60 protein-coding genes and 1 other RNA gene (2 of these 61 cut by a window edge) are annotated in these 57,671 nt (G+C 43.1%); 31 read left to right on the forward strand and 30 right to left on the reverse strand.

Annotation, left to right across the window (positions count from 1 at the left end; all coding sequences use genetic code 11):
- Together Aso01_RS04975 and nudC are read left to right on the forward strand one after the other, a co-directional pair.
- Positions 1–4, forward strand: the final stretch of a protein-coding gene (locus Aso01_RS04975) for a hypothetical protein (RefSeq protein WP_004936245.1). The gene continues 1,646 nt to the left of window position 1, outside the view; the window shows 4 of its 1,650 coding nt (coding positions 1,647–1,650); its start codon lies off the left edge, out of view; it ends in the stop codon at positions 2–4.
- Positions 4–753, forward strand: coding sequence for an NAD(+) diphosphatase (nudC, locus tag Aso01_RS04980; RefSeq protein ID WP_004936241.1), 750 nt, complete (start codon positions 4–6; stop codon positions 751–753). The genes Aso01_RS04975 and nudC overlap by 1 nt, the downstream gene beginning before the upstream one ends.
- A 10-nt stretch (positions 754–763) precedes the next feature.
- Here nudC and Aso01_RS04985 read toward each other — a convergent pair whose 3' ends face one another.
- The 4 genes from Aso01_RS04985 to Aso01_RS05000 all read right to left on the reverse strand — a co-directional run bounded on the left by Aso01_RS04985 (position 764) and on the right by Aso01_RS05000 (position 3,776).
- Entirely contained in the window at positions 764–1,651 is an 888-nt protein-coding gene (locus Aso01_RS04985; RefSeq protein ID WP_004936238.1) for an alpha/beta hydrolase, read from the reverse strand.
- Complete coding sequence (locus Aso01_RS04990; RefSeq protein ID WP_004936236.1) at positions 1,641–2,333, reverse strand: BON domain-containing protein; 693 nt, start codon at positions 2,331–2,333, stop codon at positions 1,641–1,643. The genes Aso01_RS04985 and Aso01_RS04990 overlap by 11 nt, the downstream gene beginning before the upstream one ends.
- Before the next feature lie 85 nt (positions 2,334–2,418).
- On the reverse strand, positions 2,419–2,841 hold the full coding sequence (locus Aso01_RS04995) for a YraN family protein (protein WP_004936234.1): 423 nt from the start codon (positions 2,839–2,841) through the stop codon (positions 2,419–2,421).
- Entirely contained in the window at positions 2,838–3,776 is a 939-nt protein-coding gene (locus Aso01_RS05000; protein ID WP_004936232.1) for a penicillin-binding protein activator, read from the reverse strand. Before Aso01_RS05000 ends, Aso01_RS04995 begins: the two co-directional genes overlap by 4 nt.
- A gap of 13 nt (positions 3,777–3,789) precedes the next feature.
- On the opposite strand from Aso01_RS05000, the gene rsmI reads away from it, so the two are divergent.
- On the forward strand, positions 3,790–4,635 hold the full coding sequence (gene rsmI, locus Aso01_RS05005) for a 16S rRNA (cytidine(1402)-2'-O)-methyltransferase (protein ID WP_004936228.1): 846 nt from the start codon (positions 3,790–3,792) through the stop codon (positions 4,633–4,635).
- A 45-nt stretch (positions 4,636–4,680) separates the two neighbouring features.
- Here the strand turns inward: rsmI and Aso01_RS05010 are convergent, their stop codons facing one another.
- The 5 genes from Aso01_RS05010 to Aso01_RS05030 all read right to left on the reverse strand — a co-directional run bounded on the left by Aso01_RS05010 (position 4,681) and on the right by Aso01_RS05030 (position 9,573).
- A complete protein-coding gene (locus Aso01_RS05010) occupies positions 4,681–4,929 on the reverse strand; it encodes a hypothetical protein (RefSeq protein ID WP_004936225.1) in 249 nt (82 codons plus the stop codon).
- Between the two features lie 172 nt (positions 4,930–5,101).
- A complete protein-coding gene (locus Aso01_RS05015) occupies positions 5,102–6,334 on the reverse strand; it encodes an FAD-dependent monooxygenase (RefSeq protein WP_004936223.1) in 1,233 nt (410 codons plus the stop codon).
- Complete coding sequence (locus tag Aso01_RS05020; RefSeq protein WP_039910035.1) at positions 6,331–7,506, reverse strand: FAD-dependent monooxygenase; 1,176 nt, start codon at positions 7,504–7,506, stop codon at positions 6,331–6,333. The genes Aso01_RS05015 and Aso01_RS05020 overlap by 4 nt, the downstream gene beginning before the upstream one ends.
- Before the next feature lie 54 nt (positions 7,507–7,560).
- Positions 7,561–8,886 carry a Xaa-Pro aminopeptidase gene (pepP, locus tag Aso01_RS05025; RefSeq protein ID WP_004936218.1) on the reverse strand — a complete coding sequence of 442 codons (1,326 nt, stop codon included), beginning with the start codon at positions 8,884–8,886 and terminating at the stop codon, positions 7,561–7,563.
- 54 nt (positions 8,887–8,940) lie between these two features.
- Positions 8,941–9,573: a UPF0149 family protein gene (locus tag Aso01_RS05030; protein ID WP_004936217.1), complete on the reverse strand. Its 633-nt coding sequence runs from the start codon at positions 9,571–9,573 to the stop codon at positions 8,941–8,943.
- A gap of 64 nt (positions 9,574–9,637) precedes the next feature.
- Here Aso01_RS05030 and Aso01_RS05035 point away from each other — a divergent pair, with 64 nt between their 5' ends.
- From Aso01_RS05035 to nth, 14 genes are all read left to right on the forward strand, one after another.
- A complete protein-coding gene (locus Aso01_RS05035) occupies positions 9,638–10,186 on the forward strand; it encodes a hypothetical protein (protein WP_004936212.1) in 549 nt (182 codons plus the stop codon).
- Complete coding sequence (locus Aso01_RS05040; RefSeq protein ID WP_004936208.1) at positions 10,183–10,467, forward strand: cell division protein ZapA; 285 nt, start codon at positions 10,183–10,185, stop codon at positions 10,465–10,467. The genes Aso01_RS05035 and Aso01_RS05040 overlap by 4 nt, the downstream gene beginning before the upstream one ends.
- Positions 10,468–10,567: 100 nt before the next feature.
- Positions 10,568–10,752, forward strand: a non-coding RNA gene (gene ssrS / locus Aso01_RS05045) — 6S RNA.
- A 345-nt stretch (positions 10,753–11,097) separates the two neighbouring features.
- Positions 11,098–11,892, forward strand: a complete 795-nt coding sequence (locus Aso01_RS05050; RefSeq protein ID WP_004936205.1) for a ChbG/HpnK family deacetylase — start codon at positions 11,098–11,100, stop codon at positions 11,890–11,892.
- Complete coding sequence (locus tag Aso01_RS05055; protein ID WP_004936202.1) at positions 11,892–12,872, forward strand: glycosyltransferase family 2 protein; 981 nt, start codon at positions 11,892–11,894, stop codon at positions 12,870–12,872. The genes Aso01_RS05050 and Aso01_RS05055 overlap by 1 nt, the downstream gene beginning before the upstream one ends.
- Positions 12,856–13,260: a GtrA family protein gene (locus Aso01_RS05060; protein ID WP_004936199.1), complete on the forward strand. Its 405-nt coding sequence runs from the start codon at positions 12,856–12,858 to the stop codon at positions 13,258–13,260. The genes Aso01_RS05055 and Aso01_RS05060 overlap by 17 nt, the downstream gene beginning before the upstream one ends.
- A gap of 5 nt (positions 13,261–13,265) precedes the next feature.
- Complete coding sequence (locus Aso01_RS05065; protein WP_004936196.1) at positions 13,266–14,909, forward strand: ArnT family glycosyltransferase; 1,644 nt, start codon at positions 13,266–13,268, stop codon at positions 14,907–14,909.
- Between the two features lie 164 nt (positions 14,910–15,073).
- Positions 15,074–15,739, forward strand: coding sequence for a 5-formyltetrahydrofolate cyclo-ligase (locus tag Aso01_RS05070; protein WP_004936193.1), 666 nt, complete (start codon positions 15,074–15,076; stop codon positions 15,737–15,739).
- A 109-nt stretch (positions 15,740–15,848) separates the two neighbouring features.
- Entirely contained in the window at positions 15,849–18,275 is a 2,427-nt protein-coding gene (lon, locus tag Aso01_RS05075) for an endopeptidase La (protein WP_004936186.1), read from the forward strand.
- Between the two features lie 317 nt (positions 18,276–18,592).
- Entirely contained in the window at positions 18,593–19,072 is a 480-nt protein-coding gene (gene rlmH / locus Aso01_RS05080; protein ID WP_004936183.1) for a 23S rRNA (pseudouridine(1915)-N(3))-methyltransferase RlmH, read from the forward strand.
- Positions 19,073–19,166: 94 nt separating this feature from the next.
- Positions 19,167–19,943, forward strand: a complete 777-nt coding sequence (locus Aso01_RS05085) for a dioxygenase family protein (RefSeq protein WP_004936181.1) — start codon at positions 19,167–19,169, stop codon at positions 19,941–19,943.
- Positions 19,944–20,114: 171 nt separating this feature from the next.
- Positions 20,115–20,879: an META and DUF4377 domain-containing protein gene (locus Aso01_RS05090; RefSeq protein WP_004936177.1), complete on the forward strand. Its 765-nt coding sequence runs from the start codon at positions 20,115–20,117 to the stop codon at positions 20,877–20,879.
- 162 nt (positions 20,880–21,041) lie between these two features.
- Complete coding sequence (locus tag Aso01_RS05095; protein WP_004936176.1) at positions 21,042–21,839, forward strand: RnfABCDGE type electron transport complex subunit B; 798 nt, start codon at positions 21,042–21,044, stop codon at positions 21,837–21,839.
- Positions 21,840–22,526 (forward strand): endonuclease III, encoded by a 687-nt coding sequence (gene nth, locus Aso01_RS05100; protein ID WP_004936174.1) that lies wholly within the window; start codon positions 21,840–21,842, stop codon positions 22,524–22,526.
- A 286-nt stretch (positions 22,527–22,812) separates the two neighbouring features.
- Here the strand turns inward: nth and adk are convergent, their stop codons facing one another.
- From adk to Aso01_RS05115, 3 genes are all read right to left on the reverse strand, one after another.
- Entirely contained in the window at positions 22,813–23,472 is a 660-nt protein-coding gene (adk, locus tag Aso01_RS05105) for an adenylate kinase (protein WP_004936171.1), read from the reverse strand.
- Positions 23,473–23,551: 79 nt separating this feature from the next.
- Positions 23,552–24,868: a DUF445 domain-containing protein gene (locus tag Aso01_RS05110; RefSeq protein WP_004936167.1), complete on the reverse strand. Its 1,317-nt coding sequence runs from the start codon at positions 24,866–24,868 to the stop codon at positions 23,552–23,554.
- A 63-nt stretch (positions 24,869–24,931) separates the two neighbouring features.
- The gene (locus Aso01_RS05115; protein ID WP_004936164.1) at positions 24,932–25,450 is read right to left on the reverse strand and encodes a hypothetical protein; all 519 of its coding nucleotides are present in this window, start codon (positions 25,448–25,450) and stop codon (positions 24,932–24,934) included.
- Between the two features lie 237 nt (positions 25,451–25,687).
- Between Aso01_RS05115 and mrdA the strand changes: the two genes are divergently transcribed.
- The gene (gene mrdA, locus Aso01_RS05120; protein WP_004936159.1) at positions 25,688–27,721 is read left to right on the forward strand and encodes a penicillin-binding protein 2; all 2,034 of its coding nucleotides are present in this window, start codon (positions 25,688–25,690) and stop codon (positions 27,719–27,721) included.
- Positions 27,721–28,269, forward strand: a complete 549-nt coding sequence (gene rsmD, locus Aso01_RS05125; RefSeq protein ID WP_004936156.1) for a 16S rRNA (guanine(966)-N(2))-methyltransferase RsmD — start codon at positions 27,721–27,723, stop codon at positions 28,267–28,269. Before mrdA ends, rsmD begins: the two co-directional genes overlap by 1 nt.
- Before the next feature lie 96 nt (positions 28,270–28,365).
- On the opposite strand, the gene Aso01_RS05130 is transcribed toward rsmD, so the two are convergent.
- The 11 genes from Aso01_RS05130 to Aso01_RS05180 all read right to left on the reverse strand — a co-directional run bounded on the left by Aso01_RS05130 (position 28,366) and on the right by Aso01_RS05180 (position 35,601).
- Positions 28,366–28,548, reverse strand: a complete 183-nt coding sequence (locus tag Aso01_RS05130; RefSeq protein WP_025095247.1) for a hypothetical protein — start codon at positions 28,546–28,548, stop codon at positions 28,366–28,368.
- A gap of 188 nt (positions 28,549–28,736) precedes the next feature.
- On the reverse strand, positions 28,737–29,195 hold the full coding sequence (locus Aso01_RS05135; RefSeq protein ID WP_004936151.1) for a hypothetical protein: 459 nt from the start codon (positions 29,193–29,195) through the stop codon (positions 28,737–28,739).
- 60 nt (positions 29,196–29,255) lie between these two features.
- Complete coding sequence (locus tag Aso01_RS05140; protein WP_004936149.1) at positions 29,256–29,825, reverse strand: HupE/UreJ family protein; 570 nt, start codon at positions 29,823–29,825, stop codon at positions 29,256–29,258.
- Positions 29,826–29,834: 9 nt separating this feature from the next.
- Complete coding sequence (gene ureG / locus Aso01_RS05145) at positions 29,835–30,449, reverse strand: urease accessory protein UreG (protein ID WP_004936147.1); 615 nt, start codon at positions 30,447–30,449, stop codon at positions 29,835–29,837.
- A gap of 68 nt (positions 30,450–30,517) precedes the next feature.
- A complete protein-coding gene (locus Aso01_RS05150) occupies positions 30,518–31,180 on the reverse strand; it encodes an urease accessory protein UreF (protein WP_004936129.1) in 663 nt (220 codons plus the stop codon).
- Complete coding sequence (gene ureE, locus Aso01_RS05155) at positions 31,170–31,649, reverse strand: urease accessory protein UreE (RefSeq protein WP_004936128.1); 480 nt, start codon at positions 31,647–31,649, stop codon at positions 31,170–31,172. The genes Aso01_RS05150 and ureE overlap by 11 nt, the downstream gene beginning before the upstream one ends.
- Before the next feature lie 11 nt (positions 31,650–31,660).
- Positions 31,661–32,239, reverse strand: a complete 579-nt coding sequence (locus tag Aso01_RS05160) for a histidine phosphatase family protein (RefSeq protein ID WP_004936122.1) — start codon at positions 32,237–32,239, stop codon at positions 31,661–31,663.
- Positions 32,240–32,251: 12 nt separating this feature from the next.
- Entirely contained in the window at positions 32,252–33,952 is a 1,701-nt protein-coding gene (ureC, locus tag Aso01_RS05165; protein WP_004936120.1) for an urease subunit alpha, read from the reverse strand.
- Positions 33,953–33,976: 24 nt separating this feature from the next.
- A complete protein-coding gene (locus tag Aso01_RS15970; protein WP_004936116.1) occupies positions 33,977–34,291 on the reverse strand; it encodes an urease subunit beta in 315 nt (104 codons plus the stop codon).
- Positions 34,292–34,310: 19 nt separating this feature from the next.
- A complete protein-coding gene (gene ureA, locus Aso01_RS05175; RefSeq protein ID WP_004936114.1) occupies positions 34,311–34,613 on the reverse strand; it encodes an urease subunit gamma in 303 nt (100 codons plus the stop codon).
- A 112-nt stretch (positions 34,614–34,725) separates the two neighbouring features.
- Entirely contained in the window at positions 34,726–35,601 is an 876-nt protein-coding gene (locus Aso01_RS05180) for an urease accessory protein UreD (protein ID WP_004936110.1), read from the reverse strand.
- A gap of 291 nt (positions 35,602–35,892) precedes the next feature.
- On the opposite strand from Aso01_RS05180, the gene Aso01_RS05185 reads away from it, so the two are divergent.
- Together Aso01_RS05185 and Aso01_RS05190 are read left to right on the forward strand one after the other, a co-directional pair.
- Positions 35,893–36,219, forward strand: coding sequence for a hypothetical protein (locus Aso01_RS05185; RefSeq protein ID WP_004936107.1), 327 nt, complete (start codon positions 35,893–35,895; stop codon positions 36,217–36,219).
- Positions 36,220–36,330: 111 nt separating this feature from the next.
- Positions 36,331–36,816 (forward strand): copper resistance protein NlpE, encoded by a 486-nt coding sequence (locus tag Aso01_RS05190; RefSeq protein ID WP_004936106.1) that lies wholly within the window; start codon positions 36,331–36,333, stop codon positions 36,814–36,816.
- A gap of 51 nt (positions 36,817–36,867) precedes the next feature.
- On the opposite strand, the gene Aso01_RS05195 is transcribed toward Aso01_RS05190, so the two are convergent.
- Complete coding sequence (locus tag Aso01_RS05195; protein WP_004936104.1) at positions 36,868–38,472, reverse strand: isocitrate lyase; 1,605 nt, start codon at positions 38,470–38,472, stop codon at positions 36,868–36,870.
- Between the two features lie 594 nt (positions 38,473–39,066).
- Between Aso01_RS05195 and Aso01_RS05200 the strand changes: the two genes are divergently transcribed.
- Both Aso01_RS05200 and paeA read left to right on the forward strand, forming a co-directional pair.
- Entirely contained in the window at positions 39,067–40,056 is a 990-nt protein-coding gene (locus Aso01_RS05200) for a LysR family transcriptional regulator (protein ID WP_004936102.1), read from the forward strand.
- 121 nt (positions 40,057–40,177) lie between these two features.
- A complete protein-coding gene (gene paeA, locus Aso01_RS05205; RefSeq protein WP_004936099.1) occupies positions 40,178–41,500 on the forward strand; it encodes a polyamine export protein PaeA in 1,323 nt (440 codons plus the stop codon).
- Between the two features lie 131 nt (positions 41,501–41,631).
- On the opposite strand, the gene Aso01_RS05210 is transcribed toward paeA, so the two are convergent.
- A complete protein-coding gene (locus tag Aso01_RS05210; RefSeq protein WP_004936095.1) occupies positions 41,632–42,132 on the reverse strand; it encodes a hypothetical protein in 501 nt (166 codons plus the stop codon).
- Positions 42,133–42,692: 560 nt separating this feature from the next.
- On the opposite strand from Aso01_RS05210, the gene Aso01_RS05215 reads away from it, so the two are divergent.
- Positions 42,693–44,033, forward strand: coding sequence for a CitMHS family transporter (locus Aso01_RS05215; RefSeq protein WP_004936090.1), 1,341 nt, complete (start codon positions 42,693–42,695; stop codon positions 44,031–44,033).
- Positions 44,034–44,092: 59 nt separating this feature from the next.
- On the opposite strand, the gene cysN is transcribed toward Aso01_RS05215, so the two are convergent.
- Both cysN and cysD read right to left on the reverse strand, forming a co-directional pair.
- Positions 44,093–45,706, reverse strand: coding sequence for a sulfate adenylyltransferase subunit CysN (gene cysN / locus Aso01_RS05220; protein WP_004936085.1), 1,614 nt, complete (start codon positions 45,704–45,706; stop codon positions 44,093–44,095).
- Between the two features lie 44 nt (positions 45,707–45,750).
- Positions 45,751–46,659, reverse strand: coding sequence for a sulfate adenylyltransferase subunit CysD (cysD, locus tag Aso01_RS05225; protein ID WP_004936081.1), 909 nt, complete (start codon positions 46,657–46,659; stop codon positions 45,751–45,753).
- Between the two features lie 597 nt (positions 46,660–47,256).
- On the opposite strand from cysD, the gene Aso01_RS05230 reads away from it, so the two are divergent.
- Positions 47,257–47,943, forward strand: a complete 687-nt coding sequence (locus Aso01_RS05230) for a superoxide dismutase (protein ID WP_004936078.1) — start codon at positions 47,257–47,259, stop codon at positions 47,941–47,943.
- 58 nt (positions 47,944–48,001) lie between these two features.
- On the opposite strand, the gene lysS is transcribed toward Aso01_RS05230, so the two are convergent.
- Complete coding sequence (lysS, locus tag Aso01_RS05235; RefSeq protein WP_004936075.1) at positions 48,002–49,534, reverse strand: lysine--tRNA ligase; 1,533 nt, start codon at positions 49,532–49,534, stop codon at positions 48,002–48,004.
- Between the two features lie 255 nt (positions 49,535–49,789).
- Between lysS and Aso01_RS05240 the strand changes: the two genes are divergently transcribed.
- The 5 genes from Aso01_RS05240 (at position 49,790) to oxyR (ending at position 53,912) form a co-directional block, all read left to right on the forward strand.
- The gene (locus tag Aso01_RS05240; RefSeq protein ID WP_004936072.1) at positions 49,790–50,302 is read left to right on the forward strand and encodes a YqiA/YcfP family alpha/beta fold hydrolase; all 513 of its coding nucleotides are present in this window, start codon (positions 49,790–49,792) and stop codon (positions 50,300–50,302) included.
- A 272-nt stretch (positions 50,303–50,574) separates the two neighbouring features.
- Complete coding sequence (gene rubA, locus Aso01_RS05245) at positions 50,575–50,739, forward strand: rubredoxin RubA (RefSeq protein ID WP_004936070.1); 165 nt, start codon at positions 50,575–50,577, stop codon at positions 50,737–50,739.
- A gap of 78 nt (positions 50,740–50,817) precedes the next feature.
- On the forward strand, positions 50,818–51,999 hold the full coding sequence (rubB, locus tag Aso01_RS05250; RefSeq protein WP_004936067.1) for a rubredoxin reductase RubB: 1,182 nt from the start codon (positions 50,818–50,820) through the stop codon (positions 51,997–51,999).
- 52 nt (positions 52,000–52,051) lie between these two features.
- Positions 52,052–52,990, forward strand: a complete 939-nt coding sequence (estB, locus tag Aso01_RS05255; RefSeq protein ID WP_004936062.1) for an esterase EstB — start codon at positions 52,052–52,054, stop codon at positions 52,988–52,990.
- 13 nt (positions 52,991–53,003) lie between these two features.
- The gene (gene oxyR, locus Aso01_RS05260; protein WP_004936057.1) at positions 53,004–53,912 is read left to right on the forward strand and encodes a LysR family transcriptional regulator OxyR; all 909 of its coding nucleotides are present in this window, start codon (positions 53,004–53,006) and stop codon (positions 53,910–53,912) included.
- A gap of 60 nt (positions 53,913–53,972) precedes the next feature.
- On the opposite strand, the gene ppk1 is transcribed toward oxyR, so the two are convergent.
- Together ppk1 and mtgA are read right to left on the reverse strand one after the other, a co-directional pair.
- Positions 53,973–56,048, reverse strand: a complete 2,076-nt coding sequence (ppk1, locus tag Aso01_RS05265) for a polyphosphate kinase 1 (protein WP_004936054.1) — start codon at positions 56,046–56,048, stop codon at positions 53,973–53,975.
- A gap of 117 nt (positions 56,049–56,165) precedes the next feature.
- A complete protein-coding gene (gene mtgA, locus Aso01_RS05270; RefSeq protein WP_004936051.1) occupies positions 56,166–56,840 on the reverse strand; it encodes a monofunctional biosynthetic peptidoglycan transglycosylase in 675 nt (224 codons plus the stop codon).
- Between the two features lie 81 nt (positions 56,841–56,921).
- Here mtgA and Aso01_RS05275 point away from each other — a divergent pair, with 81 nt between their 5' ends.
- Positions 56,922–57,671, forward strand: the 5' portion of a protein-coding gene (locus Aso01_RS05275) for a rhomboid family intramembrane serine protease (protein WP_004936049.1). Its footprint extends 63 nt past the window's final position; 750 of the gene's 813 nt are visible here — the first part of the coding sequence; the start codon lies at positions 56,922–56,924; the stop codon falls past the right edge of the window.

Raw genomic sequence — 57,671 nt, forward strand, 5'->3', positions numbered from 1 at the left:
CTAATGTCTGAGTTATCACTAGCTTACATCTTTCATAATCAACAACTTCTCGTTGATGAAAACCATAAACTTCCTAGCGTTGAGGCCATGACTGGCGATTTAAAGCTGGGCACGGGCGACAATGTTATTGCGCGGGATTTAAAGACTGACGATCAAATTCCTGCCGGATTTAAGCTGGTGCCGATTCGTCAACTGGTTTCGACATGGTCGACCGACGAATTTTTGCAGGCAAGCCGTGCGGTCCAACTCCTTGAATGGCGCCGCAATCACAAGTTTTGTAGCCGTTGCGGGCATGAAACTGAACAGCATGCCACTGAATACACAATGACTTGCCCGTCTTGTCATTACAATCAGTATCCAAGAATCCAACCATGTGTGATTACGGTGATTACCCGAGGCGACAACGAAATTTTGTTGGCCAAAAATGCCAATAACAAGACCAATATGTACAGTCTGATTGCAGGCTTTGTAGAAATTGCAGAAACACTTGAAGAAGCTGTTCAACGTGAAACGCTTGAAGAAGTCGGACTGAAAGTTAAAAATATTCGTTACTTATCGAGCCAGCCTTGGCCTTTTCCAAGTAATTTAATGCTCGCCTTTCAGGCTGAATATGAATCGGGCGAGATCAAATTACAAGAAGAGGAAATTAGTGACGCACAGTTTTTCAAGTTTGATGAACTGCCAGAAATTCCATTTAAAGGCAGTATTGCGTACGCCATGATCATGCATGTGATTCATCAACAGCCAATGTAATTGGCTGTTTTTAGTCAACGGGATGTGTCTCTTTAAGCAAATTGAGTAACGTGCGTTTGGTCTTGAAATAACGGCTAAACAAACTCGACAATGTTGCAATGATCGTGATATGTCCCGTTTTAGGAATTACACTGATATGACTGTGGTTTCCAGCTTGTACCAACACTTGCTGCATATCTAAGCTATTACTTTGTTTGACGATATGATCGTTCTCAGCCAGAAACATATAATGCCGAATATGATTTTTTTTCACAAAATAATACGGCATGACCTGCTGATAGGGCACCGACTGATCAAAGGCATCTTCAGCGAGTGGGTCGCCTTTATAATCGAAATGATAAGGCCCAGCAAATCCGACAATTGCTTTGATCTGCTCATAGCACTGAAGCGCAAACCTCTGGGGATGGTACACCAGCGACATAATATTAAATGCGCCAGATGAGTGGCCCATCAAAATGATCTGCTGCGCTGAAATATTCAAACGCGCTTGATGTTGATCAAGATATTGGAGCGCCACGGCTAAATCATCGACAAACACAGGAAAAATAGATTGTGGCGCCAGATGATAATTGATGATCGCGACGTCGTAGCCTTCACGCGTAAGGCTTTCACCTAAAAACACATAGTCTTTTTTATCACCGTGCTGCCATGCACCACCATGCACAAAAACCACCAGTGGACGATGTGCTAAAGGTTTGTTGGCTCGGTACAGATCGAGTCGCTGACGTGCTTTCAAGCCATAAGCAATATTTTCAGTACAGCTATAGCTCGATTTAGGCGTAAGTCGGTTGAGCGCATAACTTCCAAGATCATAAACACGCACCGACTTACATTGCTCTTTCACCCATTCGACCTGCTTTCCAAGTTGCTCCAAAAGCTGATGCGGTTTATTGAGCATTGGTGGTTCCGCTTTGATTTGGATCAATCGCCACCGGCGTCTGTACTTCTGGCTGTACCGAATTGACCAGTGGTGTCGCAACAGTCGAGCTGGCGACTGTACCGGCTGATTGTTCAATGTTGTCGATCAGGGTTACGATTTTAGTCACATTCCCGACTTTTTGTAGTACATCATTCAGATCATTAATTTCAGCAGTATTTAAACGCCCCATCACATATAACACGCCATCTTCGGTTTGAACCAAGACTTTAGAATCCGAAACTACAGGTGCACGCACCAGTAGTCCACGGGTGTTTGCGGTCACGGCAGTATCTTGCATAATAGTGCTATAGCCAATTTGCGGGCCAACCGTGATGTAGTTATGGACAGTTTTGACATCGCTCATGGCTTTAACATTGTCTTCAGCCAACTGACGTAATGATTCATCGGGAACTTGCCCTGTCAACAGTACATTGCTATGGAAGCTTTCAATGTTGACGCGTGACTGTTTAAAGCGAGGGTCTAGCTTATACAAATTAATGGTCGCTGTGCGCTTGATAGAAGAATCAATAAACACCTGCCCTAAGCTGCGCGCACCGCTCTCTGTGCCTACAGGTGCTGAACCTGTTCCACCCGAAATGAAACTTGCACATCCCGATAAACTTGCTACGCACAACATCAGTATTGAAATTCGTTTAACCACTGAGCAAGACTCCCTATACACTCTTTTTTAAAACAATCGGCGAACATTTACGGCATTTACATGCCCAAAGAGTAAATAACTCCAGTTACAAAGTAAACGCATTTTCGATCCACTGTCGATCATAGCGAAGATTAGAAAAATCTTGCTGTACTGTTTTTGCAATTTTGTAGGGGAAATCAAAACAAATCACATCGAAACGACAGTAAAACTGCTGATAATGTGGATACTTATTCAAAAAATACTGCGCCGTCTTAATGATTTTACGCTGTTGTGAATACATGAGTACTTCGTTTGCCATCGCATAACTCCCTTGGGTGCGTGCTTTGACTTCAACAAAAACCAGCTCATCTCCTTTGGCCACAATTAAATCAATTTCACCACGGCGCGAGCGAAAATTTTGCTGCACCAACTGAAACCCATGGGCTTGCAGCAAGGTTAAAGCCGCTTGTTCTGCCCATACACCCAAGTGGTGAGCATGCGGCTCAGCATGATGTGAAGACTGTGTCATTTGAGAACCACAAGCGAACGCTTGGTTTTTTGATAACAATGCACATTACGCTTGATCCGATCGCCCTGTGCAGTTAAATCGCCCGTTCGGCCCTTGAGTCGAAAATCCTGTATGGCAGGATTAAGTACATATTGTTCAGTCAGCATCCACGCGTCTCCACCAAAGGCGATTAAACGCTGATACGGCATCGGTTCAGGTTTTTGCAAATAGGCATGGTACACGTCGTTCCATTGATGCTCGTATAAGGCAGGTACATCACAAAAGGTTAGCCCCTCTGGAATCGCTTTATTTTCTTCAATGGCAATGGCTTGTGCATATACTCCGCGTTTGGGTAGCTTGCCCAGTTGGTTGAGCCATGCAGAATCGCCCATCAACATTAAACCCTGACCTTTTTTAAGCTTGGCCGGTAACGTTTGAATCGGTTCTACACGATGACCAAATTGCGAAACCAGCGAGATGTAATACAGTTCGGTATCGGCTTCTCTGCCATTTTGACGCAGCACCAAGAGATCCGTGATGTTATCTTTTTGCAACACATCGACCATCGAGCCTGCGTCATCTTGTTTGGACAAACTAAATTGAATCACGTTTTTTGCTTCAGCACCCACTTCATTGAGGGCCAACACTTTTACTTTGGGGTTGAGCTTCATCACCTCTTCAACATCTTGCCGAGCCAGTGGCCCAACCACCATTTCAGTTTTTTTGCCTACATGCTGCCTGAAAATAGACTTCATGTTTTGCTGATCTGAGTTAACAAATTTGATGGGTGTTTTGTGGTTTGATTGCGCGTAAGCGCTCAAAAAACCGTGCTTAATACTGGTCGCGGCTCGCGCCATAGGTCCGGTTTCAGGTAGAATGACGATCACTTCGGCGTGTGCCTGTGAAACAAAAGCTGCAAAAAACATCAGCAGCCAAGTCTTTTTATTATGTAGCATGGAGTAAAACCTTATGAGTGCTCAGTTATTTGTTGTAGCGACCCCAATTGGGCACTTAGATGACATGACGTATCGCGCCATCGAAACTTTAAAATCGGTCAGTTTGGTTGCCGCAGAAGATACGCGTCAGTCTGCTCAGTTGTTTAAGCATTATAATATAACAACTCCATTGACAGCATGCCACGATCACAATGAAAATCATAAAATTAATGAACTGATTCAACGTTTAAAAGCGGGTGAAAATATTGCCCTGATCAGTGATGCAGGTACCCCGCTCATTAGTGACCCAGGTTTTAAACTGGTTCGTGCTGCTCAAGAGCACAAGATTCGCGTAGTACCCGTGCCGGGTGCCTGTGCAGCCGTTGCAGCCCTGAGTGCTGTCGGACTTCCGAGTGATCGCTTTAGTTTTGAGGGTTTTTTACCGTCTAAATCTTCTCAGCGCATGCTTCAGCTTGAAAAGCTAAAAGATGAAACACAAACCCTGATTTTTTATGAAGCACCGCATCGTATTCTAGATTGTGTCAAAGATATGATGCAGGTTTTTGGTGCCGAGCGACCTGTCGGATTCGCACGTGAAATCACCAAAACATTTGAAACCATAAAAAAAATGAGTTTAGGTGAGTTGGTCATCTTTGTAGAGCATGACCATAATCAGCAAAAAGGTGAAATTGTACTGATTGTAGGCGGTAATCCAGTTGAAAAAGACATGGAGCAAGAAAAACTGGATCAATTACTGACGCGTCTTTTACAGGATCTTTCTGTGAAGGCTGCCTCTCAGCTTGCCGCCGACCTGACCGGCATCAAGAAAAAAATTGCCTATCAACGCGCTTTAGAACTGACCCAGACCGATCTCGATTAAGCATAAAAAAAGCATCAATCATGATGCTTTTTTTATCGATTCAGATTAATCTCGGGCGTCTTCATCTGGCGGAACTTGGGTAATACTTCCGCCTTTTGCTAGAAATGCCGCAATTTCATCTTCAAGCGCTTGTCTTTGCTTTTGCTTGGCTGTCACTGTTAGTGTCTCAGCTTCTGCAAGATCTGCATCGTTTCCGCTTGATTCTTCATCGTTGGCACCATGTTCAGCAGCTTTGGCTTCATCTTCATCGACTGCCGCATCTTCTGATTCATCGTATTCATTCATATCCGTCATTTTTTTCTCCCCTCAATGACCGATTCATACATCATGAACGTTACTCATAAATTACGAAGAAATTTAACAATCTCTTGCGTATTCGCAAAGAGGCTTTTACACCAATTTCGTATTTTTTTAAACTAATTTGTAATCATTGATCAATGACTGATTAAAAATTACCGTTTAAGTCCTAATGTGCATAACGGGTTTTGGCGAGTAAACTCAATCCTGTGGCCTGCTGTAGAAAAGCATTTTTCAGATTTTCATGCTCATCAACAAATTTTAAGCCCGCGTTACGCGCTGCAATCACTGGAAATAGCGTTTGAGATTCCAGCCAGCCAATCACAGACATACCATGCATCATGGCATCGTTTTGCCCTTTACGCGCATGTTCATAACGTCGCAAGGTTTGTTCATGTGCCCATACACCACGCGCCCGGTCATGTAGCAGCACATCACAGAGTAGTGCTGCATCTAAACAACCGATATTAACGCCCTGACCAGCCAGAGGATGAATCACATGCGCTGCATCTCCAACCAAAGCCAACCCCGGTTTGATGTATTGTTTTGCAGCACGGGCGATCAGCGGGAACGTTGCACGCGAACGTACCTCATGCACTTGACCCAACATATGCTGACTTTCTTGTGTAAGTAAATCCGCAAATGCCTGATCGCCTAATGCAGCATATTCCTCGGCATAATCTTCTGGCAATGTCCACACGATTGACTGCCAAAATCCCTTTTCATTTGGCTCGATACTGGCCATCGGCAAGAATGCCAATGGTCCGGTCGGCAAAAAGAGTTGACGAGCCACATGCTGATGTGGCTGCGCTGTCTTCACTGCACAGCTAATCGCAGCCTGACGATAATCCAGCACATCCAGATCAATCATGGCTTGATTGCGCACAAACGAATTTGGACCGTCTGCACCAATCAGCAAACGAGTCTGTAAAACTAAACCATCTTCAAGCTCAAGCTGCCAGCCCGAATGTATAGATTCGATGCGCTTGACACGAATCTGCGTCCGATAATCTGCAATCACTTCACGCATTTTTTGCTGGATTGCAAAATTAACAATACTCGGTTCCACCATCGAACCTAATGCCTGATCCAGATGTGGTGTCTGCTCGCTCGCATGTCCGAATTGAATTTCACCGTAGCCATTTTTATTCCACACCTGCATGCCCGAATACGGCATATGACGTGAAATAGCACTCCAGACTCCAACGGTCTCTAACAAATGAATGGTGGCCTGACTCAAAGCCAATACTCGTGGATTTACTTCACGCTCAATGTGTTCACGTGAAAGTACAGGAGCAGCATCGAGGACGGTGACACGAACGCCGCCTTGAGCCAACAATAGCGCTGTCAGTCCGCCTACCAGCCCACCGCCGACGATCACAACATCGTGCATTTGTGTCATGCTTTTAACCCCATTGCGTAATTGGCAACTAGTGGCTTAATGCCCGGAATAACATCAAAAGCCACCAGCCCGGTATTTCGCAATAATTTGAGTACCGGATTTTGGTTACTAAAGCCACGCACCACCGAATCACAGAATTTAATCACGCGTTGCTGATCTTTTAATCGGGCTTGTTCATAAGCCAGCAGATTTTCTGGCTCACCGATATCGTCAGACTCACTCAATTGTTGTAACAGATGGCGCACCAGTACGTCAGCATCTCGTAGGCATAGGTTAAAGCCCTGCCCAGCGACCGGATGAATCGTATGCGCAGCGTTACCCATGAGTACCACACGACCTACAGCCTGCTTATGTGCCAATACTTGTGACAGCGGGTAACTAAAACGTCGTCCAGTTTTTTCAAAAGTTCCCGCCCGATCCCCATAGGTTTTTTGTAAGGCCTCTAGAAAATGCTGATCGTTGTGCTCACCCAACCATTCGTCTTCGGTGCCTTTTTTTACGGGCCAAACCACAGAGCGTCGCGACTCGCCGGGCAAAGGCAATAATGCCAGTGGACCCAACGCACTAAAGCGCTCAAATCCGACCTGCTCGTGTGGTTTGGAGGTTTGTACCGTGGTCACAATGGCCACTTGATCATAATCTCGAACATCGGCACCCACACCTAAAGCCTGACGACAAAATGAATCACGACCATCGGCGGCAATGACCAGTTTTGCTTGTAACTCAAGCTGCTCGTGTTCACGCTCGGCATTTAAATAGACAAAGTCCTGATCTTGTTTTAATGACGTTACTTTGACGCCATCAATCAGCTCAATGAGTTCATGCTGGCGTACCTGTGTAAGTAGTACACGCCCCAACCATGCGTTTTCAATGACCTGTCCAAAGCTTTCGACTTTTTCTTGTGAGGCCACCAGTCTTGCTTTGCCAAAACTGCCTTCTTCGGTAATATGAACCTGTAAAATAGGCGTTGCGTGTTGCTGTAGCGCATCCCACAGTTGCAACTTTTGATAAATTTGTACACTTCGGCGTGATAGTGCCGTATTTCGTGCATCGAAACTTGAGTGATAGGGAGCCAGATTTTCGTCGTCGTAATCTGGATACTGAATGGCTTCAAGCAATTTTACTGCAATATTTTGTTTTGCCAGCATGAGCGCAAGGCTCAATCCCACCATTCCACCACCGACAATTATCACATGTTGCACTGCGATTTCTCCTTTACTCGATTTTTATCGTTTCGCTTGAGCCATAAGTGTTTCAATTGCATCGATTTCTTTAACCACATTTTGCGTCAGAATCAATGGGCCATCTTCGGTCACCACGACATCATCTTCAATTCGAATGCCGATACCGCGCCATTTTTCATCCACCGTTTCATCATCTGGCGCAATATAAATACCCGGCTCAACCGTGACCACCATACCTGGCGCATAACTTCGCCATTTGCCGGCCACTTTGTAAGCACCCACATCATGCACATCCATCCCCAACCAATGTCCGGTGCCATGCATGTAAAATTGACGGTAGGCTTCTTTTTCGATGAGTTCATCGATTGCGCCGCGCATCAGTCCAAGTTGAAGTAAACCTTGTGTGATGATACGCACTGCGGCCTCATGTGGATCACGATACGACCGTCCGACTCGCACCTGATCGATCGCGGCATACTGTGCGTCTAGCACGATTTGATAGAGCGCGCGTTGCTCTGGACTAAAACGACCATTGACTGGAAAAGTACGCGTAATATCAGATGCGTAGCACTGGTATTCACATGCTGCATCAATCAGCACCAAATCGCCATCATTGAGCGGCTGATTGTTTTCTACATAATGTAAGATACAGGCGTTGGCTCCACCACCAACAATGCTGTTGTAAGACGGAACGCAGCCATTTTGATTAAATACATAGTTCAATTCAGCTTCAAGTGCATACTCCTTCATACCCGGATGAACCTTTTGCATGGCACGAGTATGCGCTTGAGCACTGATGTCCGATGCGATTTGCATCAATTGAATTTCTTCTTCTGACTTAAACAGTCGCATTTCATCTAAGAGACGATCGAGTTGAAGCACTTGAGACGGCGCACCGTCGCCGCGTTTGTCTTGATCTTGAGCCTGTTTAATCCATTGACTTACGCGCGCATCAAATTCAGCTCGATGCCCGATTCGATAATAAATGGCGCCTTTATTGAATAACTTCTCGATGATTTCTTCGTCAAGCAAATCAATCGCAAAGGCTTCGTCTGCTTCATAATCTTCAACCGCACCATCGACACCTGCACGATAACCATTCCAGATTTCAAGCTCACGATTACGTTCACGACAAAACAGGCTATAGGTGTAATCTGCTGTACTTTCACCCGTTTCAATCACTGCTACAGCTTCAGGCTCGGCAAATCCAGTTAAATAAAAGAAACTACTATCTGCACGAAACTTATAATCCGCATCACGATTTCGATACGCCACTGGACTGGTTTCAATAATTGCAATACTGTTTGGCCCCATCTGCTCAGCGAGGCGGTCTCGACGACGTTCAAAATCTGCTTGGGTCAGTTTCATGTGCTCTTATAATCTATATGGATAATGTCTAAATGGTAAGGCAGCGCCCAAGCATTAGCTTGGACGATGTGGTGTAAACATTTCAACAATACTCTGATTTTCATCAGATTCAGATGTATTTTTCAACTTTGACTGAAAACTTTTAATCAATGAGCTTTGTGAAACAGGGATTTTTTTACGGCCAATCGATAAGCTGACCGGAATCAAACGAACGAACTCATACAGTTCTTCGTAACCCATTTCGCCTTCTTCATCGTTGTCTGATTCGTCAAATTCGACTGCTGCAACATCTTGGAGATGCTCAATCAATTCAACTTCATCTGAACGGATGTGCCCAGAAGCCAAACCAAAGCCGAGTACCACGCCAGCACACCAATCTGCAAGCGCCTGTACCCGCTCTTGCAAAAGGTGCTCTGAATCTGGAAGCATAGGTAAATAGTCCAGCTCATCTTCGGCGAGCGCATGCGCAACGTCTTCAGCTTCATCGGACAGCACAGACAGCGCCTGATCGTTTAAAGTCGGTACATTTAGCGTTGCTAAAATTTGTAACCATTCATCTCTGGTCGGTGCTTCTGTCACACAAACTATACCTGTAAGCAAGCCATGTAACTCACTAGGGCTTGAAATTTCCTCAATTCCTTCAAAATTTTGGTTCCACTCGTTCCAACCTGAAATATCGTCTTGCATTCGCTTATCCAATCTCTATACTTCGTATATATTACCTTTGATTGCAATTCTGTGCGACTACGTTATGTTAGAACAATTACAGCGACTTCAAGCGCATGTTGGCGTTTTAAAAACGCGTTTACTTCATTTAGAGCGTGACAACGAGGCGCTCGTAAAGACGAAAGATGAAACTGAAGCCCAACATCATAGTCAAATCGTGCAAAAAAATAGCATCATTACGGCCAAGCAAGAGGAAATTGAAACCTTAAATGATCAGCTTTCCCAACTTCAAGGCCAGTTTAAGCAACTTAACACAGATGCCACGGCACTTGCAGACCGCTACAGCCGTTTGGAAAAAAGTTGTACAGATCTGAAAAATCGTTTTCAGGAAATTTTGGCAGAGCGCAACGACTTACGTGTTACAAAAGAAAAGTTACAAGCACATCAGCGCCAAACCCAGCAAGAGATTCAAGAGTTACAACAAGATCGTGATCGGTTGCTGAAAAAAAATGAACTGGCCAAATCAAAGGTTGAAGCGATCATTCAACGACTTGCAATTTTGGGTACGGCACAAGATCAACATGCTCAGGAAATCCAGCAACTCGCCGACCCTACTGAGGAGATTCACCCATGAGCGATCAAGTGGTCGTCGAACTACGTTTAATCGAACAAATTTTTCGTCTGAATACCACAGTTGAAAAACGTGATGAGCTTGAACGTGCTGCTGAAGTACTGAATGAGCGTTTTAATGAAATGCGCCGCAGTGCGCCGCGCGTTGAACACAACAAGCTGGTTATTATGGTCGCGCTTCAATTGACCCAAGAAGTACTCAGCCTCAATAAATCATTGCAAGAGTATGAACATTGCGAGCGATTGTTAGACGCAATTTTACAAGATGTAGAAAAAAGCCTATAGAACTGTGCATTTTCGCGCAAACGTTCACCACTTGAAAACTAAGTTTACATAACACTATGGCAAGGGAATTGCCATTGAGTTCAGATCGGTTATACTGAATCTGTCTCTGGGATGCTCGCCAGCGCGTCAGAATCCCCTGAGCCGATACTATCACTTTAGGATAGCGTTCTGCATATTTAGAGTGTATGCCTACCGCGAGTAGGAAACCCAGCAAGTATGCGTCGCTTCCACCTTGAACTTAAGGGTTCAAGGGTAATGACAGGCAGCGGCATCTTCGGAGGCATTTATTTTTAAATCATTTAATTATAATTTTTTTACGTTTAGTTCCTCTTTATTATTTTTCTTTATCATCGCAGCAATACCCAAATACAGCCGATAACCCTTTCCCTTTTGTATGTAGCCAATATTCCCTTAAATCATTCCTCAATTGAGCGCGACATGCTCGCTTAACTAGCAAATATTAATTTCAGCTTTAATATCAAATTAAATAACACTTCTCATTAGATTCTATAAAGATTCAATTTTTTGCACTTAATTTAGGCTTAAGTCTTTGCCTCGATAGTCATCATTATACAAAACATGACAGGTAACCCTGCTGCACATGTTTGACCCTTAAGATGAGACGAAGCAATGGCTAAAGTGTGTTACTGTGCCGACGATTTTTCTATGCGTCCCGAAATTTCATCGGCGATTTTATCGTTGCTTGAAAAAGAGCGCATTCATGCCACCTCATGCATGACTCAATCACCCTCTTGGTTTCAAGATGCCAAAGTATTAACAAGTCTTGATACAACTGCCGAAATTGGATTACATCTAAATTTTACCCAAAACTTTGGCGTTCAGGATTATACCGAGCGATTACCGAAACTCATGCTCGGCGCATGGACTGGCCAGCTTTCACAAACTAAAGTTCGCGACAGCATTGCTTGTCAGTGGGAATTATTTTGCTCTGCGACAGGTCGAATGCCTGATTTTGTCGATGGGCACCAGCATGTACATCAGTTTCCCGTTATTCGTGAAGCTTTATTTAAATTTCTCAATCAACAGCAATTTAAAGGCTGGGTACGCAGTCTGCGCCACCCTGTTTTAACGCCAAATACGCGAATCAAAGTCACGCTACTCAAATTACTCGGTGCTACACGTTTTAGCGAGATGTGTCAGCATTACAATATTCACCAAAATTCTACCTTTGCCGGTATTTATAGTTTTGACGCCCAATCTTATGCGCTTTTGAACCAGCAGTGGCTTGCTCAAGCGCAAGATCAACTGTTAATCATGTGTCACCCTGCACTTTCCCACAGCCAGTCTAGTCATGACCCGATTCATGCTGCACGTGTACGCGAGTTTGAATACTTCGACTCAGCACAATTTCAGCAAGACTGCCGACATCACCATATCCAGCTTGGTCCATTAGGAGCAATCTAATGCACACTTCTCCTTTTTTGTCTTGTGTTGTTCCGGCTTATAACGAAGCAGAGAACCTAAAAACATTTATTCCCGCGCTGGCAAAATCGCTGGATCAGCAACAATTGCATTATGAAATTATTGTGGTCGATGACGGCAGTCAAGACGATACGCTTCACGTCTTGCAATCTATGGTGGATCATTATCCACTGATTGTACTCGAACTGTCGCGCAATTTTGGTAAAGAAGCCGCATTGAGTGCAGGCTTAGATCGGGTGACTGGTGAAATTACTTTACTGATCGATGCCGATTTTCAGCATCCTCTAGATGCCATTCCGACCATGATTAATCTTTGGAAGAATGGCTACGATATGGTGTACGGCATTCGCAATCGAAGCAGTGAGTCTTGGTTAAAACGTATACTGACCAATCACTACTATAAAGTTTTAAATCTTAGCTCTCCAATCGATATTCCTGAAAATGCAGGTGACTTTCGATTGATGGACGCCAAGGTCGTCGATGCCATCCGCCGCTTACCAGAAAGAAATCGTTATATGAAAGGCTTGTATGCTTGGGTTGGATTTAAAAGTATTGGTATTCATTTTTCAGAACAAGAACGTCAGCATGGCACGTCAACATTCAATGCCAAGTCATTATTTCGTCTTGCCATGTCTGGTTTGACCGGGTTTTCAGATCTTCCCCTTCGTTTGAGTATTTATTTAGGGGCTTTAATGGCGCTCATTGCTATGAGTTATGGTGGATGGATTCTGATTGAAACACTGGTCGAAGGCGTTCGTGTACCGGGCTGGGCAACATTGGTCATTGCACTCACCTTGCTTGGTGGCATTCAGCTGTTATTTTTGGGAATTGTAGGCGAATACATTGCCCGAATTTATGCCGAAGTTAAAAACCGCCCACGCTATATTGTGTCTGGCGAATTCTCGCAATTTAAGCATTCCCACACGTTACCCGAAATTAAACCGCATGCATCTGAACCCTAAAAATCAACATATCAGTGCGCAGTTTATTCGTTTTTGCCTCATTGGGCTGTGTGCTGCCGCCATTCATGTGACAGTCGTGATCATACTTGAAAAGACACGGCTTGCGCTTGCTTGGTCGAATTTGGCTGGCTTTAGCGTGGCTTTTTGGATGAGTTATTTTGGACATCGCTATTTTACCTTTGCGACTTCAAATGCCCAGCATCGCCAAATGATGTTTCGTTTCTTGATGGTGGCCTGTAGCGGATTTTTATTGAATGAAGCACTGGTACTTAGTCTGAAAGAAGCCTTTCACTTGCCCACCGCTTTCAGTGTATTGACAGCAATTGGTTTTAGCTCAGTCTTTACTTTTTTATTGAATCGAATTTTTGCCTTTCAGCCAGAAGGATAGCCTGTATGCCGTCATGGTTACGTACCTCACCGATCAAGCTCGGTTTAATTTCTGTTTGGCTATTTGTATGCGCCACGGTCCGCTTTTTATCAATCCCCGATGAAGGCCGTTATGCAGATATCAGCCGCCATATGTTTGAGTCAGGCGACTGGCTTGTTCCACGTTTAGATAGTCTGCCATTTATTCACAAACCCCCTATGCTGCACTGGTTGAGCAGTATTGCGATGCATATTTTTGGTGTGCATGTCTGGGTTGTGCGCTTGGTTCCTGTACTGGCGGCAAGCTTGCTTTTGATTGGAACCTACCTGTTTGTTCGTAAATATCTCTCTCAAAAAATTGCCGAACTGAGCATCTTGATGATGGCAACCAATTTGCTTTTCTTTGGGAGCAGTCAATACGTTAATCATGATTTACTGCTGGCAACAGGCATCACCTTATCGGTATTTTGTCTGGTCGATTTTAGTTTGTGCAATCGAAAAGCCATGCTGTTCTTGGGGTACTTTTTTGCCGCCTCTGCCTTTTTAACCAAAGGGCTGATCGGCATTTTAATTCCCGGAATGATTCTGCTTCCATGGCTGCTTTACACCCGGCAGTACAAGCGTATTCCGGCGTTTTTTAATCCTTTTGCTTTGTTGTTTCTGGCGGCACTTACCCTACCGTGGCTGTATCAAATGCAGCAAATTTATCCAGATTTTTTGCATTACTTTTTTATCGATCAACAATTTAACCGTTTCCATTCTAATCAGTTCAACAACAAGCAATCGTGGTTTTTTTACTTGGTCATTTTACTGGTGAGCCTATTGCCTTGGTTACTCACCTTAAGATGGACAGGCCTTCGCACTATACTGCACCAACAGCGATTAAACCCGGTTGGGCAATTACTGATCTGGTGGTTGGTGTCTGTTGTCATCTTTTTTTCTATTCCACCGTCAAAACTTGCAGGCTATATTTTACCGGCACTCACACCACTGATTATCTTGTGTGCAGTAGCTTTTGAGAAATCAACTCTAAATACTCAACAACTGACCCGCATGCAAAAATACGCGCCAGCAGCTTTTGTTGGTTTGCTGGGATTTGTTCTGGCCGCTACATTGTACTTCATTCCACTGGATTTTAATTTATCGAGTGTACAAAAGTGGCAAATTATTTTAATGGCAGCACTGCTGGTGTATTCTCCATTGTTATTTTTACAGCTACTCCATCGGCATAAACTCGAATATGCACATTATGTGGCTGCCTGCCTGATTGTGCTGTGTAGTGTAGTACCCTTCGCTACACGCATTTTTGATATTAAAAATAATCACGATCAAATCAATTTCACGGCGTACATTCATCCCAATACCAAAGTGGTGTTTTACGATCGTTACTACTACGACCTGCCTTTCTTACTCGACTTGAAACAGCCTGTATATGTGGTCACTGACTGGCAAAGCAATGTATCGGATAATTACGCACAGGAACTCTCGGATGGTTTGCAATTTGAACCAGAGCGTCGGGCTTACTTATGGACTATAGCGCAATTAAATGGCGCAATTGACCGTAAAGCGCCGATGATTGTGATTAGCTCATCGCATGATAATTCACTTGAGCAACAAGCCAAACAGGTTATTCATAATCGAAATTTTGATGTGCTGATTTTTAATGAATGACATAACTAAAGGCACGCTTGATCAAAATGAATAAATACACGGATCTGTTCACTCAGTGGCAGATCCAGTTTTAACGTACTTTAATTTTATGTAAGAGCCCGCTAAGCTATAAGCAATTATATGGCATGACAAGCTGATCAAAACCTAAGCTCGGGATACATCCAATGACATCAGTTGTGCCTCACGCTACAGCACCACTTTCCGGTTCAGCACTACAGCAACTACGCCGACACATTGCCAAACAGCGTCGGCAAAGTTCACGTTTTGCACAGCAACGTGCAGCGCAACGTGTACTGGCTCAGTTTCGTTTTTTTCTTGATCGAACTCGTCAGTCTATTATGCGTGCAGGCATTTACCTAGATGCCTTTGGAGAAATTCGAACACAAGCGCTGATTAAAGAGTGTTTCAAGCGAAACATTAAGGTGTTTCTACCTAAAGTCTGCGCCATGAATCAGCGACTGGTTTGGGTTGAAATTTCTAAGCATCAATATCAAAACCATCGTTTTACAAAGCATCGTTTAGGTATGTACGAACCTATGGCAACACGCGGGCAACCGATCTCCAAGCTTGATCTGGTGATAATGCCACTGGTGATTTGTGACACTACAGGCTCACGCGTGGGCATGGGTGGCGGGTTTTACGATAAAACATTATCCATCGCACCGAAGCGTCCAATCCGTCTCGGACTGGCACATGAGTTTCAGTATATTGCTGAAAATATTCAACGTGCACCGTGGGATCAATCACTTGATGCACTGGTTACACCAAAAAAATGCTATATTTTCAAACGCCCATTCAAAAAAACCATCAGCTTGATAAAAAAAATCTGAGCGATTTGCTCAATTTTTTGACATTTTCGATTGTCATGCCCTTGTAATTTTTAAAATACCCATCACTATAAAAACATGGCAACCTCGTTGTCACTCATTAGGAGTGCCCATGTCTGAAAATATTATGAATGTAGAAACCTTAGAGCCTCAGGTTCCAAGTGTATTACCGCTCTTAGCACTACGTGATGTGGTGGTGTATCCACACATGCAAATTGCGCTATTTGTAGGTCGTGAAAAATCGATCAATGCAGTTGATGTGGCTCGTAACAGTGACAATTTAGTATTTGTAGTTGCACAAAAGGATTCTCTCACAGAAGAAATTGATCACGACAACCTTTATCAATACGGTACCGTCGCGAAGATTGTGCAAGTTGTGAATCACGAAAATGATGAAAACTGTATCAAGGTTTTGATTGAAGGTTTATACCGTTCAAAACTCACAAAAATTATTGATGAAGACAGTTATTTGACTGCCGAACATCAATTGAGCCCCATGACGGTTGATAGCGATTCCGCGACTCAAGAAACGCGTTTGCAGGAATTACGTACTTTGTTTGCTCAATATGCTGAAGCAAAACTGCGTAATGCTCGTGAACTTGTTGCGGCAGCAAATAAAATTGAAGATTTGCTGCAACTGATGTTTTTTGTGGCAACACGCGTGCCATTAAACATTGATGTAAAACAAAAGTTTCTCGAGCACGACGAATTTGAAGCACACTTGCAAGAGCTGACCAGCTACTTGGTACAACAATCTGCCGAGCAGCAAATAGAGCAGACCTTGCATGACAGCGTCAAACGCCAAATGGAAAAGAATCAGCGCGAATACTTTCTCAATGAAAAAATGAAAGTGATTCAACGCGAGCTTTCCGATATGAACGGCGGCGCAGAAGACGATGTTGCAGAAATTGAAAAACGTCTTGCTGAAGCAGATTTGCCTGAACATGTGCGCAAAAAAGCAGAAGCTGAGTTTCGTAAATTAAAAGCAATGCAGCCAGCTTCAAGTGAAGCAGCGGTAGTGCGCAACTATCTTGAAGTGATTCTAGATACGCCTTGGAACACTGCAAGCAAAGTCAGCATTAACCTGAAAAAAGCGCAGGAAATTCTAGATGCAGACCACTATGGTCTTGATGATGTCAAAGACCGTATTGTCGAATATCTTGCTGTTCAATCGCGTGTGAAAAAGTTACGTGGCCCGATTTTGTGCTTGGTCGGCCCTCCAGGTGTGGGTAAAACCTCACTGGGTGAATCGATCGCAAAAGCCACAGGTCGTGAGTTTGTGCGTATGGCACTTGGTGGTGTACGTGACGAAGCCGAGATTCGCGGGCATCGTCGTACCTACATCGGTGCGATGCCAGGTAAAATCGTGCAGTCTCTAACCAAAGTGGGTGTAAAAAACCCATTGTTCTTGCTCGATGAAATCGACAAGATGGCACAAGACTATCGTGGTGACCCTGCATCTGCCATGTTAGAAGTACTTGACCCATCACAGAACAATAAGTTCAACGATCATTATCTTGATCTTGACCTTGACCTGTCTGAAGTGATGTTTATCTGTACTGCAAACAGCATGAACATTCCAGAAGCGTTGTTAGACCGTATGGAAGTGATTCGTCTTCCGGGCTACACCGAAGAAGAGAAAGTTAATATTGCTGACCGTTACTTGGTTCCTAAAGCGATCAAAGATAACGGTTTACGTAGCAGTGAATTGACTGTTCATGAAGAAGCGATTCGTGACATTGTACGACGCTACACACGTGAAGCAGGTGTGCGTAGCCTTGAGCGTGAAGTGTCTAAGATTGCACGTAAAGTGGTTAAAGAAGCGGTCAGCAAAAAGAGTAAAAATCTGCATATCGATGTGACTCAAGAAACGCTTCCAGAATATCTTGGTCCACACAAGTTTGACTTTGGTATTGCAGAAGAAGAGGCTCAGGTCGGTCGTGTAAACGGCTTGGCATGGACATCAGTCGGTGGCGAGTTACTCACCATTGAAGTTGCAGCCGTCAAAGGTAAAGGTAAATTCATTACAACAGGTTCGCTTGGTGATGTGATGAAAGAGTCGATTACTGCGGCCATGACGGTAGTGAGAACACGTGCAGACGAATTGGGTATTGAAGCCTCTCGCTTTGAAGAAACCGATGTTCACGTGCATTTGCCTGAAGGCGCTACACCAAAAGACGGTCCGTCTGCTGGTTTGGCACTGACTACCGCACTTGTATCGGCATTTACTGGTATTCCGATCCGTGCCGACATTGCCATGACAGGTGAAACATCTCTACGTGGGAATGCACTGCGTATTGGTGGTTTGAAAGAAAAACTGCTGGCTGCCCACCGTGGTGGTATCAAGTTAGTCTTTATTCCACAAGATAACGTGCGTGATTTGGCTGAAATACCAGACAATGTTAAAGAAGGTTTAGAAATCAAAGCAGTGAAAAGCATTGATGAAATCTTACCTTTAGCTTTGACAGAACAGCCTAAACCTTTGGTAAAAGCACCTATTGTGAAGCCTGTTGAAGAATCAAAAGCAGCACGTCACTAATTCCAGTTGGTTATAAAAAAGAGAGCTTCGGCTCTCTTTTTTTACATTATATAGGTTGAAAATTAACCAATAATACCCATAATAATCTTAAGGGTACTTATTATGATTGTTTCATTTTTCCAGTGTGGTCATCTGATTCTCCAGACAGGTGGCCCTTTTAACCGCAGTCCTTCACGCTTTTGGGCTGCGTTTTTTTACCTGAATTTCTTCGTGTTGTTTAGTGGCTAAACATTTGAATACGATCTGCACGGCGGGGCATGATCATTCGGGGCTTTATCGTTATACTGGTACCGATGATTTCACCTGTGAGTATTGTAATGAAAATCCGTCTTCTCACCATTGGGCAAAAAATGCCAGCATGGGTACTCACGGGTTTTGAAGATTATTTCAAACGCATCCAACCGTTTGTTCAAACACAAGTGATTGAACTGCCTATGGCAAAACGGGGTAAAAATGACTCGCAGGCCGATATTTTAAAATACTGTCAACTCGAAGGTGAAAGTATTTTAAACGCCCTAAAACCAGGTGAAGTGCTGATTGCACTTGAAGTCGGCGGCCGTGAGTTAAGCACAGAAAAACTCGCCCTGACCATGAAGGGCTGGATGCAAGACGGACAGGATATTGCATTGGCCATTGGCGGGCCTGATGGTCTTTCCGATCAGGTTCGTCAGGCTGCTGCATGGCACTGGTCTTTGTCTAAGCTCACCATGCCACATCCACTGGTGCGTGTATTGCTGATCGAACAGCTATACAGGGCCATGAGCATTAATCACAATCATCCTTATCATCGGGCTTAATGCAGTTAAGTATATGCCCCGATAAGTCGTTCAAATGAATCTGTTGCTGTACAGCAAACTGTGCAGCAGACTTGTCTACTAGGTACAGCATCATATGAGTCCACAAACACTCCCTGGCTTGTTTATCTCCCATGGCTCTCCTATGCTGGCAGTCGACCCCGAACAAGTGGGGCCTGCCCTGCACCGGTTGAGTTTTAACTTGCCAAAACCGAAAGCAATTGTGGTGATGTCTGCGCACTGGGAAAGTCAGTCGCTTGAAGTCAGCACATCAACCCGCCCCCAAACATGGCACGATTTTCGAGGCTTTCCAGCTGAGTTGTATCGTATTCATTATCCTGCACCTGGTGCACCTGAATTGGCAGAAGATATATTAAAGCGTTTAGCCGATGCACATTTGACCGCGCATGCCAACAGCACACGGCCCCGCGATCATGGGGTTTGGATGCCGCTCCTGCATATGTATCCAGAGGCAGATATACCTGTCATTGAAATTTCGCTGCCCATGCAACTCAATTCAGATGAAATTTATGCAGTTGGACAAGCACTAGCACCGCTGCGAGAACAACAAATTTTACTGATCGGATCGGGAAGCATCACTCATAATCTGGCCGAATTGCGCTGGCAAGGTAATCTGCAAAATATTCCAGAATGGGCATCTGGCTTTCGAAACCATGTGGTGAATAAACTGACCCACCAAGATTATGATGCCATCTTAAACTGGCCAGACCTACCTCACATCGAGCGTAACCACCCTACCATCGAACATTTTGCACCCTTGTTTTTTGCTATGGGTACTGGGAATCGTTTCTCTATCGTTCACAGTAGTTTTTCGATGGGATCTTTAGGGATGGACATTTACCGTTTCGATTAATCACTTATAGATTTGAATTAAACTTAAGCAAAAATTAAAACTTTGTAAGTTTAGGTGCCTTCTATGTTGCAAAATAGATACATTTATTACACTTAAAGCCTAATAGATGTGTCTTTTTTTCTGCAATAAATTCGTTAGGATTTAGGCCTTAAATTGAAAGAATGTTGTTCCATGAAAATTAAATATTTAATTCTTGCTCTTTTGCCATTTTCACTTATGGCCTGCCAATCAATGAATCAAACCCAGCCTGTTTCTGTTGTACAAGAACAAAAAGTCGATGCCACTAAAGCCTTAACTGCTTATACATGGTCGTATCAACCTGAAGGTGCGCCACAGCCGATTATCTTAAGTTTTAGCGATCAGAACTTGAGTATTCATACAGGGTGTAACAACCAAGGTGGTACATGGAAGCTTAACGATCAGCAACTCGTGACTTCAGCGCTGGCTTCTACCATGAAAGCATGTGAGCCAGCACTGATGAAAAATGAGCAGTTTGCAGCTAACCTTCTTAGCGACAAAAGCACTCATTTCAAACTCGATACTCGCTCAATTGAACAGCCAAGTCTGATGTTAACCAATGCCGCAGGACAAACATTTGAGTTTAAAGGCAGCATGACACCGGAAACCAAATATCAGTCTCAGGGCGAAATCATTTTCTTGGAAATTGCACCTGAAACTAAATCGTGTACAGGTGTTGCACCGCAAACTTGTCTGCAAGTTCGCGAAATTAAATATGACGATAAAGGGATTAAAACCCAAGTTGATAAAGACTGGTCATTATTTTATGACCAAATCGAGGGCTTTCAACATCGTGCAGATCAACGCGTAATTGTTCGTGTAAAACGCTATGAACGAAAAAATCCTGCGGCAGATCAATCTAAATATGTCTATATCCATGACATGACCGTTGAGCAAGAAATGGTGAAGTCCAAATAAGCCAGCGGATGATTCAATCCAGACACTCAAAGGCCTGATCACTGCGATCAGGCCTTTTTTTGAATAATAAGTGTTACTGGATTACGGGATCATATAGCGACTTCTGTGCTAAAATGCCGGGCTTAAGCTGACGTTCCTTTTTGTACTGAATATTTTTCTCTTATGACCAATAACGCTTTTGCACTTTTACGCGAAATAGACCGTATTTTGCCGCAAACTCAATGTGGTTTGTGCGGACATCGAGATGGATGTCTGCCTTATGCAAAGGCCATTTTAGAAGGTGAAGCGGCAAATAAATGTATTCCGGGCGGTCAACCTGTTGCAGATGCTCTTGCAGCTCGACTCAACCGCCCGCCACTGCTTGCAGAAAAAAGTGTCTGGCCAATTCAGTCCGATGGGCGCCCGCAGCGTATGAAAGCAATCATTCGTGAGGATGAATGCATTGGATGTACCAAGTGTATCAGTGCCTGTCCGGTCGATGCGATTATTGGCAGCGGCAAGCTGATGCATACTGTTTTGACGGATCTGTGTACAGGATGCGAGCTTTGTATCCCACCTTGTCCTGTCGATTGTATCGAACTGGTTGAAGATACTGCGCCGCTTCCTACTGCTTTGCAACAAGAACAGGAACAACAGCAACTTCGACAACGTTATTATGCGCACATTCAACGTGAAGAACGCCGCCGTATCGACCGCAAAGGCCCGATTGTTCGTGCAGAAATTGACACCGAATTGTTTTCTCAATTTTCGCAGTGGATAGATGAACTGCCTTCAATTGAACGTATTGAAGTTGCAGCTAAAACAGTCACAAAACAGGATGCATCTATTACGATTGAACTTGCCAAGCTTCGCACCCAAATTAAAAAACTGGAAAAGCAATTAAGCGTTCGAGCAGATGCAAAGAAACAGCAGCAACTTGAGCAATTGCAACAACAACTGAATCTGCTTCAGGGGAATTAAATGCCAGTTAAAAACATGACCAAAAAACAGATCCAGACGTTTTTTGAGCGCCTTAGAGCACAGCGCCCTCACCCACAAACTGAGTTAAATTACAGTAATGCATTTGAATTACTGATTGCGGTCATGCTTTCGGCTCAGGCCACCGATGTAAGTGTAAACAAAGCCACAGACAAACTGTTTCCGGTGGCCAATTCTGCCGCACAAATTTATGCCCTGGGTGTTGAAGGCTTAAAAACTTATATAAAAACCATTGGCTTATATAATGCCAAAGCTGAAAATGTGATTAAAACCTGTCAAATTTTAATTGAAAAATATCAAGGCGAGGTTCCTCAAACCCGAGCAGAGCTTGAGGCACTTCCAGGTGTAGGACGCAAAACCGCAAATGTGGTGTTAAATACCGCATTTGGGCAGCCCACCATGGCAGTCGATACACATATTTTTCGTTTAGGAAACCGCACAGGCTTAGCCGTGGGCAAAAATGTGCTTGAGGTGGAACACCGTCTAATTAAAGTTATTCCAAAAGAATTTATTACCGATGCGCATCACTGGCTAATTTTGCACGGACGATATTGCTGTGTGGCCAGAAAGCCAAAATGCGCAGAATGTGTAGTATCCGATGTATGTAACTGGCCAGAGCGTTATGCTTATGGTGCAGAGCGCGCTGTGACCATTCAAGCAACACCTTAATTTTTTTCAAAATAAAAGTGTTTACATGAGCGATGCACTCACTTTTTTTGTTTGAGCTTTGGGTGCAGTATTTTGCGCTTGTTCTGCTGATTTAAACGTTTTTCTGCAAGCTCTTGTTTTTGCACTTGACGTAGCATTTTCTGGCTTTGATAGAGCAGAAACAACAAAACCAATAGACTTATCACCACCAAAAAGATTAATGCGATCTTTAGCAAACAGATATCCTCAAAAAAGAAAAGAGCCCTGAATGCTCAGGACTCTCTTATATTAGCAAAAACCAAACGAATTATTTAGTTTTGTCTAAAATAGCAAATAGATCTTTTTGTACAACATCGATTGTACGTAAGCCATCAAGCTTGTCATAGGTTGGTGCATTTTCGCCAGATGCCGCACGACCTTGATAGAAGCCAACCAATTGCTCAGTTTCGCTGTGATAAGAGCCAAGGCGCTTACGAATGGTTTCTTCTAGATCGTCGGGACGCTGTACCAGTTCTTCACCTGTTACATCGTCTTTACCTTCTACTTTTGGTGGATTGTATTCGATGTGGTAAACACGACCAGATGCTGGATGCTGACGACGGCCAGAAAGACGTTTTACGATTTCTTCGTCTGGTACCGCAATTTCAATCACGTGATCGATTGTGATCCCTTCTTTTTCCAGTGCTTCAGCTTGTGGAATAGTGCGTGGGAAACCATCAAAAATACAACCATTTGAACAGTCAGGTTGCGCGATACGCTCTTTTACCAAACCGATGATCAGTTCATCTGATACCAGACCACCAGACTCCATTACACTTTTGGCTTTTAGACCAAGTTCAGTTCCTTCACGAATTGCAGCACGGAGCATATCACCGGTTGAAATTTGTGGGATATCATAGCGCTTACAGATCAACTGAGCCTGAGTACCTTTACCTGCTCCAGGTGGTCCGAGTAAAATAATGCGCATAAGAAAGCATCCTCATTAAAAACAATCATCACGATGCTCTGGAGTATGACACCTTGTGTCACATCTACCAGCATCTAAATTATAAGAAAGCGACAAACAAATGTATTAAACCTGCAAAAAATCCGGTGACCCCACCAAGCACAATCAGTATCCACTCATCCTCTTGGAATGCCGGACGTAGAAGGTTTTGAAACTCTTTTGGAGTTAACTCACGAATACGGTCTTTAAACATCTGAAATATTTTTTGTGCACGGCTCGCATTGAACGCAGGGTCGCATACAGGCACCATCGTAATTTCAATTGAGCGATCAATCAAGTCTGTCTTGAGTTTAGCATATTCGCGTGGCCCTAAGGAGAGTTGAAGTGAGGTTCTTACCAATGGAGTTTCCATTATTTCATTGATATGGCGTTTAACTATACGACGGGTCTTGTCTTTTTTACTGCCATACATCATTTCAGTCATGATCGACTTCAAGGTAATCAGATCTTCAGTGACGACACTTGCAAATACATCCGATACTTCTTCTTGACGCTTCATAAAAGCGCCTTGAACATTATAAGTTCCCATCCGCGGCACGACAGGCACCACCCACGGAAATTTACGATCTTGTGTTAAACGGAAAAACTGTGGATAACGGACATAGTGTGGCTCGACTGGATTAAACACCATCCAGATTGCAATCCAGTTGGTGAGAAAGCCCCAGATAGCCGCCCAGAAAGGCACTGTCCAGTGCCATGGCACCAAAAACCAGACCAGCATTTGAAACACACCAAAAAACATTCCAATTAGTGCACTGATATGCCAGATAAAGTTAATTTCCTTCTGACCTACTTTTAAAAACATTCTCACCATTAAACGGCGATCGCCTTCCATTTGGCTGACGACCATTTCACGCATATTCACCAGTGACTCTACATTTAAAGTCAACTCTGTAACCAATTCTCGGAGTACACCGGGTAACTGCTTATGGGCTTGAGCATAAATTCTGCGTTTAATCGAATAGGGTAAGTTTTCCCAGAGCACGGCATTTCGGTCAATCATGACTTCATCAATCAGGTGCTCAAGTTCAAAGCCGACTTGCTCACCAATAATTCTGGCCATATCTTCTGGGTCCATGGCCTCAAGAAACTCACGCAACGAACCCAATTTTGAAAGCGTGTTGTCGGTAATGATGCCAGAAATACGACCCGCTTTACGTGGCACAATTCCTTGCCAGCCCACGGGTAACGGACCTAGATGAAATCCCCAGAAGTTAATTGGATAAAAGACCATCTTTAAAGCCATCCACACATGTGCCCATGTCACAAATGCAGTCACTGGGATGATACTCATCACCGCCAAATGATCAGGTCGATTTAAAAAGGTTTGCCACAAATCACTGATGAAATCTAACATCCATTACTCTCGTATTTCTTTATTACTTGATGGGTGTATTTATGATGAAGAAATCTCGGCACTTTAAAGACCAAAACTTAGCGTATAAGCAAACTGTAATTGAGGTTTGGTATCAACTACAGTAGACCCATCTGTATTTTTTAACGCTTCTGCGGCACCAATGCCAACACTAAAGGTACTGATTCGATCTTTATTTAACCAAACATACGCCAAATCGACGCCACCACCCAATCGTGAGGTGTAATCATTGTCGACTCGGCGGCTTTCTAGCGTACCAGCATATACACCTAAGTAGTATCCATTTTGATTTTTGCCTGTGAGATAATATGGATAACGGAAGCCAACTTGCCCGCCAAAGGTATGATCGCCATTGAGATAGGCGCCTGCCTTTAAATAAGCAATGCCATAAGGATTGACCCATTCGCCATTCACATGTGCCAGTTGCTGGGTGACTCCCAAGCCGACATTGAACGGACTAACATCTTTGCCTTGCAACTTTGCTTCAGGCAAATAATCCTGAACACTTGCACATGTCACCGAACTAAAGGTTAAGAGAGCAAGAAAGGAATATATTTTTTTCATTATTTTCTCCGTGTTTCTCCAAACATCTTCAATTTAGAGCATTCCTTTAACTGTTTTGTGACTTTAACAGAAATAGTTTCGTTCTTATATACAGCACCTTACAATTTTGATGGCGCAAATGTCAAAAAACTGATCTCGATTGTGGATGAATACTTAAAATTTATCTCTGTTTTATAAGCGTGATAGGGTAAACTTTACGGCTATTTATTTGTGTCGTTCAAGTTAAAGTCTATTGGTATGAAGCAGCACTTTCCGTTAAAAGATAACCAGCAAGAAAAGCGTCTGTATCGAGGGCGAATCTTTTTTGCAATTGGCTTGGTGTGTTGCTGCTTACTGGTGTTGATGAGCCGTTATGCCTATTTGCAAATTGTGCATTTTGATGAGTTCTCTACAGCCTCTGACAAAAACCGGATTCGACTGCAACCTCTTCCTCCTGCTCGGGGTTACATTTACGACCGAAACGGCGTGTTACTGGCCGATAATTATCCGGTCTTTACGGCAACCATGAGCCGCGCAGATGTTGAAGATATCGATGGTACACTCGAACGACTCACCCCTATTCTTACCCTTACACAAGAAGATATTGATCGTTTTAAAACGCGAATTAAAACAGCACGTAAAACTGAGCGCGTATCGATTAAACTTAATCTGACCGAAGCAGATATTGCCAAGTTTAGTGAACAGAAATATAACTTTCCGGGTGTAAAAATTGAGACACAGATGACTCGCTATTACCCGCACGGGGATCTGTTTGCACATGTGATTGGTTACGTGGGGCGCATCAATGAAAAAGAGCTTCAAACGCTCAATAAAGACACCTACGCTGGAACCAACCTGATTGGCAAGATCGGAGTAGAAAAAACCTACGAAGACTTGTTACACGGAACACCGGGATACGAATCAGTCGAGGCCGATGCCCACAGCAATATCTTGCGTCATCTTGGGCGTAAAGAACCGGTACGAGGTAACGACCTTTATCTTTCAATCGATTACGGCTTGCAAGTGGTGGCTGCCGAACAACTAGTCGGTCGTCGTGGTGCAATCGTGGCGATGGATCCGCGTACAGGTGAAATTCTGGCGCTGGTATCTAGCCCAAGCTTTAATCCAAATTTATTTGTAACAGGGATTAGTCATGTGGACTACAGTGCCTTGCGAGACAATCTCGATCAGCCACTGTATAACCGTGCCTTACAAGGGGTCTATCCACCGGGTTCAACCATTAAACCAATGGAAGGATTGGGCGGCATTCATTATGGCACTGTAGACTGGTCGACCAGTATCTATGATCCCGGTTATTTCCATCTTCCGGGGGATTCTCATAAGTTCCGTGACTGGAAAAAAGGCGGTCATGGTATGGTGAATTTGCATAAATCGATTATCGATTCTTGCGATACCTATTTCTATGTATTGTCGTATCAGATGGGAATCGACAAAATGAATGCCTGGATGCGTCAATTTGGTTTTGGTCAAAAAACAGGGGTTGATTTACCGAGTGAGAGTGAAGGCCTGTACCCAAATCCAGAGTGGAAAATGCGCACGCGTAAATCGAAATGGCTCAAAGGCGAAACGATTTCTGTGAGTATTGGTCAGGGTGCATTTACTGCAACACCACTCCAGCTTGCAATGGCTACATCAATTATGGCCAACCACGGTGCTCATGTGACACCGCATGTACTTCGTTCTGCACATGGCGCCAAACCCTTTAAGGTACACAATGCACCGGACGGTAAAATCCAGTTTAATGGCACAGAACAGGACTGGGTCAATATGCGCGATGCCATGATTGATGTGATTCAAAGTGGTACAGGTCGCGGTATTCGTACACCAATGTATCAAATTGCAGGCAAAACAGGGACAGCTCAGGTTAAAAGTATTGCGCAAGGCAAACGCTACAACGAGTCAATTTTGTCTGAGCGCCAACTCGACCATGGTCTATTTGTTGGATTCGCACCTGCTGAAACCCCTGAAATTGCGGTGGCTGTGGTGTGGGAAAATGGTCGACATGGTGGATCGGCAGCTCAGCTTTCGCGCCCATTATTTGACTATTGGCTGCTGACCCGCAAGAAAAATCCAATCCGACCAGCCAATCATCAACTGAGTGGCGGCTTGATGACAGCCGGTATTAAGCCAGGCGAGCTTCCTAGCGGAGCTTTACTTGAAGCAGATCCAAATGCCGTGTCAAATCGCAATAAACCAGAGCAGAAACCAAACACTGCTGCCTCTTCGGTCAGTGCCGTATCTACACCTGCCTCAGCAGAGATCTCAGAATAATGAAAAATCAGCTACGTATTATTGGTGGGCAATGGAAACGTCGACAGCTTCCATTTGCCAATGTCGAGGGTTTACGCCCCACCCCAGATCGTGTTCGTGAAACATTATTTAACTGGCTCATGTGGGATATTCAAAATGCGGCCGTGCTCGATGTTTGTACGGGTTCTGGCGCACTGGGCTTTGAGGCTTTGTCGCGTGGAGCAGCTTCGGTGCTGATGATCGAACCAGAAGCGCTACAGGCCAAAATTCTCAAGCAGAATATCCAGTTACTTGAGGCGAAAAATTGCCACTTAAAAGTCGCCACCGCACAGCAGGTTTTACCTAAACTGAATCAACAGTTTGATGTGATCTTTCTAGATCCGCCTTACAGCCTAGATTTATGGACAGAATTAGCTATTTTACTTGATCCTCTGGCCCGTGAAAATGCCTATATTTATGTCGAAGCAGATCGGGAGTTGACTCAGTTGCAACTTCCCAACACATGGCAATTGCTTAAATCGAGCAAAGCCGGAACAGTACGCGCAGGGCTTTATCAGAAAAAATTATAGCGATGATTCGTCCGATAAGGCGTCAAAATCTTATTTGTATTTAAGCGGTATTATTTAATTGTGAACTCTTCTTGATCTATGGGTTTAATCATTCGATTAGTCAGGGCGATCTAAACACACTGGCCGCACGTCTCGCACTATTTCCTCTTCACGGCGCTCTCGGACGTCATCATCATCGAGTTGTTGTCTTGGTTGCAATGACCAGCGTGGTTGGTGCATATTCGACAGTTGATTTTGATATCCGGAAAAGCTTTGTGCTTGTACAGATAAGCTCGACATAAAACTCGTTACAGTTAAAAAAACAAAAATGAAAACACGGAGTCTTTTTAGCATCATCGACTGCTTCACTGTTAATAAGTGCGTTTAGTCTGATTTAAGGCCATTAAATAATGTTGAAGAAATTATAGTGTCTTCATCATCAATTGATGTGTCTTATGTTACTTAGGTAAAAAAAGATATCTCCAATCTTAAAAAGATCGAATCCAGAAAAAACGGATCAACTGTCCACGATCATAGGGAAAATTAGAAACGTACTCGTAGCCTAGCTTTGTATCATCTTTAAGTCGATAACTCATGCCATAACCAAACGAAATAGATAAATCGTGTAGACCAACCGCATCGGGAGCTCCCTCAATCATCTTACTTTTCAAATCATCCATGTTATACACCGTATAGTTATAAATACTGATTCGCTCATTTGCATAGAAAAGATTTTTAAGCACTTTATAATTGTTTTCTTCTTGATCATGTTGCTCGGCAAGGTGCTTCTGCTCCTGATTTAAGTCTTTATTTTCAAGATTTACATCCAGATTCACTGTGTTGTCAGGCATTGCTTGTGAGAAAAAATCATAAGCCTGTCCCCAGGATGAATAACAGCTTAATGCCAACAATACAGTCAGTCTTAATAAAACAGACAACCTCATCATTTTTTAAAAAGATATAGTAAAAAAGGTAGCATACGCTACCTTTTGACAAGATGAAACCGCTTAGGCTAAACCGATAATTGCGACCAACATGGCTAAAGCAGACAAGACTTTACGTCCGTACGGTACGTGGCGATTGATCAACTCACCTACCACCAAGCCGATCGTATACAACGTTGCCATACCGAGCACCATACCAGAGATCAAAGCAATGACATGGCCTTGAGGTGCAAGCTCGACGCCATGCGCAGCACCGTGAAAGCTCGCCATTAGCAATGCAACAAATGGCAATACACGATAAGACTTACTCCACAGTGCAACAGCCAGTACGATTAACGATGTCACAATGCCATATTCAGCAATCGCGTCAGCGATAATACCGTTTGCGCCCAAAACAAAACCAAAAACGAGGCTTAAACTCAACCCCACAATACCTAAAACTTTCCATTGTTTTGCAACTGTCCAGAGCAATACGCCAAAGCCGATTGCCATGGTTAAATGATCCAGTCCAGTGAAAGGGTGAATAAATCCTGTCCAGAAACCTGCTTGTGAAGCATGTCCGGGGTGTGCCATCGCTGCAACAGGCAAAGCCGATATCAAGATGATGAGCAGTTGTTTTGTGATTGAGCGCATGGCGCCTCCTTATGCCTTAAAAAGCCCTTGCTTTTCAATAAATTCAATAATTTGTGCTAAACCATCTTCTGTTTTCATGTTCGAAAATAAAAACGGTTTATCGCCGCGCATCCGCTTGGCATCTTGTTCCATAATGTCTAAATTCGCTCCAACCATTGGCGCTAGATCTGTTTTATTAATAATTAATAAATCAGATTTAGTAATACCAGGCCCACCTTTGCGTGGAATCTTTTCTCCACCGGCAACATCAATCACATAGAGTGTCAGATCTGAAAGTTCTGGACTAAACGTTGCGGCCAAGTTGTCTCCACCACTTTCAATAATGATGAGTTCCAGACCGTCAAATTTTTCACAAAGATCATCAATTGCAGCCAAGTTGATGGATGCATCTTCACGAATAGCGGTGTGCGGGCATCCACCCGTTTCAACCCCCACAATTCGGTCTGGTGTCATGGCTTCGTTTCGGGTCAGAAAGTTTGAATCTTCTTTAGTGTAAATATCATTGGTGACGACAGCCATATTGTATTTTTCACGTAAGGCACGGCACAGATTAAGGGTCAATGCTGTTTTACCCGATCCAACCGGACCACCAATGCCAACGCGTAATGGGCTACGTTCTGTCATGTTTATTTCCTTTAAAATGTCACATTTTGATTTGGCAGTTCAATTTTATTACTTTGCCAAATCAAGGGTTAAGATCGAAATAGTCTCGAATATTGGGTTTCATGTTGCATGCTTAGCATTGCATACTGAGGCAATGCACTACTGATTTGGTCGTCTTGCAATAACAACGCCTGCTCGACAGCTTGCGGCACTTTTTCATGTAAATGCCATAAAATTCGCTGGCCGCTCATTTGCCCAAGTGGAACCGTTTTCACTGCGGCCAAAACCTGATTTTCAAGCACGCTAAAGGTATATGCTGTTAAAACCTCTGCCGGATTAAGTTCAAGGCGTCCACACAACTGGGCATATACAGGTACAAAACCAAACTGCTTTTTTACCTCTACAGGCATCTTGAGTACGGCCTTAATCCAAGCGTTCAAAGAAAATGCCAATTGTTGGGATTCTGCCAAGAGCTCTTTACTTTCACGGCTCGCTCTATAGAGATGCGCCCACTTTAAAAACTGCTCATCATCATTAAAATGTAGCATCAGCCGTTTGAGCAATGGCAGCTCAAAGCGCACCAGCAACATCTCAAGTACTTCTTCAAAATAAGCACTGCTGCTCTCTTCATCATGCACAAGCCCCACCTGAATGGCGCTTTCTACACCTTGTGAGTAGCAATAAGCCCCTACAGGCAATGCCGTGGAAGACAGTGTCAGTAGCTTGAGCAGTTGAGCAGCATTAATGGACATGATGCAATGACTTGATTGGGCTTAAACGATGATCGTGTGCATGCTGTGCATAAGCACCACTTTCAGGTTCAAACATATGTTCAACTTCTTTAACAACCAATCCCAAACCTTCAACCATTTCTGCCAGTACGTGATCTGGTTCGAAATAAAGCGCATACGGCGTAAGCATTAATGGAACATGACGATTCCCTAAATGATAAGCCGCTTTGAGCAATTCAAAATCCGTTTTGGCCGTGACCTGCATTAAACGTTCTGGTTTGGCATCTACACGCAGAATATCGCCGTCATGGGTCGCAATAAATGAGCCACTGCGTAAAATACCCGTGCGCGGCAAGTCGGCACCAATATCAGTACCGTCTTTTAAGGTTGCACGAAAACGAGATTTTTGACGGGTATCAAAGTTCAGTTCGACTGTTTCAAATGTTTGGTCTGATGAAATTTCATCCAGACGTTGGGTATAAATTTTCATAAGATAAAACCCTATGCGTAAATAAAGAAATCTGTGTTCTGGATTGGATTATCAATCGTACGCTTACGAAACTCATTCATAAGATTTTTAGATAATTCTTGGTGTTCGAATGCGATCAATTTCAATAAAGTAAGAAATTGTCCATGACTAAATATCATTAGGTTTTTAACTTGATAAAGATATTTTAGATCATTCAATAGCCCAGAAAAATTTTCAACTCGCTGATAAAACTCAGCAAAAGACTCTGCATCTTCTGCATCTTTGTAATATGGATCAGCTAACGTCCAGTAAGCATCTACAAATGGCTTACGTTCCTCAAGTGTTGTATTTTGACATTTAACGTCAGACAAATATGAAAACTCATGAATATCGAAAACTTCTGGATTTAACTGATCTCTTACTGCAAGAGGCTTTGCAGTTTGCAACGTGCGCGTAAAGGATGAAATAAAAATTCGATCGGCATGCGGAAGTTTAATTGCAAGTTGCTCAGATTGTAATTTGCCCTGTTCGGTCAATTCAATATTGGCATGAGATGTACATCTCAAATTTACATTCGCTTTACTTTGTGCATGCCGAATCAAATAAATCACGTCATATTATCCTTAAAACAAGAAATAACGTTGAGCCATTGGCAGCACATCGGCTGGCTCACAGGTTAGCAGTTCCCCATCGGCGCGCACTTCGTATGTTTCAGGATGCACATCCATCACGGGGCAGTAAGTATTATGTTTCATGTCATGTTTGGTAATGTTGCGCGTGTTTTTACACGGGCTGATCAACTTTTTAAGTTGCAGCTTCTGATCGACGCCTTCATCAATCGCCACTTGCGGCAAAAAGGTGATACACGTGTTATGTACAGCACGTGGATAAGAACCAAACATCGGGCGGTAATGCACAGGCTGTGGCGTTGGAATTGAAGCATTGATGTCGCCCATCGGTGCTGCGGCAATCATCCCGCCTTTGATAATCATCGAGGGTTTAACCCCAAAAAATGCGGGCTTCCAAAGCACTAAATCGGCCAACTTTCCTTCTTCTACCGACCCCACTTCATGGCTCAAACCATGTGTAATAGCAGGATTGATGGTGTATTTGGCGATGTAACGCTTAATTCGGTTGTTATCATGAAACTCATTGTCTCCTTCAAGTGCGCCGCGTTGCACCTTCATTTTATGTGCAGTTTGCCATGTCCGAATAATCACTTCTCCCACGCGGCCCATGGCCTGTGAGTCTGACGACATCATCGAAATAGCACCCAGATCTTGTAAAATATCCTCTGCTGCAATGGTTTCACGACGAATACGACTTTCAGCAAATGCCACATCTTCTGCAATTGCAGGATCCAAATGATGACACACCATCAGCATATCCAAATGCTCATCGATGGTATTGATAGTATATGGGCGTGTTGGATTGGTCGAAGATGGCAGTACGTTGGCCTGCCCGATCGCTTTTAAAATATCGGGTGCATGCCCACCGCCAGCACCTTCGGTATGATAGGTATGAATGGTTCGGTTTTTAAATGCCCCGAGCGTTTCTTCCAAAAAGCCGCCTTCATTGAGTGTATCGGTATGAATAGCAACCTGCACATCAAACTCATCGGCCACACTCAGGCAGTTATCAATTGCAGCAGGCGTCGAGCCCCAGTCTTCGTGCAGTTTAAGCCCCACCACACCCGCTTTAATCTGTTCTCGAATCGGATCGGGTAAACTAATATTGCCTTTACCCAATAAACCAATATTCATGGGTAAATCGTCAATCGCTTGTAACATGGTGCCAATGTGCCATGGGCCAGGTGTAACTGTCGTGGCTGACGTTCCTGCTGCCGGTCCAGTACCACCACCCACCATAGTAGTCACACCAGACATAAGGGCCGTTTCTACCTGCTGAGGACAAATCCAGTGAATATGAGTGTCAATTCCGCCTGCGGTCAGAATTTGCCCTTCACCTGCAATGACCTCGGTTGCTGCACCGAGTGGAATGGTAATGTCTGGCTGAATATCTGGATTTCCAGCTTTACCAATTTTCCAGATACGACCATTTTTAAGGCCCACATCGGCTTTTACAATGCCCCACCAATCGACAATTAATGCATTGGTAATTACAGTGTCTGCCACTTGATCTGCAAGTAACTGCGATTGCCCCATGCCATCGCGAATCACCTTACCACCACCAAATTTGACTTCTTCGCCATAAGTGGTGAGGTCTTGTTCTACTTCAATAAATAGTTCGGTATCGGCTAAACGGACTCGATCTCCCACCGTTGGGCCAAACATTTCAGCGTATGCACGACGCGACATTTTCATATTAAAAGGCCTTCCAAATTGTTTTCATTCTGAGTCCAGTGCGCCCATTACACGACCGGCAAATCCATATACTTCGCGCTTGCCTGCCAGTGCAACCAATTCAATCTCTCGGTTTTGTCCCGGTTCAAATCGAACCGCGGTTCCTGCGGCAATATTTAGACGATAGCCTCTGGCTTGTTCACGATCAAACTCAAGTGCATCATTGGCTTCTGCAAAATGAAAATGTGATCCAACCTGAATAGGACGGTCGCCAGTATTGGCAACACTGATTTTGAGCGTTGGTCGGCCGACATTGAGTTCAATAATACTATCGGGAGTGAGCACTTCTCCAGGAATCATGATGTTCTCCTCTGAATGATTAAACAATGGGTTGATGAACCGTCACAAGTTTTGAGCCATCTGGAAAAGTCGCCTCGACCTGTACCTCAGCAATCATTTCGGCCACGCCATCCATCACATCATTTTTACTGAGTAAGGTAGTGCCGTAATGCATCAATTCTGCAACGCTCATTCCATCACGCGCACCTTCTAACAGTGCTGCCGAAATAAATGCGACTGCTTCAGGATAATTTAACTTTAAACCACGTGCCTTACGACGCTCAGCGACCAAACCTGCAGTAAAAATCAACATCTTGTCTTTTTCGGTTGGATTCAGTTCCATTTCGATATACCTAGTTTCATTAAGTGTCTTTAAAGCAAAATATGTGCACACATGTGGCATTGAAGCTTTGTTTATTTATCTTCTGATTGACAAACTCACTACCCGCCTACAATTAAGTGCGCCAAATTCGCGGAAATTCTTCATCTAGATTGAGCCAGTAGCGACGCAATCGAGCGCGTATGGCAGCAAATGCATCATGACATTGCCGAACATCATCACCTAAATAACGGGCACAGAGCACATCATCGAGTAGAGTCAGTGTTACTGGTGCATCCATACGCATGATCAATTCTCGAATCAGCTCAACATGCTGCTCAAGATCGACTTTAGCGCGATGTGTTTCAGGTGCAACCGCCCACAAACTGGCCATTACGGCGCGTCCGTTCATGCCTAAACATGATCGTAACCAGCGATCATTTCCTGTAAAGCGCAGTGTGTCGGCAACCAGTAGTTTCTGATCACGATATAACGTAAATATATTGCGATAAGCACCGTCAGAAAATGTCTCCGCGCGAGCCTGACGCCCAAGAACCAGCATATCCCATCCAATAAAACTGGCGGCTTGATCAAGATGAATGGTGGTTTCCGACTGCGCATTTGCACCATCGTAGAGCATAGTTTCCTGAGGAAGCCATTCTAAAATCGAACGTCCTCGTGCATTTAAATAAATATGTTGCGCAGCTGGTTTGCCATTGGTTCGATACCATTTTCCAGCTCCTGGAGTCGTCACAACTGCATGTGCGCCTTCTTCTGTATATATCTGAAAAGTTAAATGATCTCCCCCCGCAATACCTGCTGGTGGATGCACCAATATTGCATGACATACACCCGTTTTTTCAGGCCATAGCATTTTTTGCACCCGAACAGGTCCGTGATGCTTTCTATGCTTCATAATGGTGCGCTCACCATCATCATGAAAGCCTAATTCGAGTTGGGCATACCACAAAGCTTTGGATCTTTGGATGTGAAAGTCCTGTGGCTGATTCATGCTGTTCCTTTATGCGACATGTTCTACTGGTCTGATCAGTTAAGCAATTTTTGCACCAAGAATTGGCAATTTTTTGAAAGTCTTGCTTAAACGTTTATTTTACATACATTTCAATAGCATAATTTTGGGTACTTTTCTTGTGTTATTTTTCTCCATCAAGTGATTGAGATGATTTTGTGATATTGATTAGCCAAAATTTAGTCAATTTTCACAAATAATGACAAGGTTTTAGCGCCACAATACCGATAGAATAGCGGGCTTAACGACCACCCTAACCTAATTGTTCTGATAATGAAAACCCTGACAATATTAATAAGTTGTGCCGCACTCTCTGGTTGTGTAATCGGAAGCTCAAATGAAGTGAAACGTGCTGAAAAATTGCTGCAAAATTTCGAGTGTAAAAATCTCGAAACTACCGAAATTCCGCACAGTTCGATCAACAGCTTTCATCAGCAATCTCTAGCAACCAGTAAAGCCAAGGCCACAAGCTATGTTGAACAATTTAAATCGGGCGATGCAACATTTAAAATGCCACTCGATGAAGCCGTACAACAACAATTACAACGTTATAAAGCAGCCTGCCAGGCATTGGGTGGTATTAATCCTGAGTTGAAATAAACTGATACTTATGAGGGAATGTTCTACCTAATCTTACATTTCAATTATTTAACTGGCTTGATTTTTTTTATAGGCTGGGCATCCATTAAATAAATAATGATTGGGTAAAACATGAAAAAATCGTTATTGGCGCTTGCATTGACCAGTTTGGTTTTAGCCGCTTGTTCAAAATCTGAAAATAAAACAGATGCTGCTACCGCTGAACAGCATAGTCAAGCCGCATCTGAGGTTAAACACGACCAGCATCAAGCCCATGATATGACGCATACTGCTGAAAATTCACTGGATTGGTCGGGTGATTATCAAGGTAAATTGCCGTGTGCCGACTGCGAAGGCATTCAAACTGAGCTTCAGTTAAACGACGACAAAACCTATGTACTTAAAGAAACGTATTTAGGTAAAGGCGATGGTAAGCCGTTTGAAACCAAAGGAAGCTTTACATTTGACTCAAAAAATCCATCGATGATTGTATTAGATCAGAAGTCTGAACAGCGTAAATTCTTTATTGGTGAAAATACTGCAACAGCACTTGATTTGGAAGGCAACAAAATTGACGGTAGTTTGGCTGAATATTATGTTTTAAAAAAGAAAAGTTAAATTTGCATCAAAAAACCCTGCGATTGCAGGGTTTTTTCTTTCTTTACTCAATTAGTGAGCAGAGAACTGATTCATTGTATTTTTGCTTGCATCACCAGCTTTGAGTGCTTGCTCACCAGAGAAGATCTCTTTGTGGTCATCACCGATGTCAGAACCCGCCATTGCTTGGTGTTTCACACATGCAATACCGCCACGGATTTCTTTACGCTGAACACCCGCAACATAAGCCAACATACCTTCTTCACCAAAGTAGCCTTTTGCCAACTCATGTGTAGACAATGCAGCAGTGTGGTAAGTCGGTAGTGTAATCAAGTGATGGAATACACCCGCTTCACGTGCAGCATCTGCTTGGAAGGTACGGATTTTTTCGTCTGCATCGGCAGCCAATTCCGTGTTGTCATATTCAGCGCTCATCAACTTAGCACGATCGTAGGCAGAAACGTCTTTGCCTTCAGCAGCCCAACGGTCATAAGATTGCTGACGGAAGTTCAGTGTCCAGTTGAATGATGGACTATTGTTATAGACCAGTTTTGCATTTGGAACCACTTCTTTCACACGATTCACCATGTGTGCAATTTCAGCTACGTTTGGTGTTGGTGTTTCAATCCACAGCATGTCTGCACCATTTTGCAAGCTGGTGACACAGTCAAGTACCACGCGGTCGATTTGTGTGCCTTCACGGAACTGATACAAGCCAGACGCCAAACGTTTAGGACGATGCAACTTACCATCACGCTTGATTAAGATCTCATCATCACTTGCTTCAGCAATATCGATTTCTTGTGTATCGAGATAGCTGATGTATTGAGATGCCAAGTCGCCTTTTTCTTTCGACACTGGAATTTTTTGAGTCAAATCCGCGCCTTCAGAGTCAGTACGTGCAACAATCACACCCTCATCAATTCCAAGTTCAATAAATGCAAAACGTACTGCATTGATTTTTGCAAGGAAATCTTCATGTGGAACAGTTACTTTACCTGCTTGATGACCACACTGTTTTGCGTCAGAAACTTGGTTTTCGATTTGGATCGCACATGCACCCGCTTCGATCATTTTTTTAGTCAAAAGGTAAGTTGCTTCTTCATTACCGAAGCCAGCATCGATGTCGGCAATGATTGGCACAACATGCGTTTCGAAGTTGTCAATTTGCGCTTCAATTTCTTTGGCTTTCGCTGTATCACCTGCTGCTTCAGCTTTTTGTAATGCACGGAACAAATCGTTCAGTTCTTTAGCATCTGCTTGACGCAAGAAGGTATAGATTTCTTCGATCAATGCAGGAACAGATGTTTTTTCATGCATAGATTGGTCAGGAAGTGGACCAAATTCAGAACGAAGTGCAGCAACCATCCAGCCTGATAGATAAATATAACGCTTAGATGTCGTGCCAAAATATTTTTTGTTGGCAATCATTTTTTGTTGTGCAATAAAACCATGCCAGCAACCCAAAGACTGAGTATATTTGCTAGTGTCCGCATCGTATTCAGCCATGTCTTGACGCATGATGGACGCTGTATACTTGGCAATGTCTAAACCTGTACGGAAACGGTTTTGAACAATCATACGAGCTGCATCTTCTGCACGGATTGCATTCCACGTGCCACCTAATTTGTCCTTAACGGTACGAACGTGCTCTAAAGCTGATTGATATGTAGTCATGATATTGCCCTATAATCATTTTGGGTTGATCGAAGTTCCAGTTCAAAATCAGATTAAATTATTTGACTAGATTTTGTACTGTTCTTCGCTATGAATACAGCTTAGTAGTTGCAAAAAAATTAATCCAATATTCTAAGCTAATTTTCGGTATTTATTTAAAAAATACATAGATAAAAGTCGTAATATAATTAAAATACCACATACTAAGCTTTTGTTATTTAATAAATAAAAATAATCATTAAGCTGATTTAAAATGACGCTATCGTGTTAATTTTGATATTAGACTTAAGTCGACTCCGCTATTTTAGATCAAATAAAAAACAAATTATCGATCAAAATTGCCAGTGCGATTGCATTTTTTATCAGATATAATTGTTGCACGTAGTAGATGCAACTGATCAATTTTTGTATTTTACTCATCATCATTATGTACTTGTCATTGAATCTGTACCGCGATGGTTCATGTTTTTGTTGATGACTCGAAATTTCTGCTTTTATTCGATATGGTCTTTTTTGTGTTTACGTTGACACAAATCAAATGAACTGTGGCATAATCAAATATAATTTTCTTTTTTTATTCTCGGTATTTTTTTTATGAATCTAGAGCGAGTTGACCTCAATCTATTAATTTATCTTGATGTACTACTTCGCGAAAAGAACGTTACTCGTGCAGCTGAACAATTGGGTGTTACCCAACCTGCCATGAGTAATATTCTACGCCGTTTACGCAATTTATTTAATGATCCGTTGTTAATTCGTTCATCTGAAGGTATGACACCCACCGAGCGCGCGCTCGAACTTCAGCCGCGTATTCGCGATGCCTTATCTGATTTGTCGATGATTCTGGAACCGAGAACAGAGTTTCGCCCTTATACAAGCAGTCGCGTGTTTCGTGTCATGACCTCTGACTACGCCGAAGCAACGCTCATCCCGCGCTTAGTCAAAGCATTACGTTCAGAAGCACCGAATGTCGTGTTAGACTTTCTCACACCAAGTGACGTTTCATATCGTGACATGGAGCAAGGTAAAGTCGATCTTGCGATTAACCGTTTCAATGAAATTCCACAAAGTTTTCATCAGGTTCTGGTTTGGCGTGACAGTTTTAGCTGCTTATTAAATGACAAGCACCCTGCTGTTCAGCACTTAAATCTAAAAAGCTATCTCGATGCGCAACATATCTGGGTATCGAAAACCGGTATGGGCGTGGGATTTGGTGTCAACCCAGACAAGCAAGCGGGCTTAGGCTGGATTGATCAGGCACTTGAACGAATCGGACAAAAACGTAAAATTTCAGTGTTTACCCGTCATTATCAGATGCCTGCATTATTGGCGCAAAATGTGGATCTGATTGCGACCCTTCCAACACGAATGGCGCGTTTGCAAGCACAAAATCCGCGTCTTGTGATAAAAGATCCACCGTTTTATATTCCAGAATTTGAATTAAAAATGGCATGGTGTCCGTTATTACATCATCATCCTGCACATCGCTGGTTACGCCAACTGATTCTTTTTGTTGCTCGACAAATGATCGAAGAAGAAAATCGTGAATTTATCACCAATAACTCACAGTTTTCTCATTACTAATTGAAATTTTTCTTAAATTCTTCTTTTTTCACGCTTATACTAATTTAAAACAGAGGTAGTCTGACTACCTCACTATTTTTTATCTAAGTTTTCGCAAAATAACCAATACAACAGGTGAACTGTGAGTCTCTTTCAAAATGCCATCATCATCATGATGCTGATTGTTGCGGCTGGTTTTTTATCACTCACTGAAATTGCGCTAGCGGGCGCGCGCAAAGTCAAACTGAAAATCCTGGCCGAATCTGGTGATGAACGCGCCCAAAAGGTGTTGGATTTGCAGGCGCAATCTGCAGATTTCTTTGCCGCATCGCAAATAGGCTTAAATGCTGTTGCGATACTCGGGGGTATTTTAGGTGAGGCCGCATTTCGGCCATTTTTTGTCGAACTGATTGATCGCGTCTACGACGGCCCTTGGACCGAAACCATTGGCTTTAGCTTATCGTTTACCTTTGTTACCTCGTTATTTATTTTATTTGCCGACCTCATGCCAAAGCGCTTGGCCATGATTGCACCTGAAAAAATCGCGGTCAGTGTTATTGAACCTATTCAGATCTTTATTAAAGTCTGCAAGCCATTGGCGTGGCTGATTAATGCGATCGCGAATATGTTGTTCCGTTTATTTAAGGTCAATACCATTCGTGATGACAACATTACCTTCGATGACATTTCAGCAGTCATGGAAGCTGGTGCGCAGGCTGGTGTATTACAAAAACAAGAGCATCATTTTATTGAGAATGTTTTTGAGCTAGAAGAACGAACGGTTCCTTCGAGCATGACCACGCGTGAAAACATTGTGTATTTTACACTCGATGAGACCGATGAAAGCATTCGTCAAAAACTGGCTGAGTATCCGTATTCGAAGTTTTTGGTGTGTAATGCACATATCGATCAGGTGATTGGTTATGTAGATGCCAAAGATATTTTGGTGCGGATTTTGAAAAATCAATCTTTGATTCAACTCAAAGAAAATACCATCCGAACCGTTTTAACCATTCCCGATACACTCACCCTTTCTGAGGTACTTGATCGATTCCGATCGACCAAGGAAAAATTTGCGGTCGTTATCAATGAATACGCTTGGGTTGTTGGTGTCATTACCCTCAGTGATATCATGATTACTGTGATGGGTGATTGGGTCACTCCAATGGATGAAGAGCTACAAATTATTAAGCGCGATAATAATTCTTGGCTTATAGACGGTGGCACACCAATTGAAGATCTTAAACATGCGCTTGAGATCGATGAAATGCCTGATGAAGAAAACTATGAAACACTGGCAGGTTTTATGATGTATCAATTACGCAAAATCCCTCGCCCTGCCGATACAGTTGAATTTTCAGGATTCAAATTTGAGGTGGTCGATGTGGATCACTATAAAATTGACCAGTTGCTGGTCACGCGTATTCTTGAAAAACCAGAAGAGCATATTTTACTCGATCATTAATCTGGTTTCTAAGAAATCAAAAATGCCTCTTAAGTGAGGCATTTTTTTATCATTCAAAGCGATCGCTCGTAATCTAGATGAATGTACCTGAATGTTTAATACAGCAAGACACATTTCTCTAGATATAGCAATTAAGCAAGTAATGCATCGATCAGTGCCTGATAATGAATCTGAATATCTTCAGCCAAAATTTTATATGCATTATCAAACTGAACCATTGGCCAGCCTTGTTTCCAAAATGGGAAAATATCGTGTAAATCTTTGGTCACAATACTGTCTTCACGCGTAATTGCTTGAGCAATTTGCGCCAAGACTTGTGCTGTTTGTGCACCATCTACGGCCATATAATCGATGCCACGTGCTTTTAAAATACGAATACGATCTTTTTTATACCGAATTTTTTTTGCTTGTGTAGAATTTAGGCCCAGTGCTAACGTTACTGCTTCTACAAATTTTTCTTCAAAGTTTTGATTTAAAGCCACAATTGCCTGTTTGTGTGCCTCTTGTCGCCCTGCTTTGCCCCCGTTACGAATAATCTCTTTCGCTTCGATATCTAGCTCGTCTTTTTTCATCGACTGTAAAATATCTAAAATTTCGATATCGCTTAAAGATTCATGAGACTGTTCTGTCATGGGAGTCCTTGGGAAAAATGAAAGATATATTGTCTCATAAAAGTCACTCTAAAACAGAATAAAACGAAAGGAAAAGCACAGTGTTTATTACGCCACTTTGTATATTCAACGCGCTTTTCAACGTCATATTTCACGTTGAAATATGAAAAATTCATCAATAGATTATGCGGCGTAGTGTATCGTTTTGAAATTTTTATATTTATCTTTGGTCAGAATATATCTTTTAAGCGCTCAAGTGATTTCTCTTAATGATTTCAATCTATATCAGTGTACACGCGAGAAGTTGCAATGTTTTTGTTCAAAAAATGAAATAAGATGGATAAGCAGAATCATTCGAAATAATCAATGTTTTTGATCCTTTTACACAGATTCAGATACAAAACCGCACCAGTTAAGTGCAAAAATAATTTTAAAAATTACAGACTTATATTTTTTTTAAGACTTTAGTCGCATAGACACATTCTGCAATTGTACTTTTAAGAAAAATTAATGAATATACGCAGGTTCTAAAATTTTGAACAATTATATAAGTATTATTTTTTGGGCTAAGGATTGCGCACATGCTTACTTTTTTAGGTATCAGCATGATCATGTGTTTTATGTACTTGATCATGACAAAACGCCTCAGTGCAATGGTTGCACTTATTCTCATTCCTGTTTTGTTCGCACTCATCGGTTGGGGGCTGGGCTTTCATTTTGATAGTTTAAGCCACATTGAAATTACCAAATTAGGCGAAACCATGCTAGATGGTATCAAAAAGCTCGCACCCACTGGTGTGATGTTACTTTTTGCCATCATGTATTTTGCATTGATGATCGATTCAGGTTTGTTTGACCCTTCAATCAAGTGGATTCTCAAAAAAGTAAAGGGCGATCCGCTTAAAATTACGCTTGGTACTGTTTTTCTGACCTTGACCGTTTCTCTAGATGGTGATGGATCGACCACCTATATGATTTGTGTTGCGGCCATGATGCCTCTTTATAAACGTATTGGCATGAATCCACTGGTAATGACGTGCTTAATGCTGCTTTGTAGTGGTGTGATGAATCTTACACCATGGGGCGGCCCAACAGCACGTGCTGCCAGTGCCTTGCAAGTCGATGCAAGTGCTGTCTTTATTCCAATGATCCCATCAATGGTCATAGCAGCAGCATGGTTATTTGCATTGGCCTATATGTATGGCAAATATGAACGTAAACGTTTGGGTGTAATTGAAATGGGTGACATCAGTCACGCAGACAATCTGACCATTTCAAAAGACCCAGAAGCACAGCGTCCACATCTTCGCTGGTTTAACGGAATTTTAACGATAGTTTTAATGGCAGCATTGGTCAAAGGCATTTTACCTATGGCTATTCTGTTCATGCTCGGTTTCTGTATTGCGCTTGTGGTCAACTATCCTGATCTTCAAATGCAGAAAAAACGTATCGCGATGCACGCAGATAGCGTATTGGCGGTTGTCGGGGTGATTTTTGCAGCAGGTGTTTTTACCGGTATTTTAACTGGTACAGGCATGGTTGAAGCAATGTCTAAAGGCTTTGTTGCTATTATTCCAGACAGCATGGGGCCTTATATGGCACCGATTACAGCCGTACTCAGTATGCCATTAACCTTCTTTATGTCTAACGATGCCTTCTATTTTGGTGTTCTTCCAATTTTGGCAGAAGCTGCAGGCCACTACGGCATTACGCCAGTTGAAATTGCACGTGCATCAATTGTTGGACAACCAATCCACTTACTTTCTCCGCTGGTTCCGTCTACCTACCTTCTTTGTGGTCTGGCTGCAGTTGAGTTTGCAGATCATCAGAAATTCACTTTGAAATGGGCATTTGTGACTTGCTGTGTACTTTTAGGTAGTGCTTTGGTATTTGGTGTATTTCCACTGGTGAGTCTGGTTTAATTTCATCTGGCTCCATAAAAAAAACCTCCTGATCAGGAGGTTTTTTTATGCGTTTTAAATTACAAACGAACTCGCTCAACCACTTGGTCAACGACTTCATCAAGTGAGGTTGCACTAACATCGGTGTCGGTGGCATCACTGACATTTGTCAATACAATAACACCCGTTTCACGTAACAAGCCAATCTGCTCAGCCGTTAAATCAGGCTTGGCAATTGCCACCACACCTTGTTGAATCAGCAAGCTTTCAAGTGCCTGAGATTGCGAAAGTACAGAAGCATCAATGCCGATTACAGCAGGCTTTTGCCCCAAACGCGCAGCTCGGTCTTCGGCAGTCACTGGTGTACTGTGTGCAGTCCACTCGACCGCTGCTTCGACCATACCCGCACCTACGGTGACGTTACTTAATCGGTCGATAAAAATAAATGAACCGGTATAACGCGAGTCTTGGTAACGATCAAACACCACAGCCGCATCGAACTCGACTGTTACATCGGCAATCCCGTTCAGTTCAAGCTCATCGACCTGAGAATGCTCAAGAGTATTCACATTCACACGATAATTAATCGCGGTGACTTTTGCAGGAACGGTTTGCGTACCAATTTTTACATTGTATAACTTACCTTTCACCAGTGGATGTTCATTCATCCATACCAGTGACGCGCGCACGCTACGTGAAATAAGTGGCTGTTCGCCTGCGCAAACCAACACATTACCACGTGAAATATCGATTTCATCGTTGAGTGTTAATGTGACCGCCTGACCAGCAAAAGCTCTGTCGAGGTTACCATCAAAGGTCACAATTTCTTTGACACTGGATTTTTTACCCGATGGCAAAGCAACAATTTCATCGCCTACATTAATTTCGCCTAACGCGATAGTACCAGCAAAGCCACGGAAATCGAGGTTTGGACGGTTCACATATTGCACTGGGAAACGGAACTCGTGCTTGTTCGACTCACGCTTGATTTCGACCGATTCAAGAATGCTCATCAAGGTTTGGCCGTTGTACCACGGTGTGCTGGCCGATGGGTTAACCACGTTGTCACCGTTTAATGCCGAGATCGGAACAAACTGGATATTTTCAGGACGACGATTGCCAAGCTGATTGACGAAAGCATCGTATTCCACTTGAATTTCATTGAAGCGTGCTTCAGAAAACTCGACCAAATCCATTTTGTTGATAGCCACAATAATATTGCGAATCCCCAAAAGGCTTGCAATAAAACTATGACGACGTGTCTGGGTTTGTACACCATAACGCGCATCAATCAAGATAATCGCAAGATCGGCTGTCGATGCACCTGTTGCCATGTTACGTGTATATTGCTCGTGCCCTGGAGTATCTGCAATGATGAACTTACGTTTTTCTGTCGAGAAATAACGGTACGCGACATCAATGGTAATTCCCTGCTCACGCTCGGCCTGCAAACCATCTACAAGCAAAGCCAAATCTGGCGCATCACCGGTGGTTCCCACTTTCTTACTGTCGCGGGTTACTGCTTGTAATTGATCTTCATAGATCAATTTTGAATCGTAAAGCAAACGTCCAATGAGAGTACTTTTACCGTCATCGACGTTACCGCAGGTTAAAAAACGCAATAAATCTTTTTGTTCGTGTTGCTTTAAATAAGCCAGAATATCTTGGCTAATAAGATCTGATTGATGAGACATTGCTCAAACTCCACACATTCTGAAATCTAGTTGCTTAGCAACGCTTAGAAATAACCTTCCTGCTTTTTCTTTTCCATCGAGCCGGCTTCATCATGGTCGATCATACGACCCTGACGCTCCGAACTGGTGGCCAAAAGCATCTCTTGGATAATCTCAGGCAATGTGTCTGCCTCAGACTCAACCGCGCCTGTAAGCGGGTAACAACCCAGCGTACGGAAACGCACTGATTTCATTTGCGGAACTTCACCTTCTTTCAGACGCATACGTTCATCGTCTACCATAATCAGTGTGCCACTGCGTTCAACCACAGGACGTACTGCCGAGAAATAAAGTGGCACGATGTCGATATTTTCGAGGTAAATGTATTGCCAGATGTCTAGCTCGGTCCAGTTCGATAACGGGAACACACGAATACTTTCGCCCTTGTTCACTTTACCGTTGTACAAGTTCCATAGTTCTGGACGCTGATTTTTTGGATCCCAACGATGTTTGCTGTCACGGAACGAATAGACACGCTCTTTAGCACGTGATTTTTCTTCGTCGCGACGCGCACCACCAAAAGCAGCATCGAACTGATATTTGTCCAGCGCTTGCTTTAAGGCTTGGGTTTTCATGATATCGGTATATTTCGAGCTGCCCTGATCGAACGGATTAATTCCCGCTTCACGGCCTTCCTTGTTTTGATGCACGATCAAGTCAAAGCCATGTGTTTTGGCCATGTTGTCACGAAACGCGATCATGTCTTTGAATTTCCAGCCAGTATCGACATGCAATAGCGGAAACGGTAATTTTGCAGGGTAAAAAGCTTTGAGCGCCAGATGCAGCATTACCGCAGAGTCTTTACCAATCGAGTAAAGCATTACCGGATTTTCAAATTCGGCAGCAACTTCGCGAATAATATGAATACTTTCAGCTTCAAGCTGCTTGAGATGGGTTAATCTATCTTCAGTCATGAGCACCACCTTTCCAGTCCGATTTATTCATCACGTCGCATAGTAGTTTTTCGCCACTACTTGCGCCACCATATGGAGGAACGAGTGCCATAACAACTCCAGTTTATAAATATCAACAGAACCAACCAGATTGGCTTTATGCTAGATCTGGGAATAGATATTCATTATAGTGATGTAAAAAGCTTTTGCTTTGCATGTTTTTTCATAAACATATCTAAATTCATCATATACAACATGCAATTTTGAGCTTAAACCACTATGCAGATTAAAAAAACCTATTATGCCGTAGCCCTATTCTGCTGCCTACCCGATTTTATTGATAAGCATATCAGCATGAGACATATTTCAGCTTTAAACGAGAAGTTATGACAACAAAAATTATGCTTAAGATCATGGTGATTGGTTTAAAAAATAAAACCCCGAGCTACACAATATTCATGCGGCGTCACACAAAAGATACAGCGCCAGATTTAAATTGATCATAAGCTTAATTTTAGCTGAAATCTTTGCTGTATAAATGTAACCAATAATCATTTCATTTTTCAAACCCGCTAATATGCAAAGTGAAAACAAGATCATTCAAGGATTTCACCGTTCATGAAAAATACATTGAAAACAACACTTTTAGTTATTGCTGGTTCAGTCATGAGTGTTTCTGCTTGGGCAGAATTCAAACAAGCACCTTTGCCATATGCGACCAATGCGCTACAACCTGCTATTGATCAGCAAACCATGGAGCTACATTACGGCAAGCACCATAAAGCGTATGTAGACAACTTAAATGCTCAAATCAAAACCTATCCAGAACTGGATAAAATGGATCCGGTTCAGTTACAAAAGCAGATTTCAAAATACAATACGGCGGTACGTAATAATGGTGGCGGACATTTTAACCACACCTTTTTTTGGGAGAGCCTTGCACCTGCCAATAAAACAGGACAACCCAGTGCGGCTTTAACCAAACAGATCACTCAAGATTTTGGCTCTATGGACGCCTTCAAACAAAAATTCAATGAAGCTGCAACCGGACGTTTTGGATCAGGCTGGGCATGGCTGATTGTGACCACAGAAGGAAAGCTGGCGATTACATCAACACCAAATCAGGACAATCCATTGATGGATCTGACCGAAACCAAGGGTCAACCTTTGTTGGGACTTGACGTATGGGAACATGCCTATTACTTGAAATACCAAAACCGACGTGCCGACTATATTAAAGCGTTTTGGTCTGTGGTGAACTGGAATAAAGTGAATGAACGCTATATGCAAGCCATGAAAAAGTAAGTTGAAAAAAAAAGAGTTTCTACAAAGAAACTCTTTTTTTTGCTACGCAGAAAAACGCTTAGGCATCTTTACGGCGCATATGCGGGAACAATAAGACGTCACGGATACTTGGTGCATTGGCAAACAACATCACCAAACGGTCAATACCGATTCCCTGACCTGCGGTTGGCGGTAAACCATATTCAAGTGCTTCAATAAAGTCTGCATCGTAATGCATCGCTTCATCATCACCCGCGTCTTTTTCTGCAACTTGTGCCAAGAAACGCTCTGCCTGATCAATTGGATCATTTAACTCAGAGAAACCATTCGCCAGCTCACGCCCCCCGATAAAGAACTCGAAGCGGTCTGTAATATGCGGATTATCATCATTACGACGAGCCAAAGGCGACGTTTCAGCTGGATATTCGGTAATAAAGGTTGGTTGACGCAACTGTGTTTCCACTGTTTCTTCAAACACAATCGTTTGCAATTTACCTAAACCAAAACTTGGCTTCACCTGTTCTTTTAACTCATCTTTTACAAATTGAGCCAAGAACTCGCGATCCCCAACATTTTCAGCTGTGAATTGTGGATTGTGCTCCAAAATCGCATCAAACATTGAAATCTTTTTAAATGGACCTTTAAAGCTAAACACTTCTTCGCCATACGGCACATCGGTGCTACCCAAAATATCTAGCGCCAGTTTTTCCAGCATGTTTTCGGTTAATTGCATCAGGTCTTTATAATCTGCATAAGCCTGATAAAACTCGATCATGGTAAATTCAGGATTATGACGCGTCGAAACTCCTTCGTTACGGAAGTTACGGTTAATTTCAAACACACGCTCGAATCCGCCCACCACCAAACGTTTTAAATACAGCTCTGGTGCAATACGTAAATAAAGCTCCATATCGAGTGCATTGTGATGCGTAACAAAAGGTTGTGCTGAAGCGCCACCCGGAATTACATGCATCATTGGCGTTTCGACTTCCATAAAACGCTCATTGGTTAAGAAGGCACGAATGCCTGCAACCACTTTGGCACGGATTTCAAAGGTCTTACGCGTTTCTTCATTGACAATCAGGTCGAGATAACGCTTGCGATATTTCGCTTCGGTATCGGTCAGACCGTGAAATTTGTCTGGTAAAGGACGAAGTGATTTGGTCAATAGCTCAAAACCTTCAAGGTGAACATACAAATCACCTTTACCAGAACGACCAATATAACCTTCAGCTGCAATAATATCGCCAAGATCAAGGTTGCTCTTAATGGTATCTAAGGTTTCTTGCGGCAAGCCTTTGCGGTCGACATAAAGCTGGATACGACCCGTCATGTCTTGAATCACCATGAACGAGCCACGATTAAGCATGACACGACCCGCAACTTTAACGTAGGTCTTTTCGGCGCCTTCAATCTGCGCTTTGTCTAAATCTTTAAACTGTTCTTGCAAGTCAGCCGCATAGTGCTCACGTTTGAAAGTATTTGGCCAGACACTTTTGCCAGATGCCTTGGCATTGTCTTGAATCTGTTTTAACTTGGCATGACGCTGTGCAATTAAATCGTTTTCGGAAATAATAGGTTCGGAAGTCGATTGAACGTTTGGTTGCGTCATCTCTGCCTCGATAAGATAAAAAAATGAAGTCGTATAGCTTAACAGAACTCGTTACAATTTCGTATGTCTTCTTTACGCCCGCACATGAAAAAAGTTATTTTCGCTTACATTTTTGTTGAAAAATCGCGTAAATCTTAGACCAAACGCTAAGATAAATTTGAAACATCACTCGGTAAACTAATGATTATTCGATCAGGTCTGGATAGATCCAATGCCTTGAAATCTCTTTCGTTAGCATGAGTCTATATAATCATAATGATGTTACCGCGTTTAAAAATTTTATTTATGCATGGCCTAGATTCTTCGCGTGAATCGACAAAATTCCATGCCATTCAAAGCGACAATAAGTTCTGTATTACGATTGACTACCGTAATCTGAACTATGAAACTGTTGCGGACTTTTATCAGAACATTGTGCTGACAATCAAGCCTGACGTATTGGTCGGACACAATTTGGGCGGCTACTGGGCCTTAAAACTGTCTTCGCAGTTTAAGCTTCCTGCAATTGTGGCCAATCCGAGCATTGCGCCGAGCTTTCGTGAAGATTATCCAGCGCTGGCTCTACAAGAACTCGATAACGACAACCCCAAAATTGCCTATTTAGAGCTTGGAGATGAAACGCTCGACATGTATGAAATTAAAAATTTGCTCGAAGATTATATGTTGGTCGATGCCATTGAAGGCGGACATCATCGTTTAGAACATCCAGCGAAACTCAATACGCTCATTGAACATATTAAAAACGAGTATTTCCAGCCTTTACGCTAAAGAAATAGACAAACGTAACGAATAAAAACCAAACAAATCCGCCTGATAAAAGGTGGAATTGCCCAAATAACATCAGTTTTGTCCTGATCAGCCATTTTACTTTTATTATGAAAGATTAAACTCGTGTATTCACTTTACTTAGATGTCGAACTGCGCAAGAATCTAAGCCAATATGAACACCGGTAATGTTTATATTCAAAGTCATGATTAGATCATATGGAATTGTTTTACTGAAAGGCAGCTGACGCGAACTTATCAGGTTGGAGAATCAAATGAAAAAATATCAATGCATCGTTTGTGGGTGGATTTACGACGAAGCTGAAGGCTGGCCACAAGACGGCATTGCACCAGGAACCAAGTGGGATGACATTCCTGACGACTGGACCTGCCCAGACTGCGGCGTTTCAAAAGTCGATTTTGAAATGATCGAAGTTTGATTATTTATTTTAAAAGACCATGTCCGTTTACATGGTCTTTTTGATTGAATCTGTTTTATTAAGTTTTGGAGAAAAAGAATGCATCCTATCGTCATCATTGGATCAGGCATGGCGGGTTATACCCTTGCTCGTGAGTTTCGCAAGTTAAATCCTGAACAGGCATTGGTCATGATTAGTGCGGATGATGCAGTCAATTACGCCAAACCAACCTTATCGAATGCCTTAGCAGGTAACAAGGCACCTGAACAAATTCCGTTAGGTGATGCAGCGAAAATGAGTGCTCAGCTTTCGATGGACATTTTGTCCGATACCGTTGTAACAGCCATAGATCCAGATCAACATGAACTGACTTTAGAACACAACGGACAAACACGCCAACAACCCTATTCCAAACTGATCTTAGCCGTAGGTGCCAATCCAATCCGTCTGGCGATTGGTGGTGATGCAAGCGATGATATTCATGTGGTCAATTCATTGATTGATTACCGGGCTTTTCGAGAACGCCTTGCAGAGCGTGATGATAAACGTGTGGTCATTTTAGGTGCAGGACTCATTGGCTGTGAGTTTGCCAATGACTTACAGCATACGGGGCATCACGTTACCGTGATTGATCTTTCTGCACGTCCATTGGGCCGTTTGTTACCTGCACATGTAGCTGAAGCATTTCAGAGTAAGCTTGAAGCGAGCGGTATTCAGTTTGTTCTTTCGACCACCGTTGAGAAAGTTTCAAAAACGAATGACAATCAAGACTATATGGTAACTCTCGCCAATGGACAAACGTTGCTTGCCGACGTTGTACTTTCCGCAATTGGTTTACAGCCCAATATCGATTTAGCCAAACAGGCGGGAGTGACCACTAGCCGTGGCATCTTAACCAACAGTTTGCTTGAGACCAATCAAACGGATATTTATGCCATTGGAGACTGTGCTGAGGTCAATGGGACGCTCTTGCCTTATGTCATGCCGATTATGCAACAAGCACGCGCACTGGCCAAAACCCTCAACGGCGAGACCACGCAAGTGCATTATCCAGCCATGCCTGTGGCGGTGAAAACACCAGCTGCACCGCTAACCGTTTTACCTGCGCCAGTCGACGTAGACGTGAATTGGGAAACTGAAACCTTTGAAGACGGTATGCTCGCTAAAGCGTTGGATAGCTCAGAAACGTTACGTGGTTTTGTTCTGCTTGGAGCAACTGCTGGTAAACAACGCCTAAGCTTAACCAAATTGGTACCTGACTTAATGCCTGCACAGGCTTAGATTTTTATTATCAGGGCATTCAGGGGAATGTCCTTTCTTTACGGAAATAAACATGAATCGTGCTTTGCAGTTTAGCGCTTCGCCGTATACCGCCTTTATGCATGAAACCAAAGTCAAACTCAGTAACGACTTGGAATTGCATGTTGAGGTGGGTGGTAATCCGGCTCATCCTCCCCTACTGTTAATCATGGGCTTAGGCGCCCAGATGCTATTCTGGCCCGATTTTTTCTGTAAATCCCTTATCGATCAGGGCTTTTACGTGATTCGCTTTGACAACCGAGATATTGGTCTGTCCTCTAAAATTCGCAATAAAGGCAAACGGCTAAATACCCTTAAGCTCATGGGGCGTTTTGCACTCGGGCTTGAAAATCAAGGTGCACCTTACACTTTATATGATATGGCTGAAGATGTTGCCCTGCTCATCGAAGCCATGCATCTAGATCGGGTGCATGTAGTCGGCGCATCAATGGGTGGCATGATTGCACAGATTTTATCTGCCAAATATCCTGAGAAAGTTGAAAAGTTGGTCCTGATGTTTACCAGCAATAATCAGCCTCTATTACCGCCTCCATTTCCAAAACAACTATTTAGTCTAATTGGTAAGCCCAAAAGCACCGATGAAGATGGTATTATTAATCATAGTCTGAGATTATTCGAAATTATTGGATCACCGGGATATGTGAATCAGGTCGAAGCAATACAGACTGCGCGTAAACTGTATCAACGAAGTTATCATCCTGCGGGTGTACTTCAACAGTTTTTAGCAATATTATGTACGGGGTCCTTACTACAACTAGACAAACAGATTACTCAGCCCACCCTTGTGGTACACGGCTCGAAAGATCGGTTATTACCTCCTAGTCATGGTAAGGCTGTTGCAAAAGCAATTAAAGGCGCTAAGTTTGAATTAATTGATGGAATGGGACACGATATTCCGCCCCATTTTATTCCTCAGCTTAGTCACTTAATTGCGAATCACTTTAGATCATAAGCATTAGGACATTATGGCTGCATTACCCTCCCTAAGACAGCTGTCATATTTAGTAACACTGTCGGAAACATTGCACTTCACTGAAGCAGCACGCCGCTCGTTTGTCACTCAATCGACACTGTCTGGCGGTATCATGGAATTAGAACGCTTGCTTGGTGGCGTACTGGTTGAACGAGATCGTCAAAACGTGCGTTTAACACCTTTAGGGGAACAAGTCGTTGCACGCGCCCGAGTCCTGTTAGCAGATGCTCAAGATCTGATGCGACTGAGCCGTGAAATGAGTGAACCGCTGACTGGTGATCTTCATCTTGGTATTATTCCAACGATTGCACCTTTTATCTTGACGCAACTACTTGAAGAAGTGCATAAGCAACTGCCAAAAATTCAGTTGCATCTACACGAAGCACAAAGTGAAAAAATTGTTGAACGTCTTGAACACGGCAATTTGGACATGGTGGTGCTGGCTCTACCGTTCGATACGCGTGGACTCAAAGTTGTCGATATTGCCAAAGAAAACCTGTTCTTGGTTTGCAACAAACACGATAAGCATGCGTCTTCGGCGCAGTCTCTCGATGACCTCGATTTATCACGTTTGATGCTGCTCGAAGAAGGTCATTGCTTACGTGATCATGCACTCAGTGCTTGTCCGGTTGGTGAACGTAAAAATGACAATCGCTTAAAAGCCAGTTCACTTCCTACACTCGTAGAAATGGTGTCTTCAAATCTTGGCTTTACGTTATTGCCAGAAATTGCAATCAATACGCATATGCTCAAGTTTAACGATGACTTGATGGTGAAAGAAATTGAAAATGCACCAAGTCGTGTTCTTGCATTGATTACACGTAAGAGCACACCGCTTCAAAGCGAATTTGATGTGATTTTAGATATCTTAAAACGTATCACATCGTCATTAAGCGATTAATACACCCAGTTAAAATAAAAAAGGAGCCCGTTTAAGGCTCCTTTTTTTATGAGAGATTAATTAAGCAAATAGTGAAATCAGGGTTTGTTGGGCATTATGCAGTTCTTCCCCTTCTTTTGCTTGTACGCGTATCCATGTCCCATCTCCTTGAAGTAACCATGCTTGCTGATTATCTTTGAGGTAATTCACCAGACCTTGCTGATAAATTCGCTTTTTCAGCGCTGGGTCTTCAATCGGGAAACATGCTTCAACACGATTAAATAAATTACGATCCATCCAGTCTGCACTTGAACAGTAAATTCGGGCATCACCATTGTTGCTAAAGTAATACACGCGGGTATGCTCAAGGAAACGGCCTACAATTGAACGCACACGGATATTTTCCGACAGCCCCGGTAAACCTGGACGTAAACAGCAAATCGAACGAATAATTAAATCGATCTGTACGCCTGCTTGTGATGCTTCATACAATTTATTGATCAGCTGCATTTCGGTCAGTGCATTGACCTTGACAATAATCTGCGCCGGCTTACCTGCCTTGGCATTGGCAATTTCATCGTCAATATAATTGAGGAGTTGAGCGTGTAGGGTAAATGGAGCATGCAACAACTTTTTCAGTTTGGCCATTTTACCCATACCAGTGAGTTCCTGAAAAATGCGATGTACATCTTCACACAACTCTTTGTCTGTGGTCATGAGGCCATAGTCGGTATAAATCCGTGCATTACCAGCATGGTAGTTCCCCGTGCCTAAGTGCACATAACGTACCAGCTTGTTATTTTCACGGCGTACCACCAGAATCATTTTGGCATGGGTTTTATAACCAACAATGCCATATACCACCACTGCACCGGCTTCTTGCAACACATTTGCCACCGCAATATTTGACTCTTCGTCAAAGCGCGCACGCAATTCGATCACTGCCGTTACTTCTTTACCGTTACGCGCTGCTTCAACCAGCACTTGGACAATTTCTGAATCAGGACCACTACGATAAAGGGTTTGCTTAATTGCCAAAACCTGTGGATCACGCGCAGCTTCACGCAATAAATTAATTACAGGTGCAAACGATTCAAACGGATGATGCAGTAAAATGTCCTGTTTTTGCATGGCAGCAAAAACATTCTCAGACTTTTTAAGCACCTTTGGAATAACAGGTGTGTGCGAGTCATAACGCAAATGTGGACGTTTGAAGTTTGACAATAAACGGGCCAAATTGACTGGACCTTCCACCTTATAAAGCTGATCTTCATCCAGATCAAATTCTTCGAGCAGATAGTTATAAATATGTTTTGGACAGTTTTCTGTTACTTCTAAACGTACGGCTCGACCAAAGCGGCGGGAACTCAGCTCACCTTTTAGTGCTTTAGCCAAATCTTCAACATCTTCATTGAGTGCCAAATCTGCATTTCGTGTAACACGGAATTGATAACAGCCCGTTGCGGTCATGCCCGGAAACAGATCAGACACATGTTCATGGATAATAGCAGACAACATCACATGATGTTCTTTACCTCCTGTAAGCTCGTCGGGTAAACGAACTACACGCGGTAGTGAACGCGGCGCCGGTACAACTGCTAAGTCAATTTGACGGCCAAAGGCGTCTTTACCTTCGAGCGTAATTACAAAGTTAAGGCTTTTATTGACCAAACGCGGAAATGGATGTGCAGGGTCTAAGCTGATTGGGGTGAGTACTGGCGCAACCTGCTCTTGAAAATATTTTTTCACCCATGCCGATTGTGCAGGGGTAAGTTCGCCACGGCGCAAGAAACAGATATCTTCGTCACGTAGTTTTGGCAATATTTCTTCATTTAAGATACGGTATTGACGCTCAATCGCGGCATGTGCTGTTTGTGAAATTTGCTCGAGTACCTGTTTAGGCGTCAGACCATCGGGGCTTCGGCTTTCGTTACCCAAATCTAGCTGCTCTAAAATACCGGCCACACGAATTTCAAAAAACTCGTCAAGATTTCGTGAAAAAATCAGTAAAAAATTCATGCGCTCGAGCAAAGGATGGAGCGGATCAACCGCCTGCTCTAAAACCCGAAGATGAAAATCTAAAATGGATAATTCACGATTAATATATCGATCGTTATAAGTATATTCTACTGGTGTCGTTGTTATCGCAGTATTCATGCGCCAACCCTATCTACAAAAGCTTCGTGATTGAATTAGTATGCTTCAAAATTATTTCAATTACATAAAAAAACGCACTAAAAGTACGTTTTTTATATTCAATACACATCTCAATTCTTAAGGAATTTGACTGTAGCGCATATATTTTAGTGTAAAGCGCTGTTTAAAACGAAATTTGGCGTCGTTTCGATTGTTTTGATAGTACTTTGGATTGGGGAGTAAGGCAGCCAAAAACGCAGCTTGTTCTCGGCTTAAGTTTTTAGCACTGCGGTTAAAGTAATATTGAGATGCCGCCTCTACACCATAAATATGTTCACCAAATTCAACCGAGTTCATATACACTTCTAAAATACGCTGCTTCGACCACATTCGCTCCATCATCCAAGTCGCAATCGCTTCTTGGCCCTTGCGCAAAAAAGAACGCTGATTGAATAAAAATAGATTCTTGGCCAACTGCTGCGAGATAGTCGATCCACCATTGACCACTTCACCTGATTTTTCATTTTTTTCTAAAGCGTACTGAATACCATCCCAGTCAAAACCATGGTGCTGCAAAAACTTGCCATCTTCGGCAGCCACTACTGCTCGCTTGAAATTATTACTAATATTGTCATAGTCACGCCAATGGTGTTGAAGCGGTTTAGAGGGCTCTGACCACGATGCAATGCGCATAAACATGCTGGTATTGACAGGCTGCGTGCGCCACCATACTAAACTTGCAAAAATCCAAAGTTGAACCAGAAGTACAACACTGACAAGTGCCAAAATAACACGTACAAAAAAACGTTTCATGTCAGCGCTTTTCTCCAGAGAGTTTGTAGTTTCATGCTAAGCTACTTTATCGCTCTTATTGAATGATTACAAAAGCATAGCATGACTGATCTAAGACCACCTCAGATGAATCGTAAACTTGACCTCTACAGTTGGTGGATTACAGCTGTACTGATCATGATAAACGTGGGTTTATTTGTCTGGCAGATCATGCATGGCGTAGATGCCAGTAACCCCACCACAGCCGATGCCATTTACTGGGGAGCCGATTTTGCGCCGCTCACCTATCTTGAGCAACCGGCTCGTCTGTTTACCAGCATGTTTTTTCATTTTGGCTTGATTCATCTCATGCTGAACATGTGGGCATTGTATGTGTTTGGCAACATTGCCGAGCAACTACTCGGACGCGGGTATTATCTGGACCTGTATATTCTGGCCGGACTGGCCGGGAGTCTGCTCAGTGGTTATATCACCATTCGTGACAGTTATGCACTACTTGAAAACTTTGATCCAAGTTTACTACCCCATGTGGGAGCCGGTGCCTCTGGCGCGGTGATGGGGCTTGGCGGCGCACTCACAATACTGGCCATATTACCTGCATTGCCGAGGCAACGTTTTATTCTCGACAAAAAAGCGTTATTGATCATTATGGCGATTAACTTGGCCTTTGGTTTCATGGCAACTGGCATCAATAATGCTGCGCATATTGGGGGGATGCTCATGGGCGCATTATTGGCACTGATCTGGTATGTGGGCCAGCGCTTCGCCGTGAGCACAGTGGCAAAACTTGTCGGCTTAGCCACGGGGAGTGTATTGTGCTATTTAGCTTATCAATACTGTCTCAGTTTGTTG

Origin of the sequence: Acinetobacter soli (assembly GCF_000760595.1) — a bacterium.
Classification (GTDB): domain Bacteria; phylum Pseudomonadota; class Gammaproteobacteria; order Pseudomonadales; family Moraxellaceae; genus Acinetobacter; species Acinetobacter soli.

Bases quoted from the DNA above. Each gene is read 5' to 3' on its own strand.
- nudC (WP_004936241.1), top strand. From the start codon at position 4: ATGTCTGAGTTATCACTAGCTTACATCTTTCATAATCAACAACTTCTC.
- Aso01_RS04985 (WP_004936238.1), bottom strand. From the start codon at position 1,651: ATGCTCAATAAACCGCATCAGCTTTTGGAGCAACTTGGAAAGCAGGTC.
- Aso01_RS04995 (WP_004936234.1), bottom strand. From the start codon at position 2,841: ATGACACAGTCTTCACATCATGCTGAGCCGCATGCTCACCACTTGGGT.
- Aso01_RS05000 (WP_004936232.1), bottom strand. From the start codon at position 3,776: ATGCTACATAATAAAAAGACTTGGCTGCTGATGTTTTTTGCAGCTTTT.
- rsmI (WP_004936228.1), top strand. From the start codon at position 3,790: ATGAGTGCTCAGTTATTTGTTGTAGCGACCCCAATTGGGCACTTAGAT.
- Aso01_RS05010 (WP_004936225.1), bottom strand. From the start codon at position 4,929: ATGACGGATATGAATGAATACGATGAATCAGAAGATGCGGCAGTCGAT.
- Aso01_RS05015 (WP_004936223.1), bottom strand. From the start codon at position 6,334: ATGACACAAATGCACGATGTTGTGATCGTCGGCGGTGGGCTGGTAGGC.
- Aso01_RS05020 (WP_039910035.1), bottom strand. From the start codon at position 7,506: ATGGTGGGATTGAGCCTTGCGCTCATGCTGGCAAAACAAAATATTGCA.
- pepP (WP_004936218.1), bottom strand. From the start codon at position 8,886: ATGAAACTGACCCAAGCAGATTTTGAACGTCGTCGAGACCGCCTCGCT.
- Aso01_RS05030 (WP_004936217.1), bottom strand. From the start codon at position 9,573: ATGCAAGACGATATTTCAGGTTGGAACGAGTGGAACCAAAATTTTGAA.
- Aso01_RS05035 (WP_004936212.1), top strand. From the start codon at position 9,638: ATGTTAGAACAATTACAGCGACTTCAAGCGCATGTTGGCGTTTTAAAA.
- Aso01_RS05040 (WP_004936208.1), top strand. From the start codon at position 10,183: ATGAGCGATCAAGTGGTCGTCGAACTACGTTTAATCGAACAAATTTTT.
- Aso01_RS05050 (WP_004936205.1), top strand. From the start codon at position 11,098: ATGGCTAAAGTGTGTTACTGTGCCGACGATTTTTCTATGCGTCCCGAA.
- Aso01_RS05055 (WP_004936202.1), top strand. From the start codon at position 11,892: ATGCACACTTCTCCTTTTTTGTCTTGTGTTGTTCCGGCTTATAACGAA.
- Aso01_RS05060 (WP_004936199.1), top strand. From the start codon at position 12,856: ATGCATCTGAACCCTAAAAATCAACATATCAGTGCGCAGTTTATTCGT.
- Aso01_RS05065 (WP_004936196.1), top strand. From the start codon at position 13,266: ATGCCGTCATGGTTACGTACCTCACCGATCAAGCTCGGTTTAATTTCT.
- Aso01_RS05070 (WP_004936193.1), top strand. From the start codon at position 15,074: ATGACATCAGTTGTGCCTCACGCTACAGCACCACTTTCCGGTTCAGCA.
- lon (WP_004936186.1), top strand. From the start codon at position 15,849: ATGTCTGAAAATATTATGAATGTAGAAACCTTAGAGCCTCAGGTTCCA.
- rlmH (WP_004936183.1), top strand. From the start codon at position 18,593: ATGAAAATCCGTCTTCTCACCATTGGGCAAAAAATGCCAGCATGGGTA.
- Aso01_RS05085 (WP_004936181.1), top strand. From the start codon at position 19,167: ATGAGTCCACAAACACTCCCTGGCTTGTTTATCTCCCATGGCTCTCCT.
- Aso01_RS05090 (WP_004936177.1), top strand. From the start codon at position 20,115: ATGAAAATTAAATATTTAATTCTTGCTCTTTTGCCATTTTCACTTATG.
- Aso01_RS05095 (WP_004936176.1), top strand. From the start codon at position 21,042: ATGACCAATAACGCTTTTGCACTTTTACGCGAAATAGACCGTATTTTG.
- nth (WP_004936174.1), top strand. From the start codon at position 21,840: ATGCCAGTTAAAAACATGACCAAAAAACAGATCCAGACGTTTTTTGAG.
- adk (WP_004936171.1), bottom strand. From the start codon at position 23,472: ATGCGCATTATTTTACTCGGACCACCTGGAGCAGGTAAAGGTACTCAG.
- Aso01_RS05110 (WP_004936167.1), bottom strand. From the start codon at position 24,868: ATGTTAGATTTCATCAGTGATTTGTGGCAAACCTTTTTAAATCGACCT.
- Aso01_RS05115 (WP_004936164.1), bottom strand. From the start codon at position 25,450: ATGAAAAAAATATATTCCTTTCTTGCTCTCTTAACCTTTAGTTCGGTG.
- mrdA (WP_004936159.1), top strand. From the start codon at position 25,688: ATGAAGCAGCACTTTCCGTTAAAAGATAACCAGCAAGAAAAGCGTCTG.
- rsmD (WP_004936156.1), top strand. From the start codon at position 27,721: ATGAAAAATCAGCTACGTATTATTGGTGGGCAATGGAAACGTCGACAG.
- Aso01_RS05130 (WP_025095247.1), bottom strand. From the start codon at position 28,548: ATGTCGAGCTTATCTGTACAAGCACAAAGCTTTTCCGGATATCAAAAT.
- Aso01_RS05135 (WP_004936151.1), bottom strand. From the start codon at position 29,195: ATGATGAGGTTGTCTGTTTTATTAAGACTGACTGTATTGTTGGCATTA.
- Aso01_RS05140 (WP_004936149.1), bottom strand. From the start codon at position 29,825: ATGCGCTCAATCACAAAACAACTGCTCATCATCTTGATATCGGCTTTG.
- ureG (WP_004936147.1), bottom strand. From the start codon at position 30,449: ATGACAGAACGTAGCCCATTACGCGTTGGCATTGGTGGTCCGGTTGGA.
- Aso01_RS05150 (WP_004936129.1), bottom strand. From the start codon at position 31,180: ATGTCCATTAATGCTGCTCAACTGCTCAAGCTACTGACACTGTCTTCC.
- ureE (WP_004936128.1), bottom strand. From the start codon at position 31,649: ATGAAAATTTATACCCAACGTCTGGATGAAATTTCATCAGACCAAACA.
- ureC (WP_004936120.1), bottom strand. From the start codon at position 33,952: ATGAAAATGTCGCGTCGTGCATACGCTGAAATGTTTGGCCCAACGGTG.
- Aso01_RS15970 (WP_004936116.1), bottom strand. From the start codon at position 34,291: ATGATTCCTGGAGAAGTGCTCACTCCCGATAGTATTATTGAACTCAAT.
- ureA (WP_004936114.1), bottom strand. From the start codon at position 34,613: ATGGAACTGAATCCAACCGAAAAAGACAAGATGTTGATTTTTACTGCA.
- Aso01_RS05180 (WP_004936110.1), bottom strand. From the start codon at position 35,601: ATGAATCAGCCACAGGACTTTCACATCCAAAGATCCAAAGCTTTGTGG.
- Aso01_RS05185 (WP_004936107.1), top strand. From the start codon at position 35,893: ATGAAAACCCTGACAATATTAATAAGTTGTGCCGCACTCTCTGGTTGT.
- Aso01_RS05190 (WP_004936106.1), top strand. From the start codon at position 36,331: ATGAAAAAATCGTTATTGGCGCTTGCATTGACCAGTTTGGTTTTAGCC.
- Aso01_RS05195 (WP_004936104.1), bottom strand. From the start codon at position 38,472: ATGACTACATATCAATCAGCTTTAGAGCACGTTCGTACCGTTAAGGAC.
- Aso01_RS05200 (WP_004936102.1), top strand. From the start codon at position 39,067: ATGAATCTAGAGCGAGTTGACCTCAATCTATTAATTTATCTTGATGTA.
- Aso01_RS05210 (WP_004936095.1), bottom strand. From the start codon at position 42,132: ATGACAGAACAGTCTCATGAATCTTTAAGCGATATCGAAATTTTAGAT.
- Aso01_RS05215 (WP_004936090.1), top strand. From the start codon at position 42,693: ATGCTTACTTTTTTAGGTATCAGCATGATCATGTGTTTTATGTACTTG.
- cysN (WP_004936085.1), bottom strand. From the start codon at position 45,706: ATGTCTCATCAATCAGATCTTATTAGCCAAGATATTCTGGCTTATTTA.
- cysD (WP_004936081.1), bottom strand. From the start codon at position 46,659: ATGACTGAAGATAGATTAACCCATCTCAAGCAGCTTGAAGCTGAAAGT.
- Aso01_RS05230 (WP_004936078.1), top strand. From the start codon at position 47,257: ATGAAAAATACATTGAAAACAACACTTTTAGTTATTGCTGGTTCAGTC.
- lysS (WP_004936075.1), bottom strand. From the start codon at position 49,534: ATGACGCAACCAAACGTTCAATCGACTTCCGAACCTATTATTTCCGAA.
- Aso01_RS05240 (WP_004936072.1), top strand. From the start codon at position 49,790: ATGATGTTACCGCGTTTAAAAATTTTATTTATGCATGGCCTAGATTCT.
- rubA (WP_004936070.1), top strand. From the start codon at position 50,575: ATGAAAAAATATCAATGCATCGTTTGTGGGTGGATTTACGACGAAGCT.
- rubB (WP_004936067.1), top strand. From the start codon at position 50,818: ATGCATCCTATCGTCATCATTGGATCAGGCATGGCGGGTTATACCCTT.
- estB (WP_004936062.1), top strand. From the start codon at position 52,052: ATGAATCGTGCTTTGCAGTTTAGCGCTTCGCCGTATACCGCCTTTATG.
- oxyR (WP_004936057.1), top strand. From the start codon at position 53,004: ATGGCTGCATTACCCTCCCTAAGACAGCTGTCATATTTAGTAACACTG.
- ppk1 (WP_004936054.1), bottom strand. From the start codon at position 56,048: ATGAATACTGCGATAACAACGACACCAGTAGAATATACTTATAACGAT.
- mtgA (WP_004936051.1), bottom strand. From the start codon at position 56,840: ATGAAACGTTTTTTTGTACGTGTTATTTTGGCACTTGTCAGTGTTGTA.